Here is a 56990-nt window from a genome sequence, read left to right as displayed (position 1 = left end):
CACGACCTGAACCCGAAGAAGAAACCGACCGCCGCGCTGACCGCCGACGCGGTGGACGAGTTCCTGATGGGAGAAGCCGGCCTCGGATGAGAGAATCCGGGGCGTGACGAGCCGCAGCCGCCGTTCCCGCCTCCGCCCCACCGCCGAGGTCGCCCGCACGATCAGCTACAACCCCGAACTCGACGGCGACGCCGATCCCGGCGAGATCGTGTGGACGTGGGTCGCCTACGAGGACGATCCCAGCCAGGGCAAGGACCGTCCCGTTCTCGTCGTGGGTCGCAACGCCAACGCCGGGACCTCCGACGACGTACTGGGCCTGATGCTGTCGAGCAAGGACCACCACAACCCGGATTCGTCCCGCTCGCTTCGCTCCCGGCGACGGGACGACGACGACTGGTTCGCCGTCGGGACCGGCACGTGGGACTCCCAGAACCGCCCGAGCTTCGTTCGTCTCGACCGCGTCCTCGTCGTCGACGCCGACGGCATCCGCCGTGAGGGCGCCATCCTCGACCGCCGCCGCTTCGACGCGGTCGCCGACGAACTCAGGACGCGCTTCGGCTGGCGTTAGGCCAGCCGGGTGATCTCCACGACGACGTCGAGATCCGTTGCGCCGCCGCCGGTGTAGACACCCTTGAGCGGCGAGACGTCCGCATAGTCGCGGCCCACGCCCACCGACACGTGCTGTTCGGTGATCGGGGTGTCGTTGGTCGGGTCGTAGCCCCACCAGCCGCCGGTCCACGCCTCGATCCACGCGTGGCTCTGGCCCTCGACCGTCTTGTCGATCGCCGCATTCGGCTTCGGGTGCAGGTACCCCGACACGTAGCGGGCGGGAATCCCCAGGCCGCGCAACATGACCAGGGTGAGATGGGCGTAGTCCTGGCAGACGCCCTTGCGTTCGTTCCAGGCGTCGACGGCGGTGGTGTGCACACCGGTGGTGCCGGGCACGTACTCCATCTCCTGGTGGACGAACCGCGAGATCGCCTCGACGGCCTCCCCGGGTGTCAGACCCTTGGCCACCTTCTTGGCCGCCGAGATCAGCTGCCGGTTCTTCGGCACATAGGTGGTGTTGGAGAGCATCTCGTCGTAGCGATCCATGACGGCCTCGCTGGTGATGACCTCCCATGTCGCCTGGTCTTCCTCGGCCGGACGCTGCCCGGCCTCGGTCTCCACCACCGACATCCCCGACACCTCGAGCTCCTCATGCGGCGCATGGAGATCGAAGGCGGTGACCGCCGTACCCCAATAGTCGGTGTAGCGGTATGACCTGGTCGCGGGGACGGTCTCGACACGATTGACGATCACGTTCTGCCGGGCGTCGCTGCGGGGCGTGATCCGCGCCTCGTTGTACGAGGAGGTGACGGGACTGTTGTACGCGAAACCGGTGGAATGGACGACGCGTAGACGCCAGCTCACAGTTCACTCTCCTCGATGACTTGGCCATCGCTGACGCGGGCGTCGGCCCACGAGACGTACGGCGACACATGGAAGTACTGCTTGGTGACCGCCTCGTTGACGGCCCGGCAGGTGTCCTGCAGATCGACGAGCCGTTCTTGCAGCCCGTCGAGCAGTTCGCCGGGTTCGAGGAACTCCAGCGAGCTCCGTGCACGGCCGAGCAGGAGTTGGGCCTCGGCCTGCGCGCCGACACGGCTGGGCCCCTTCTCGAGCTGCGCCAGATTGCGTTCGGCGACGCTGAGCGCGTGGAAGATCGACCGCGGGAACAGGCGATCGAGCAGGATGAACTCGACGATGTTCTCGGCATCGAGGACGCCGCGGTAGGTGCGCAGGAAGGTGTCGTGGCCACCCGCGGAGACCAGCACGTTGACCCATGCGGGCGACGAGGTGCGATCCCCTGCGCGCGACAACAGCATTCGGATCGTCATGTCGACGCGCTCGACGGAGCGGCCGAGCAGCAGATATCGGTAGCCGTCGTCGTGACTGAGGGTCGCGTCGGCGAGGCCGGCGAACATCGCCGCACGGTTCTTCACATACGAGAGGAACTCGTGCGGGCCGAGTCGACGCGAGCGGCGTTCGGCGGCGTCGAGCCCGTTGTAGGTGGTGTTCAGACACTCCCACAGCTCACTCGACGTGACTTCCCTTGCGCCACGTGCATTCTCGCGTGCCGCACGGATCAGGTCGACGATCGACCCGACCGCGTCGGCGTCGTAGGCGACGCGCTCGGTCAGCGTCCAGACGTCGAGTTCCTCGTCGGTCTCGGGGGCCTCGAGGCCGAGCACCTGGATGATCAGTCGCGCCTGCTGGTCGACGTCGACGGTCGTGTCCTCGAGCAGCTGATGGATCGCGACGTCGAGGATGCGCGCCATGTCGTCGGCGCGTTCCACGTACCGGCCGATCCAGTAGAGGGATTCGGCGTTGCGCGCCAACATCATCGGGGATCACCGCCCTGCTGCTGGATCATGTCGCCGAGTTGCTGACACTGCCCGCCGGACGACTGCGACCGGGATGTCGTGCCCTGCTGCTGCTGCTGGGTCTGTGTGTGGACCGGGTCGGGGGCGCTGTCGGCGGGTCGGGCCGCGGCGACGCCGCTGGAGGTGACCACCTTCGCCCCGGACAGTTCGCGTTCGGCCTCCGACGTCCGGCTGGCCAGCACCCAGGTGTCCTTGGAACCGCCACCCTGACTGGAGTTCACCACCAGCGATCCCTCCGGCAGCGCGACGCGCGTCAGCCCACCGGGCAGGACCCACACCGACTCACCGTCGTTGACGGCGAACGGACGCAGGTCGACGTGACGCGGGCGGATCTCGTCGCCGATCTTCGTCGGCACCGTCGACAACTGCACGACGGGCTGCGCGATCCAGCCGCGCGGATCGTTGCGGACTTTGCGCGCCAGCGTGTCCAGCTCCGCCTTGGTGGCCTCCGGACCGAAGACGATGCCGTATCCGCCCGATCCCTCAACGGGTTTCACGACGAGTTCGTCGATCCGGTCGAGCACTTCCTCGCATTCCTCGGGGAGCCAGCAGCGCAGGGTGTCGACGTTCTGCAGGCTGGGCTTCTCCCCGAGGTAGTACTGGATGATCTCCGGGACATAGGTGTAGATCAGCTTGTCGTCGCCCACCCCGTTGCCGACCGCACTCGAGATGACCACGTTGCCCGCGCGCGCCGCGTTGAGCAGTCCGGCGACACCCAGCATCGAATCGGGGCGGAACTGCATCGGATCGAGGAAGTCGTCGTCGATCCGGCGGTAGATGACGTCGACGCGCTGTTCGCCCTCCGTGGTCCGCATGTAGACGACGTTGTCGCGGCAGAAGAGATCTCGGCCCTCGACCAGCTCGACGCCCATCAGCCGCGCGAGCAGCGAGTGCTCGAAGTAGGCGGAGTTCGCCACACCCGGCGTCAGCACGACGATGTTCGGGTCGGCCTCGTTGAAGGCGGCCGACGCCCGCAGTGCACGCAGCAGATGGCTCGGATAGTCGGCCACCGCACGGACCCGGTGTTTGGAGAAGAGGTCGGGGAACACGCGTGCCATCGCACGACGGTTCTCGAGCACGTACGACACACCCGACGGCGAGCGCAGATTGTCCTCGAGGACACGGAAGTCGCCGTTCTCGTCCCGGATCAGGTCGATGCCGGCGACGTGGATGCGAACACCGTTGGGCGGCCGGATGTTTGCCGCCTGCCGATGGAAATGCTCACACGAGTGGACGAGGCGTTTCGGCAACACACCGTCGCGCAGGATCTCCTGTTCGCCGTAGATGTCGTCGAGGAACAACTCGAGCGCCTGCACACGCTGGGTGATACCCGCTTCGAGCTTGCTCCACTCACCGGCCGAAATCACGCGCGGCACAATGTCCAACGGGAACGGACGCTCCTTGCCGGACAGCGAGAAGGTCACGCCCTGGTCGAGGTAGGCGCGGCCCAGCGCTTCGACGCGGGCCTCGACCACATCGGACTGGTCCTCGTCGGCCATCGCCTTGTAGATGCCGCGGTAGGGCGTACGCACATCCCCCGCGGCATCGAACATCTCGTCATATGCCTTGCCGTACGGGCCTTTTGCGTATCCACCGAAGTTTCCGGTGAAGTTTCCCTCGCCACTCGACTTCGTCGGCTTGGCGGCCGATCCCGAACTCTTCGTCGCGCCGGAGCGGCCCGACGCCGATTTCCCGGACGAGCTCGACGTCGTCGTCTTCGCGGATGCGGACTTACGCGCCGCCTTCTTGGCGGGCGCACTTGTCGATGCGGGGGTCATAAAGTGCCATGGTGCCGCATAACCGCGTAATCGGCACGACGGTTGGCCACCCGTGTCGCGCAGGCACGCGACCGCAGCTCAGCGCGAGCGACGGATCGCGAGAGCGCGGCGCTTGACTCGCCGCAGGACATTGGCCGCGCGGGTCTTGACCGGTGGCCCCACCTTGGGCAGCGGCGCCGCCAGCACCATCGACGCGATCGTGTCCAGTGCCACGTCGAGCACCTCCCGGTCCGACGGCATCGGCGCGTCGGCGGCGCCCTCCGTGGGCACCTCGAGGTCGGCGAGGTCGCCGGCGACGTCGTATCCAGCGTTGCGCACCGTCTCCACCATCGTGGCCGCCTGGGCAGCGGCCCACCGCCGATGTTCGACGGTCAGCCCCTGCGGCGCGCCCGACCGCGCTTCGAACAGGATCTCACCGATCAGCTGTCCCTTGATGATGCGTTCGTAGCGACGCCATTCGATGGTCTCGGGCTGGAGGCGCTGGTTGAGACCGCGCAGGAACTCGGCCTGAGCGGCCGACAACGAACTGTTGAGACTCGGCACCGGGATGTTCAGCGGTGTGGGGTCGACGTTCATGACCCGGAGGAAGCGATCCCACAGGGTGTCGCCCGTCGCCGGCCGGCCGCGCGGCACGGTCACCACGTGCACCCGTTCGGGCCCGACGAACTTCGCCCATTTGGCGAGGATGCCGACGTGGTCCTGGAACTCCCAGAACGGTTCGTCCTCGACGAGCGGACCGGCGTCCTCGGTGGCCGTCTCGCCCACCGAGTTCGACTCCGCCGCGAAAGCCACCGCGTCGACGAACTCGTCGAAGGAGGCACGACGCTGATTCTTGACGTTCTCCTGCCACACCGAGGGGAGCTGCCTACCGAGGTCGCGGACGGTGGCGATCACGTGGACCTCGTCGGCGAACGACAGATCGGCCAGCAGCCGCTCGATCTGCTCGCTGGTTGCGGTGCTGTACAGCTCGTGGGACAGCAGTGACGTCTGCGGCCAGGCCCGCATCTGCCCGAGCAGCTTGGGCCACACGCCGGCGAAGGCCGGGTCGGCCCAGTCGAGGTAGCGCTCCGGCTGGAGGTGGACCGCGGCGTGGAAGTGATCGGAGATCACATTGCCCGGATAGAGCAGCCCCGACGTCTGCAATGCCAGGTCACGGTTGCGCCAGAGTCGATCCTGCAGGTGCGTGGTGCCGGTCTTGGGGAGACCTATGTGTACGTAAACGACGGACATGATGACTCGAGCCTAGACTTTCACGCACAGTGATTCTTTCCGGCGTGCGTCGCGCGCGCAACGGATTTTGGGCTGGCCGAACCCGGCTGGTAATGTGGTGCGCTGTTGCGGTGACGCCGTGAAGATACTTCACGCGCCGACACCGCGCGGGGCGAGCCCGGACCACCCGGTCCGCCGCCCCGACCCAGAACAGACAGTCATATCCACCAGCAACGACAGAGGTAACACGCGTGGCGAACATCAAGTCTCAGATCAAGCGCAACCGCACCAACGAGAAGAACCGGCAGCGCAACGTGTCGGTCAAGTCGGCGCTGCGTACCTCGATCCGTAGCTTCCGCGAGGCCGTCGAGGCCGGCGACAAGGCAAAGGCTGCCGAGCTCGGCCAGGCCGCGAGCCGCAAGCTCGACAAGGCCGCCAGCAAGGGTGTCATCCACGCCAACCAGGCCGCCAACAAGAAGTCGGCCATCGCTCTCGCGGTCAACAAGCTCTGAGCTGACCCACTCCGACCTCCGGGTCGCCTCGGCGCGACGCGCCGCCATATCCTCATACGTACGATCACCCCGGCAGCATCCACGCGGTTGCCGGGGTGATCGTCGTTCTCTCAACCGGTTAGGTCGCTCCCCTTCGCTGGTTGAGCCGGCCACGAGCGCAGCGAGAGCCGCTCCCCTTCGCTGGTTGAGCCGGCCACGAGCGCAGCGAGAGCCGTGTCGAAACCTCAGTTACGCCGACGCCCGTCCGGCCGGAGATCCGCGACCGCGGCCACGGCATGAGTCAGTGCGTAGTCGGCGTCGGCGGCCTGGCCCTTGACGTCGCCGTTGAGTTTGGCGACCACCCCGACCGCGCGGGCGATCGACTCCGAATCCCAGGCCTTGGCCTTGGCCTGCACGCTCTTGACCCGGTTCGGCGGCATACCCAGTTCCGACGCCGCGGCGAAGTGGTCGATCGAACCCATCGGGCGAATGCGGGCGATGGCATGTACGGCCTCGGCGAGGGCGTCGGCCAGCAGCACCCTGGGCACACCGTGGTGAAGAGCCCAGGCGAGTGACTCGAGCGCACCGGCCCGGTCACCCGTGACGGCCTTGTCGGCGACCTCGAATCCGGTGACCTCGGAGCGGCCCTGGTAGTAGAGCTGCACGGTCTCGCGGTTGACCTTGCCGCCGGTGTCGGCGACGAGCTGGGCGCAGGCGGCGGCGAGTTCACGCAGTTCGGAACCCACACTCTCGACGACCTGCTCGACGACGTCGGCGCTGACCTTCACACCGAGGGATCGGAACTCGTTGCGGACAAAGGTCATCCGGTCCGACGGCCACTTGGGCGCCGCGGTCGCATGCTCCTGTGCGCCGGCTTTCTTCAGCGCCGGAACCATCGACTTGGCGCGTCCCCCACCGTGGTGGATCACCATCAGGGTGATGCCCTCGGGCAGCGACGTCGCGGTCGCGGCGATGAGTGCCGCCGGTTCTTTGCCCGCGTCGGCGGCAGCCTCGACGACGACGATGCGCTCCTCGGCGAACAGTGAGGGACTCAGCAACTCGGCGAGTTCGTGTTCGCTGACGTCGCCGGCACGCACACGGGTCACCGGGACCGGGGCGCCTGCTTCCTTCGACGCCGCCTCGGCCACCGCGGAGATCACCCGGCCGGTGAGAAAGTCGTCGTCTCCGAGAAGCAGGTGCAGGCGATCGGTCACGTGATCATCGTGCCAGATCAGGCCGACACCCCGGCGCGCGCTGCCACGGGCGGACGACGATTCGGCGACTGCGATGCCGCCGAAGCCGACGCACCCGAATCAATCGATTGGTGATAATTTCTCGTCAAGGTGCCCCACCACTTACCTAGGACTGTCATGCGCAACCATCGCAACGGAATCCACCCACGGTGACCACCACACCCGACGAGGTGGTGAGCGCGCGGAGCGTCGCGTCCGCCGAGATCGACGATGTTCTCGCGCAATTCGGGACATCTCGGGCCGGCCTGACATCGCAGGAAGCTGCCAGGCGATCTGCCCTGTACGGCCCGAACGCGGTGCGGTCCCACCGCGTCAGCGCCTGGGCTGTCCTCGGCCGGCAACTCCGCAGTGCGATCCTCGTGCTCCTCGCTGTCACCGCAGTCATCTCGTTCTTCCTCGGTAGCAGCACCGACGCCGTCGTCATCGGAGTCATCCTCACCGCGAGCATCGGTCTGGGTTTCGCCAACGAGTACCGCGCGGAGCGGGCCACCGCGGCACTGCATTCGAATCTGCGTCACCACGCAACGGTCATGCGCGACAACCGGCCGACCGAGGTCGATGTCGCCGAACTCGTCCCGGGAGACCTCGTCGACGTGGTCCTCGGCGCCGTGGTCCCCGCCGATGTCCGACTGATATCGGCAACGGGACTCGAATGCGACGAGAGCGTGCTCACCGGCGAGTCCGAGGCCGTCGAGAAGCACGCTGCACCCGGCGCTGCCACGTCTCCGGGTGCCACTTCTGCGGGGGCCACGGACTCGGGACTGGACACCTGTGTGTTCATGGGCACGATCGTGCGGGCGGGCACGGGCACCGGGGTCGTGTTCGCGACCGGAGCGAAGACAGCGTTCGGGGACATCGCCGCGGGACTCGGCGAACGCCATCCCGACACCGACTTCCAGCGTGGTCTGCGCAAGTTCTCGAATCTGCTCCTCCGGGTCGCGATCGTGCTGATCTCCATGATCGTCGTGATCAATCTGCTCCTCGATCGCCCGTTGCTCGAATCCCTCTTGTTCGCCCTCGCCATCGCCGTGGGCATCACTCCCCAACTGTTGCCCGCGGTCGTCAGCACGAGCCTGGCCTCCGGGTCCCGGCAACTGGCCAAACGCAAGGTGCTCGTCAAACGCCTCGTGTGCATCGAGGACCTCGGCGACCTCGACATCCTGCTCACCGACAAGACCGGCACCCTGACCGAGGGGCGGATCAGTTTCGTCGACGCCGTCGACCCGTCCGGTTCGACGAGCCGCGAGACGTTCCTCTACGGACTGCTGGCGACGGAATACACCGGCGGAACCGAGCAAGTGGTCGCCGCCAACGCAATGGACTCGGCGCTGTGGGCCGCACCGGGTGCCGCGGAGGCCGGGGCGCAGCGATATGAGCGACTCGCTTCATTACCGTTCGATCACACCCGGTGCATGACGTCGGTGCTCGTCGCCGGCCCGAACGACGAACATCTGCTGATCGTGAAGGGTGCCCCCGAGAAGGTTCTGGCGCGATGTGTCGGCGTCGGGCCAGAGGCCGATGAGACGCTCACCGGCTTGTTCGCCGAGGGTGGTCGCGTCGTCGCGGTGGCCACCGCGTCGACGACCGGCAAGGCGCATATCGATCCGGCCGACGAGAACGGCCTGACCTTACGAGGCTTCCTCGTCTTCCTCGACAAGCCCAAACAGGCTGCCACCGAATCACTCAGAGAGTTGGCCGCGCTCCAGATCGAGGTCAAGATCGCGACCGGTGACAACCCGTTGGTCGCTGAGCACGTCTGTGCACAGCTCGGATTGGCCTCCGGCGGCACGATCACCGGAGCCGAGCTCGAAGGGCTCGACGACGAGGCATTCGCCGACGCGGCACAGCGTTTCACCATCTTCGCCCGTGTCCTGCCCGAACAGAAGTCACGGCTGGTCAAAGTCCTTCGGCAACACGGGCGATCGGTCGGTTTCCTCGGCGACGGCGTCAACGACGCACTCGCCCTGCACTCCGCCGATGTGGGGATCTCGGTGGACACCGCGACCGATGTCGCCAAGGACGCCGCCGACATTCTGCTCCTCGACAAGGATCTGGGCGTGCTCGCCGGCGGCGTTGCCGAGGGACGCCGGATCTTCGCCAACACCATGAAATACGTCCTGATGGGTACGTCGAGCAACTTCGGCAACATGTTCAGTGCCGCGGCCGCCTCCGCGGTGTTGACCTTCTTGCCGATGCTGCCCAGCCAGGTCCTGTTGAACAACCTTCTGTACGACTCCAGCCAGCTGGCGATACCGACCGACAAGGTCGACGACGAGCAGGTGCACGCACCATCCCACTGGGACATCGCGTTCATCCGCCGTTTCATGCTCTTCTTCGGACCGGTCAGCTCCATGTTCGACTTCCTGACGTTCGGCATCATGATCGGCCTGTTCAATGCCGGCCCGGAACTCTTCCGCACCGGCTGGTTCCTGGAGTCGATCGCAACCCAGACGCTGATCGTGTTCGCCATCCGAACACGCCGCGTGCCGTTCCTGCGCAGCAGGCCGAGTGTGCCACTGGTGCTCGCGGTGGCGGCGGTGGTAGCCGTCGCGATCGGCCTGACCGTCTCGCCGCTGGCCCATGACCTCGGCTTCACCACGCTCCCGATCGGCTTCTTCCTCGTCCTGGTGTTGCTGGTCATCGCCTACCTGGTGATCGTCGAACTCGCCAAGTTGCTCTTCTACAGCGAGCCGATACACCCGGCGCCATTCGTCCGGAAACGCGGTCTCACACACCGGATCCATCGGCGCGCGGCGCGCTTCAGCGCCGGGTAGGGCGTCAGTCGCCGAACGCCAGCCCGTTCTGCAACGCGTACAGGCTCGCCCCGACCCGATTGGACACGCCGACCTTGGCGTAGGTCCGCTCGACGTGGTTGCGTACCGTCTTCTCGCTGAGCACGAGCTTCGATGCGATCTCCCGGTTGGACAGCCCTCGCGCGACGAGTCCGAGGATCTCCCTCTCGCGCGGCGTGAGGGCATCGGTGCGTCGTGTCCGGCCGGTCGTCTGTCCTGCGGCCGTGAGAACGGCCTCGACGCAGTCGGTGTCCAGTTCGCCGCGGTCCGCCCGTCGCACCAGACGATCTGCAGCCTGCCGGGTCGTCATGGCCTCTCGGTACGGTCGCGGCTCGATCGCCGATCGATAGGCGAGCGCCGCCGCGAGAATCCGGTCGGGTCGTCCGAGGGCCTGACTCGTCAGTCCCAGCGGGTAGCCGGTTCCGTCGAGGTGTTCGTGATGGCTTCGGGCGATCTTCGCGACGTCACCGAGACCGGTGATCCTTGTCAGGACGCGGTCGGTCAGGTACGGGTGCATGCGTACGCGTTCCCATTCCGCCGAGGTCAGATCGTCCGATTTCGACCAGATCCGGCTCGACACACCGATCCGTCCGACGTCGTGGAGGTAACCCGCGCGACGGACCGCGTCGACTTCCTGTTGATCGAGACCCAGATGTCCCGCCGCAGCCTCCGCCAGGTCGGCGACACCACGTGAATGTCCCAGCGCGAAGGGACATTTCAGGTCGACGAAATCGCCGATGGCCAGCAGCAACCGATCCAGCCCGGCGTCGTCGAGGCGCACCTCGGCATCGGGCGCGATGGACAGCGCCAGGTCCCATGGATCGTCGGCGTCGTCGGGGAACAGCGCCTCCGGATCGATGACGAACGCGTCGACGACGGCGGGGTCGAAATGTCCGCCCCGGCGGCTGCGCGCCATGGCGATCGCCCCCTCGAACCCGTACATGCGGTGGTGGACTTCGGCCATGTCGGCCAGTTGCGCCACCCGCATCTCCACGGGGATCTCTGTGCCGGAGACGCCGGCCGGCATGCCTCCCCCGTCAAACCTCTCGAAGGTGTACAGGATCGCCCGCTCGACGTCGGCTCCGAGACCGATGTGGCCCGCGAGCGCGGCGGCGGACAGGCAATGGGAGTGCACCAGAGTGGTGATCTGGCCGCGCGCATCGCGGAAGAGCTCTGCCATGGTCTTCATGCGGTGTGGAAGTGACTCTCCCCGACCCAGATTGCCGAGGAGGAAGCGCAGATACGGCAGGCCCGACCAGTCCACGAGATAGGCATCGCGCCGGACGGCGATGTCGTCGCCGAACCAGCGCGCGTACTCCGCGGAGTCGGCGTGGCACCCGATCCACATCACGAGCGTCGCATAGTAGACGGTGTCCTGCGCCGAGCGGTCGAGGCCGAGCCGCCGCGCCAACCTCGTGGCGATGACCGCCGACCGCAGCATGTGCTCGACCGGTTGGCCGAGCCCCAGGTCGATCGCGACCGAGAGCCCGGCCAGCACCTCGACCCGCCGCGGCAGTACCGTCTGCGCGCTCATGGCGTTCATTGTCGCGCTCCTGGCTCGGCCGCGTCAGCCGACCGACACTTCCCGCGACCGGACCGAACGACGCACATGGGTTCCCGGTAGCAGCATCGGTACTCGCCCGCGGTACGCGATGTAGTCATCCCCGAACGAGCGGATCAGGTCCCGTTCCTCGAGGTGAATGCCTAACAGGACGTAACCGGTTGTGGCGCAGGCGAACAGCAGATGCCCGACGGTCATGGTCGGGGCCACCCAGAACGCGATGAGAAAGCCCAGATAGATCGGATGGCGGACGATCCCGTACCAGAGCGGCGTGATGAACCGGTACGGTTCAAGCGTGCGACCCTTGGCGTTGGCGACCACCTGCCGCAGACCGAACAGGTCGAAATGGTTGATGAGGAACGTCGAGGTGAGAACCAGAACCCACCCGAACAGCGACACGGCGACGAGGAATGTCCGCGCGGCCGGCGCCGAGACATCCCACACGGTGGCGGTGATCGGATGCCACCACCACAGGACGGCTGCGAGGCACGCGGTCGCCGCCGCTACGTAGGTGCTGCGCTCGATCGGGGTGGGCACGATCCTCGTCCACCGTTGTTTGAGACCGGCGCGCGCCATGACGCTGTGCTGCGCGGCGAAAAGTGTCAGTAGTCCGAGGTCGATCGCCAGCGCGGTCACCACCCACGCCGACGGCCCTCCCCGATCGATGGTCCGCGGCACGATCTCCGCGCCTCCGATGACGATCGAGGCGTTCTCGACGAAGGCGATGGCCCACAGGAACACCACCAGGAAGGCGACGTAGGCCGCCAGGCCGTAGGCGAGGTAGCCGACGCGCGTGAGAATGCTTGTGGGCGGGGCGGTTTCTGCTGACGAAGGGGCGTCTCTAGTGGTCATGTCTGTACTCCCATGTCGGTGAGATGATGCTGGGTGTTGTCGGTGGGTTCGGGTGTGTCGAAAGCCGATCGGCCGACGAAGAACAGACCGCGTTGCGGAAGCGGGATGTCGCCGATCCGGATCTGCTCGTCGAGTGGTCCGGGAGCGCCGAGAGTCTCGCCGTGGAGCGATGCCCGGCTGTCGGCGACGCGCCAGATGTACAGAGGTGTTCCCCGGAACTCGGGCCCGTTGGGGGTTCGTGCGCACATCCGGACTCGGCCGGCGCGCAGCATGATGGTTGCCATCGGTCCCACCGCGTGCAGCACCGCCCGGCTGCGCCACGCTGCTGCGGGCGTCGCACCGCTCAGCGCAGTCATCAGGCGCGTCGTGGGTGACGAGGTCAGCTCGACCTGCCAGGTGAGGGTGTTGCCGAGTGTCACCTCGAACGTATGGTCATCGGTCCACCCGACATCGATCGCCGGAACCTGACGGGTCGTCGCGCCCGCATCGAAATACCGCGGGCAGCTCCGCCCAGGTTCTGTTGTCGTATAGATCGTCCAGTGTCCGTTCGGATCTCGGTGCCATACGGACCGGTACGCCGGACCGATGGAACTGGCGACCATGTCACGCAGAGCCAGATAGTGGCCCGACCTGAACGGCAGGCCCATGACGCCGTATCCGGCGAAACGTTCATCGTCGCCGTCAGCGAGTTGCGGGTGAGCGCGAACTTCGGTGACGACCTCTCGGGGTGTTTGTGTGTTCATGACCCCAGAGTCGTCCGCCATACGCCTCACCCGCGTGGGGCATCGGCCTCAACTTCAGCTCACCCGAACACCTCGACACTCGCCCATCCCGGTCCGCCGAGGGTGTGGGCGCACCAGATCATCCACCACAGTTCCGGCCCGAGTGCGCGTACAAGCAACTCGGCAATCCCGGCACCGAGGCCGTCGGGCGGACCGAGTGCACCGATGAGCGCCGCAACGGTACCGACGACGCTGATGATCGCGACGACGGGCGCGACGAGCAGGTTGGCGACGATCCCGACCACCGACAACCGACCGGCGACCAGCACGACGATCGGCGCGGTGACCACTTGGGCAGTGACTGCCATCGCGATCACCTCCGCCAAACCCGTCGGACAACGCCACGCCCGCAGCCGATCCCGCAACCGCGGCGCCCACAGCACGATCGCGCAGGTGGCCGCGACGGACAGCGCGAAGCCCGGCTGCAGCGCCAACTCCGGCCACCACAGCAGACCGCCGATCACTGCGGCCCCCAGAGCCGGCAGCGACTGCGAGCGTCGCGACGCGAACAGTGCCAACACCCCGACCCCACCCATCAGCGCCGCGCGCAACACGCTGGGTGTCGGCCGGACGAGCATCACGAACCCGACGATCACCACGAGTCCGATGACCGCCGCGGCGCGCGGCGGCACCCCGATGCTGCGGACGATGAGAAGCGCTGCTCCGCAGACGATCGCGAAGTTCGCTCCGGACACCGCGGTGAGATGACTCAGGCCCGCGGCCCGGAAGTCATCGCGGAGTCCCTCGTCCACCCCGCTCTCGTCGCCGAGCACAAGCCCTGGCAGCAGACCCGCGGCCTCCGGGCCGAGGGCGCGGGTCGCTACCAGTTGTAGGCGTTGCCGGATCGATCCCGCAACGGTCTGATACACGGGCGGCCCGCCGACGAGCTTCGGGGAAGACGCGGTCAGCGACGCGACGACAAGAGTTCGGTCCGGTGGTGGCCGCACCTTCACGACGGCGATGACTCGTTGACCGGGCAGCAACCCCGACCATGCCTGCGTTTCGCCACGAAGGTCTGCCGGCGCGGTCGAGACCCGCTCGGTACCGACCTGTTCGACGTCGACGCGCGCGCGGATGCGTCCCTGCCCCTTCGGTCCGATCGGCAACGGATCGCTGCGAAGGGTCATGACCACCGTCGCCTTCCCCGACACATGCGCCAGCGGATGATCGACACGGGCCTCCTGCCGGAGCGAGAGAGATGTCGCACACGCCGCGGCCAAACCCGCTCCTACGACGACCAGCCCCACCGCCTCCCAGCCGAGCCGGTGAGTACCGCACGCCAGCACCCCGGCGAGGGCCACCACCGCCGAGACGATCGCGACGCCGACGCTGACACCGACCGGGGCCACCAGCCCACACGCCGTCACCGACCACACCATCACCGCCGGTACGAGCAGCCGGAAGTCCATCGCCTCAGACCGTCACGAGGTTCGCCAGCTTCGCCAACCGGGCCGGACCGATCCCGTCGACTTCGGCGAGCTGGTCCACAGAGGTGAAGCGGCCGTTGCGTTCTCGCCAGTCGAGGATCGCCTTCGCCGTCACCGGACCGACGCCGGGGAGCGCATCCAGCTCGGCCTCAGTCGCCGTGTTGAGGTTGACCCGACCGCCCGGTTCGGCAGCCGACGATGCCGATGGCGGACTTCCCCGGCCGTCCGGCGGGCCCGGCGCAGGCACACCACCTTCCGCTCCGACCACCGCACTACGCAGCGACATCTGCCCCTCACCCCCGGCATAACCGACGAGGATCTGATCTCCGTCGCGCAGAACCCGAGCGAGGTTGAGCGACACCAGGTCCGCGCCCTTGCGTGGCCCACCGGCCTGGTCGATCGCCTCGGCGACCCTGGCTCCCGGAGCGAGGCGAACCAGTCCGGGTTTGTTCACCAGTCCGACGACGCTCACCACCAACCGGGCCGGCGTCGTACTCGGTGGCGCGCTGACCGGAGGCGCCGATGCATTTGGCATCGACGACGAACCGGCCGTCACGCCGAAATCCACGACTGGTGCGGAATCCGTTCCGCGGAACAGTCCGAATCCGGCCACGACACAAGCGATCACCCCGACCGCGATCAACGCGATCGCCGCGGGCGGTGCCACAGCGAAGCGTCGGCGCGAAACGGGATCCTCGTCCTCGTCCCGGTCCTCACCCGACCGATCGTCGTCGGGGTCGAGCACATCGTCGAAACGCCCACGCGTCGGCGACGTGGGCGGCGGCGCATCCAGCCACGTCGGCATCCCACCGATCCCCCACCCCGGATGCTCGGGCTCCTCGACCGCGACGGCAGCCGCAGCAGGGTCACCGGCACCCGACGGTGGGTCGGAGCCGGCCGCGGCCGGCGGTGGATCGTCCCGGCGCGCCGGCTGCTCGACGACCGGCCCCAACCGGTCCAGCGGATTCCGCCGTCCTGATGCGCTCATGGCGTCACACGCTAGGAGTGTTCAGAACCGATCACGTGCGCTGTGGACGCCGACCACGAGATCTGTGGACAGGAGCACGGCTGTCGACAGGAAACGGGGCGCCGTCAGCCCTCCTCGACCCCTTCGATCGGTTCGAGATGCGACGCGATGACGACGCCCACCGCTCCGGGACCCACGTGAGAGCCCAGGATTGGTCCGAGGTCGACGGTCAGCTCGGAGGTCACCATCCGCAGCCTGCTGCGCAGTGTGGCAAGGAGGTCTGCCGCGACGTCCGGGGTCTCGCAGTGCTGGATACCGACGGTGACCGCGCGCCCGCCCGCCGACTCGACGGCGGCCTCGACCATCTTGTCGAGCGCCTTGGAGAAGGTGCGGTGGCGTTCCTTGAGCTGGAGCGTGCCGTCGACCATGTGCAGGATCGGCTTGATGGACAACGCGGAGCCGAAGAGCTTGCCGGCGGCGCTGATCCGACCGCTGTGACGCAGGTTGTCGAGCTGCTGGACACACAGCAGCGAGTCGACGGTCGCGGCCTGCCGGATCGCCGACTCGTAGACGCGATCACGATCGACGCCGTCGGCGGCCGCCTGCGCCGCAGCGATGGCCGTGAAACCCACTGCGAGACCGACAGATCGGGAGTCGACGACGCGGACCTGCCCCGAGAACTTCTCCGCCGCCAGCCGCGCCGAGCCCCACGTGCCCGACAGCTTGCGAGACATGTGCACGGCCACCACGCCGGCGCCTTCGCTGGCCTCCAGAGCGGCCTCGAAGTACTCGGTGAGCTCGCTGGGATTGGCGCCCGAGGTGGTCACACCGGGTGTCGTGACGACGTCCTCCGGGATGTAGTCGATGCCCTCGCGGTAGTCCTTGTCCTCGACCGTCACGTGCAGCGGAACCTGCCGGATCCCGTAGTGCTCGGTGACCGACTCGGGCAACCGAGAAGACGAATCTGTGACGACGACGACAGGCACGCGTCTACGTTAGCCGGTTCACCGGCCAGACCTCACATGGGAGTCGCGAGGTCCGCCGGCTAGCTGTTCGCCCTGCTCTTCTCGACCACCGGCGTCACCACGTCGGCGATCTGACGATGGCACGAGAAGCCCCAGTGGATGCCGTCCGGATTCATCTCCGCGGCCGGATCCTCGAAAGCGTCCCGGGTCACCGGATAGAAGTCGACGCAGGGCAACCCGTGGTGCTGCGCCCACCGCGCGATCGCCGCCGTCGCCGGGATGCGGCCCGAGTGCACGTAACCGTAATACGGGCTGCGATGGGTCGGCGGCAGGCAAACGACAATCGGCAGATCCGGTCGGAGCTGCGTGAGGGCCTCACGGATCTTGTCCAGGTACTCGACGGTCACCTTCGGCGGCAACGCCAGCGGCCACCCCAGTCGCGACCCACGTGGCTGCACCCACGAATACGCGTCACGCACCAACTGCCGCAGCCGATTCGGCCGGACATACCGGATCTGCTCGCGCAGCGCAGTCGGCAACGGCGACGGCAACGTGTCCATCCCGCCGAAGGCCAGCACGACGACCTCGGCATGCGGCACGGTCGCCCAGATGTTCGGGTCCTGGGTCAGCGCCCACCACACGTCGCGGCTCGTCCAGCCGATCCGGCCGAACAGACGAACCGGCAGACCGACGTCGGCGCCGACCAGCGACGGCCAGATCCGCGGATCGTTCGCGGGCAGCCCACCGACCGGGCCGTAATAGGCCAGCGAGTCGGACAGCACCAGTACGCAGCGTTCCTCCGTGGGAGCGCCGGAATCCGGATCGCTCACTGCACGGCGGGATCAGAGTCCTCGGCCGACGCATTCCACACGTCGAGCCGCCAGCGCGGAAGGTCGCCGGGCTTACCGTGCCCCGACAGCTGTACCCAGCTGGTGTTGGCGAGTCCGCCGAAGACCGGCCAGTTGTCCACCGGCAGCCCGAGCAGCGCCGCGGTCATCGCCGCGATGACCCCACCATGGGCCACGAGCACGACCGGCGCCTCGGGATTGTCGCCGACACCCCATTCCGGCAACTGCTCGATCAGCTCGTCGACCAGAGGCGTGGAACGCTTCGCCACGTCGACGCGGCTCTCGCCACCCGGCGGGGTCCACGTCGCGTCGTCGCGCCACACGACGCGCGCCCCCGGCATGACCTCATCGACGTCGAGATGAGTCAATCCCTGCCACTCGCCCAGATGCGTCTCACGAAGGCGCACATCGGTTGTCACCGAGAGCCCGGTTCGCTGGGCGAGCGCCTCCGCGGTGTCCCGGGCGCGCTTCAGGTCCGACGACCAGATCACCAGGGGTTGCCGCTTCGCCAGTTCGACAGCCGCCGAATTCGCCTGCCGCACACCGAGCTCGGAGAGATCGGTGTCGAGCTGACCCTGCATGCGGCTGCCCGCGTTGTATTCGGTCTGCCCGTGGCGCAACAGGATCAGTCGCCGGACGACCGGGGTCAGACGCTCGACCGAGGTGTCGTGGGTATCGGGACCCCCGCTCACGAAAGCCCTTCCACCTCGACGACCGGGCAGTCCTTCCACAGACTCTCCAGCGCGTAGAAGCGTCGCTCGTCGGTGTGCTGGATGTGCACCACGATGTCGGCATAATCGAGCAGAGCCCAACGCCCCTCACGGGTGCCCTCACGGCGCACCGGCTTGTACCCGGCCTCCCGCAGCTTCTCCTCGACCTCGTCGACAATCGAATTGACCTGTCGCTCGTTGTCCGCCGACGCGATGACGAAGGCGTCGGTGATCACCAACTGTTCCGACACATCGATCACGGTCACCTCATGGGCGAGCTTCTCCGCGGCCGCCAGAGCGGCCACCTTGGCCATCTCCAACGCTTCAGCTGACGCAGTCACACAAGTCCTCTCGATTCACTTACCGCTCGACGCCACAGACGCTCCCGGCGCGGGATCAACTCCGCCCGCTCGCTCCGCTCCCGGCGCGGGATCATTACCGCCCGCTCGCTCCGCTCCCGGCGCGGGATCATTACCGCCCGCTCGCTCCGCTCCCGGCGCGGGATCATTACCGCCCGCTCGCTCTGCTCCCGGCGCGGACACCCCGGGCGACGACGCCCGAGGCGCACGATACAGCTTCCTCTTGGCGATGTACTGCACGACGCCGTCGGGCACCAGGTACCAGACCGGGCGGCCCTCCGCCGCACGCGTGCGGCAATCCGTCGACGAGATCGCCAGCGCCGGGATCTCCAGCAGATGCAGCGTGTCATCCGGCATCTCCGCGAGATGCTGCGCCAGATGGGTGGCATCGAGCTCGTAGCCGGGCCGGCTCACACCCACGAACCGGGCGAGGTCGAACAGCTCCTCCCAGTCCTGCCACGACAGGATCGACTCCAGCGCATCGGCACCGGTGATGAAGTAGAGCTGCGCGTCGGGCAACTGCTTGCGCAGGTCTCGCAACGTGTCGACAGTGTAGGTGTCGCCGTCACGGTCGATGTCGACGCGGCTGACGCTGAACTGCGGGTTCGACGCCGTCGCGATGACCGTCATCAGGTACCGGTCCTCGGGCGGGCTGACCATCGTGTGCTCGCCCAGCTTCTGCCACGGACGCCCCGTCGGGACGAAGATCACCTCGTCCAGCTCGAAGCGATGAGCGACCTCGCTGGCCGCCACCAGGTGCCCGTTGTGGATCGGGTCGAACGTGCCACCCATGACGCCGATGCGGCGCGCAATATGGCGGTCGGTTGACATGGACGGTCAGTCTACGCGGTGGCGCCGGGATCAGATCGGCAGCAGGTCGGCGATGACGGTTCCGAGCTGCGTCGCGTTGCGGCATTCGAACATGTCGATGACCTCCGCATAGTCGGTGGCGACCGAGTCACCGGTCCCCCAATGCTCTTTGGCCTCGGGGTTCAGCCAGTACGCGTGTCGGGCGCGTTCGACCAGTTCCGCGAGCGCGTCGGCGTGCGTCTCGTGGTAGTTGTTGCGTGCATCACCGAGCACCAGCAGCGCTCCCCGATGCGTCAGCGTTTCGCCGTACTCGCCGACGAAACCGGCGAGCATGTTCCCGTAGTCCGAATGTCCGTCGCGCGTGGAGATCCGGGCGGTGGAGATCATGTGGTGCATCGCCGCACCGAAATCCTCTTCACCGTGGTCGAAGAACTCGGTGACCTCGTCGACGGTGTCGACGAACGCGAAGACCCGCACCTTGGAGAACTGTTGGCGCAGTGCATACACCAGCCGCAGCGTGAACTGGCTGAAGCCCGCGACCGACCCCGACACATCGCAGATGATGATCAGCTCCGGGCGTCCGGGACGCGGCTTGCGGTGACTGAGTTCGATCGGGACACCGCCGGTGGACATCGACGCCCGCAACGTCTTCCGAACATCGACCGCCCCGCGATGGGCACGACGCCGCCGCGTCTCGAGCTTGGCGGCGAGCAACCGGGCCAGTGGCTCGATCGTCTTGCGGATCTCCACCTGCTCCTTGGCGCCCGCGGAGAGGAAGTTGACGTTCTCCGGCAGGGGCGGCACCGCATACGCGCCGACCTTGTCCCGGCCGTTGCGATCGGCCATCCGACGCTGCGTCTCACGCTCGATCGCGGCCCGCAGGTCGGTGGCCTTCTGACGCGCGGCTTGCCGGTACAGCGGCTCGGTGCCCGGTCGGCCACCGTCGCCGTCACCGTCGCCGCCGGCCATCGCCGCGGCGATCTTGGCGATCAACGTCTGTGGGCTGACCGCGGAGATCGCCTGATACGCCGAGAAGGCCTCGCCCTTCGTCGACCCGTAGCGCCCCAGCTCGTCGACGATCATCGCGATCGCCTGCTCGAGCCGCCCGTCACCGGCCGCCGCGTCGTCGGCCAGCATCTCCGCCAGCGCGTCCCGCACCGCCTCGACGTCGAGGTTTCCGTCCTCGTCGCGCGGCAGATCCTCGGTGACGGTGCGCATTCCCGCGCCGACCGGGAACCACAGGTCGAAGACGCGGTCGAAGACCCCCCGATGCGCATGGTCGACGAGCAGCGTCGTCGCCAGACCCTCACGGAGACGGGACCGCTCGAGCAGATCGAGCACCTCCATCGCACTCGCCGCGTCGATCAGCGCCGACGGCCCGACGACGATCCCGCGACGACGCAGCTCATCGACGAAATCGGTGAGGTGCGCGACGAGCGGAGTCGTCATCAGCCCAGCTTGAGTTCTTTGAGAGCCGTCTTCAGATCGGGCCGGTGTTTGAGCACCACACCGAGGGTGCGGGCGATGAGCCCGTCGTCGAGGCCGCCGCGCCTGGCGTCGGCCTGTTCTCCCGCACCGAGCGCGAGCAGCGTGTTGGCCCAGTCGATCGTCTCGGCCACCGACGGCTTCTTGCGGATGTCCAGCGTCCGCAGCACACCGACGATCCGGACCAGTTCCGCACTCAGCGATGCCGACAGGTTCGGCACCCGCGAGGCGAGGATCTCCTTCTCCCGCTCGGCGTCGGGAAAGTCGATGTAGAGGTACAGGCAGCGACGCTTGAGCGCCTCGGACAGTTCGCGCGTGGCGTTCGAGGTGAGGAGCACGATCGGTCGGCGCTGCGCGGCAACGGTTCCCATCTCGGGGATGGTGATCGCGAAGTCGCTGAGCACCTCGAGGAGCAGCCCCTCCATGTCGACGTCGGCCTTGTCGACCTCGTCGATCAGCAGCACGGTCGAACCCTCGCGCGAGATCGCCTTCAGCAGCGGCCGCGGCAGCAGGAACTCGTCGGAGAAGATGTCGGTCTTCGCCTCTTCCCAGGCGCGGTTGCCCGTCGCCTGGATGTGCAGGATCTGCTTGGCATGGTTCCACTCGTAGAGCGCGCGGGCCTCGTCGATGCCCTCGTAGCACTGCAGGCGGACGAGCTCGGCGTCTGTGGCTGCGGCGATCGACTTGGCCAGTTCGGTCTTGCCGACACCCGCGGGCCCCTCGACGAGCAGCGGCTTGCCCAGCCGGTCGGCGAGGAAGGTCGACGTCGCCGTGGCGTCGTCGGCGAGGTAGCCGGTTTCACGGAGCCGTGCGACGACATCGTCGACGGAGGTGAACGACGGCACGACCTGTGGTCCGGAACCGGTGTATTCCGTGGAGCTCGTCATCAGGCCGGCCGAACGTGGCCGTTGCCCCAGACCAGCCACTTGGTCGAGGTCAGCTCGGGCAGGCCCATCGGGCCGCGGGCGTGCAGCTTCTGGGTCGAGATGCCGATCTCGGCGCCGAACCCGAACTGCTCGCCGTCGGTGAAGGCGGTGGAGGCGTTCACCATGACGGCGGCGGCATCCACGCGGCGGGTGAACTCGTCCGCGGCGGCGAGGTCGGTGGTGATGATCGCCTCGGTGTGACCGGTGCCGTAGGAGTCGATGTGGGAGACGGCGGCGTCGAGGTCGTCGACGACCTTCATCGCGATGTCCATCGACAGATACTCCTTGGTCCAGTCGTCCTCGGTGGCCGGTTCCATGCCCGGCTCGTCACCGTGGATCACGACACCCTGGGACTGCAGGACCTGGGTGATGCGAGGCAGCGCATCAGCCGCCACCGCCTTGTCGATCAGGACCGTCTCGGCGGTGTTGCAGACACTCGGCCGGCGGGTCTTGGAGTTCAGGATGACGCGGACGGCGACGTCGAGGTCGGCGAGAGCGTGCACGTAGACGTGGCAGTTACCCACGCCGGTCTCGATGGTGGGGACGGTCGCGTTGGAGACGACGGCCTCGATGAGACCGGCACCGCCGCGCGGGATCACGACGTCGACGAGCCCGCGGGCGCGGATGAGCGCGGTGACGCTCGAGCGGTCCTCGCTGGGCAGCAGCGACACGGCATCCGCGCTGACGCCCTTGGCGGACAGGGTCTCTCGCAGGATGCGGACGAGTTCGGCGTTCGACGACGCGGCCGACGACGAACCGCGGAGCAGCACCGCGTTACCCGACTTGAAGGCGATCCCGAAGACGTCGACCGTGACGTTGGGCCGCGCCTCGTAGACGATGCCGACGACACCGAGGGGAACTCGTACCTGTCGGAGCTGAAGTCCGTTGGGCAGGGTCTTGCCGGAGACGATCTCACCGATCGGATCGGGCAGGACCGCGACCTGACGAAGACCGTTCGCGATGCCGACGACACGGGATTCGTCGAGACGCAGGCGATCGAGCAGGCTCGCCTCGGTGCCCGCCTCCTCGGCGCGCGCGATGTCCTCGGCGTTGGCGGCGAGGATCGTCTCCGACGCGGCTTCGATGGCGTCGGCCGCCGCGAGCAGGACCTCGTTCTTGTCCGCCGTCGTGAGACCACCCAGCGAGCGGGATGCCGATTTCGCCGCTCGCGCGAGTCCGAGGACGACCTTTTCGGTTCCGGACTCGCCTCTTGCGACGGAGGGCTCTGCGGTGGGTGCGCTCATCAACATCCTCGACTTCGCGGGTGGTCGCCGCGACGATGCCGCCGCGGGATATATGCCGCCCTCAAGAGTAGCGCCGGGCCGAGCACGTCCCCAAAGAGCTATCCGGTCCGGTCAGGCTCTGGACCACCACTTCGAGCGCTGGGACGGCGCCTGCTTGTGCCCGTCGCACCACTGGGAGTCGGGAACGCGGCGTTTGAGGGCGTCGACATGACGACCGCACCCCGACCAGGTCGTCTTGCCGCACGTTGGGCACTTCACCGGTGAACACATGCTCTCAGTCCTTACGTTCGAGTTCGAGACAACGACGTCACTATACCCCAGGGGGTATAGTGTGGTTGCCATCGATCCCGGGCGTTCACACGTCCCCAGCAGAAGGAAGACCCATGACACGCGCAACCGGTACTCACGAGCCCCGATTGACGGTGGAAAGAATGGTGCCCGCGCTCGCGGGCGTGATGGTGACGATCAGCGTCATCCTCGTGCTGACAGTGTCCCCGTGGTGGACCGTGCTCACCCTCTTCGTGGCCGCCAACCTGCTGCTCTACAGTGCCGTCGGATGGTGCCCCGCGAGCCTCCTCATGTCGAAGGCGGGACTCCCTCGCGCCACATGCCCCCGCTGAGCGCCCAGCTCACCCACCCACGAAATCACCCATATCCACGAAAGAGGGGGCCGATGTCTCGGGCCCCTCTTTCGTTCGCTCCTACTCGGCCACCGGCTCCGGACCGCCCGTCACGCCAGCGCGAGGAACAGCTTCTCCAGTGCCGCCTCGGACAGCGGCGGCTGCTCACCGTCGGCAGTCTCGACACACTGCCGCATCCCCGACGCCACGACCTTGAAGCCGGCTCGGTCGAGCGCTCGCGACACCGCCGCGAGCTGGGTGACCACGTCCGCGCAGTCCCGGCCCGCCTCGATCATGGCGATCACCCCGGCAAGCTGGCCCTGAGCGCGCTTCAGCCGATTCAGAACAGCCCCCATCGCCTCTTCCCCGACGGTCAAGCGCGGCCTCTCGTCTGCGGCCATGGTGATTCCTCCTCGTGTTTGACCACCCACAGGTCTCGGTAGCCGAAGCCGTGGATCCTTGACGCCACCATACCCCCAGGGGTATCTTCTACGCCAGATCCAATACCCCTCGGGGTATCAGACGAAAGGAATCTCATGGCGCCGAAGACGGCCCTCTCCGAAGACGAAGCAACACCTGACCCAACAGGTTCCGCAGCCGGAATCCTCGGTCGCTGGGGCGCGACGATGGCCGGCCGCGCCCGTTGGGTGTTCGGTGTGTGGGTGCTCCTACTGGTGGTTCTGGGAGCGGCGGCACCCTCGGTGTTCTCCTCACTTGCCGGCGCCGGATGGCAGGCGAACGGGTCCGAGTCCGTCCAGGTCCGCGAACTGGCCCAGCAGCACTTCGGCGGCAACTCCTCGGCCGCGGTGCAGGTGGTCGTCCATTCCGACCGCGATCGCGTCGAGAGTCCCGCGGTCCAGGCCGTCGTCGGAAAGATCACCGAACTCGCGGCGACCGATGACCGATTCGCCCAGGTCGTGCCACCACAACCGGGAATGTCCATCAGTCCCGATGGTCACACCGGCATCGTCATCATCGGCGCTGCCGCCAACACCGACGACATGGTGCGGGCAGTCGACGAACGCAAAGACGAGCTGACCGGGCTGTCCGGGAACGGTGTCGAGGTCTACCCGACCGGTGCGTCCGCATTGTGGAGTGACTTCAACAAGGCCAATCACGACGCGATGATCAAGGCCGAGCTGTTCTCCTGGCCGGTCACTTTGACGATCATGGTGCTGGCCTTCGGGTCGCTGGTCGCGGCCGGACTTCCCTTGCTGCTGACCATCGCCGGACTCGTCGCCTCCGCCGGCGGACTGGTCCTGCTGAACCAGGTCACGCCGATCTCCGTGTGGGCGATCAACTTCGCCATGATGTTCGCCCTGGCCCTGGGCATCGACTACGCCCTGTTCATCGTGTCGCGCTTCCGCGATGCCATGCGCGGTTACGGCGACGACATGCGTGCCGCGGTCGCCGAGACCATGGACACCGCAGGAAAAGCGGTGTTGCTCTCCGGCATCACCGTCCTGGTGAGCCTGTCCGCAGTGTTGCTGGTTCCCGCACCCGCGGTGCGAACGATGGCCGTGGGCATCATGCTCGCCGTCGTCTTCGTCCTGGCGGCAACCCTGACACTTCTGCCCGCCGCACTGGGCAAGCTGGGTCCCCAGGTCAATGCGGTGTCGATGCCGTACGCCCGCCGTCAGCAACACCGTTCACCGGTGTTCGCCCGCTGGGGACTCTTCCTGCACCGCCACCCGTGGACCGTCGCCGCCGGCTCCCTCGCCGTTCTCATCGCGTTGGCGATCCCGGTCTTCGGTCTGAAGGTCGCGATGCCGTCGATCACCGTCGTCCCCGAGGACGCACCAGTGCGTCAGGGCTACGAACTCGTCCAGTCACAGATGGGCGAGGGCGCACCCGGGATGTTGCAGATCGTCGCACCCGCCGACGAGGCGCAGCAGACCGCCCAGGCCGCCTCTCAGTCCCCGGGAATCCAGATGGTGACTCCCCCGATGCCCGCCGCAGACGGCTCGGATTACGTTCTCATGCAGGCACTTCCGTCGGTCGACCCATCCAACGAGCAGATGGGCACGATCGTCGACGACCTGCGCAGCACCCTGCCCGACGGTGCACTGGTCGGTGGCGCGCCCACTGAGAACCTGGACCTCCAGCAGGCCCTGAACGACTACTTCCCGCTGGTTGTCTCCGTCATCCTCATCCTGGGCTTCCTGTTGCTCCTGGTCTCGCTGCAGGCACCTCTGATCGCCCTGATCGGCACCGTGGTCAGCCTGTTGTCGACGGCAGCTGCCTTCGGCGTCGCAAAGCTCATCTTCCAGGACGGGCACCTCGCGGACCTGTTGGGCTTCACACCCCAGGGCTTCCTCGACGGGTGGGGACCGGTGTTCTTCTTCGCGATGATCTTCGCGATCGCGATGGACTACACGGTCTTCCTGCTCGCCACCGCGAAGGAGCACTTCGAGCGGTCCGACAACGCCACACAGGCACAGATCGACGGGATGGCGCACTCCGGCCGGATCATCTTCGCCGCGGCAGCGGTCATGGTGGCGGTGTTCTTCACCTTCGCCCTGGCCGAACCTCTTCCCCCGAAGGAGATGGGGATCATCCTCGGTGTCGCCGTTCTGCTGGATGCCGTCCTGATCCGTCTCACACTCCTTCCGGCGCTGTTGCGGATCACGCGCCGCGCGGCATGGTGGTCGCCCGCCTGGTTGCGCCGCATCCTGCCCAAGATCAGCTTCGCGCACTGACAACCCGAACCGGATTCCGTCCCGGGCCAGCGGACAACCGTCTGGCCCGGGACGGGGCCGAAACGAAAGGAACACAATGTCCCTCGCACTGAACACCACGCTGACCATCCCCTTCGACGAAGCGGTCGAGCGCACCCGCGCCGCACTCGCCGACCAGGGATTCGGTGTCCTCACCGAGATCGATGTCCAGGCCACCATGAAGAAGAAGCTCGACGAGGACATGGAGCAGTACCTGATCCTGGGCGCGTGCAATCCGCCTCTGGCACACCGAGCACTCGGGGTCCAACGCCAGATCGGACTGCTGCTGCCGTGCAACGTCGTCGTCCGGTCGGACCCGGACCATCCCGGCACGACACTCGTCGAGGCGATGAATCCGGATCTGATGGTTCAGGTCTCGGGTGAGCCCGAACTCGAGTCCGTCGCACGTGATGCCGCCACGAAGCTGCAGGCCGCGATCGACGCACTGTCGAACCAGTCCTGACCCGCCGATCCCAGAACAGAATCCCTGACACGACAGGAGTTGTCATGAATCGCTTCGACTTCTACTTCGATCCGGTGTGTCCCTTCGCGTGGGCCGCATCGCGGTGGCTCGCCGACCAGGCCGGGAGACACGATGACTCGGTCGACTGGCACGTCATGAGTCTGGCCGTCCTCAACGAGGATCGGGAACCCGCATCGGACCAGCAGCGACGGCAACTGGACACCTCCCGCCGGCTCGGCCGGGTGTTCATGGCCGCCGTCGCGAAGAACGGCGTGGACGCGATCGGGCCCCTCTACTCGGCGGTCGGCCGGCGTTTTCACCACGCGGGTGACGAGATGACCCCCGCGGTCGTCTCGGAGATCCTCGTCGAGGCCGGACTCCCCTCCGAACTGGCCGAGGCGATGGACGACGACTCGTTCGACGATGCCCTGAGGACAGCGCACCAACGCAGTCAGGATGTCCTGGGCGAGACCGGCGGCAGCCCGATCACCGGGATCAACGGAACCCACTTCTTCGGCCCGGTGCTCTCCGACATCCCGACCGGCGACGAGGCCGTGGCCCTCTACTCCGCGATCGTCACGCTTGGGGCCACGTCTGCCTTCTCACAGCTCAAGCGGCCCACCGGAGGGAAACCGACGTTCTCGGCCTGAGCTCGCCGCCTCACTGTCCGCACCGCAACGCGTCGATCAGCACCCCACGCGATTCGGCATCGACCGTCAGACCGTATGTCGCACTGACCATCACGAACTGGATCGCGTACTGACACCAGAACCCGCGGGCCGGTGGCATCCACCGGGCCGGTTCGGAGTCGCTCTTGTCCTGATTCGACGGGCCGTCGACGGCGACGAGGTTGGCCGGGTCGTTGGCGAAGCTCAGTCGTCGGCCGAGTTCCCACGACCACGCACCCATGTCCCAGGCGTAGGCCAGCGGCACGATGTGGTCGATCTGCACACTCGACGCGTTGCGGTCGCGGCGGAACACCACGAACTCGCCGCTGTACGGGCTCCGGAACTCCCCCGCGAGAACCGCCCGCGGACAGCTCGACACCGGTCCCGCCCGGATGTCCTGTAGATCTCGGGCCAGGATGTCGTTGCGGGTGTCGCATCCGTTGCCACCACCGGCCACGGCCACCGCGTCCGTCCACGCCGCGCCGAATGCGCTTCGGTCGTAGTCGTCGCGGTCGGGACGCTGTGCGTGCACGGGGATGGACGCCAAGCGCGCCAGAGCTTCTCGCGCCAGCGTCCGTACTCGCGGGTCGATGTCGGACTGCGGACCGAATCCACCGGATCCCACCGCGACCACGATCGCCGTGACGACCGCGAAGACCAGCAGCGACCACTGCCGGGCCGACCACGACCCCCATGCCGATGTTCTCCAGACGATCCACCGCACCCGCATGCGGAGCCGCCGGAGCGTCGGCGATCGGAACGTCGCGTCGCGGAGGACCATGGGACTTAGACGCAGCGCCGGGCGGCGAGGTTCCAGGAAAATTGAAACCTGTTCCCGCGCAGCGGTTCACCCCGCGATGGGCGGTTTCCTTCGCGCGGACCGGATCTGCTCGGCGTGAGGGAAACACGACGGCGGGATCAGCCGACGGTCAGGACTTGTCGAGATACGCGATCTTCTGCGGCACCAGAATCCCGTCGACGAGATCCGCGAGCGGGCGGTGGTGCAGAAGCGTGATGTCCTCGCTCACCACGTCCTCGGCGAGTCCGCGCGCATCCTCGATGACCTCCACGTCTTCGAGCAAGGACAGGAATCGCAGCGAGGTGTTGACGCCGGACTGCAGCGACCCGAGCAAGTCACCTTCGCGGCGTTGTTCGAGATCCACACGGGCCAGTTCGAAGCCGTCGTTGGACCCCGCCACGGCACGCAGACGCTGCATCGATTGGGAGATGTCCTTGCTGTGCGTCATCAGCAGACACAGGCCGGCGTGCTGGCCACGACCGACACGTCCACGCAGCTGATGAAGCTGGCTCACACCGAACCGTTCGGCGTCGACGATCACCATCGTGGTCGCGTTCGGCACGTCCACACCGACCTCGATGACGGTGGTGGACACCAGGACATCGACCTCGCCGCGTCCGAACGCGTCCATGATCGCGTTCTTCTCCTCGGGCGCCAGGCGACCGTGCAACATCTCGACTCGCCGATGCGCGAACGGACCGGCCACGAGAGCCTCGTACTGCTCGACGACCGACGTGGTCTTCGGACCCTTCTCGTCGTCGGGTGCGGGTTCCGGGGCGTCGTCGTCGCCGATGCGCGAGCACACGACGTAGACCTGTCGGCCGGCGTCGATCTCCTCGTTGGCACGGGACCACACCCGGTCGACCCAGTTCTGCCTGCCCATCGGGACCACCGACGTCGAGATCGGCTGGCGGCCGCACGGCAACTCGCGCAGGACCGACGTCTCGAGGTCGCCGAAGGCGGTCATCGCGACGGTGCGCGGGATCGGCGTCGCGGTCATCACCAGGAAGTGCGGGATACGGCCGTCACGGCCCTTGCCGCGCAACACATCACGCTGTTCGACACCGAACCGGTGTTGTTCGTCGATCACCACGAGGCCGAGGTCGAAGAACTCGACCTTCTCCTCCAGCAGGGCGTGCGTACCGATGACGATGCCCGCGGAGCCGGTGACCACGTCGAGCAGCGTCTCGCGCCGGCCTTTGGTCTTCATCGATCCGGTCAGCAGGGCGATACGGGTTGCCCCCTCGGCCGCGGTCAGCTCACCACCCTCGGCCAGGTCGCCCAGCATCTTCTTCATCGTCCGGTGATGCTGCGCCGCAAGCACTTCGGTGGGTGCGAGGATCGCGCACTGGTATCCGTTGTCGACGACCCGCAGCATCGCCAGCAGCGAGACGAGGGTCTTACCGGAACCGACCTCACCCTGCAGCAACCGCGACATCGGTTGCGCCAGAGCCAGGTCCTCGGCGAGTTCCTCCCCCACCGCGAGCTGCCCCTCGGTGAGCGTGAACGGAAGACGCTCCCGCAGTTTGTCCTCGAGACCGCCGGGCACATGCGGGCACGGCGGAGCCGCTTCACTGCGGCCCGCGAGCCGCCGCTGTGCGAGCACCGTCTGGATCGCCAGCGCCTCGTCGAACTTCAGCCGATGCGAGGCGACCTTCACATCGTCCTCGGAGTCGGGGAGGTGGATCTTGCGGATCGCCTCATCGGTGGAGACCAGTCCGCGTTCCCGCCGCTGCGCGTCGGTCAGTGCGTCGGGGATCGGCGCGCAATGGTCCAGCACCCGCCGCACGGCGCCCAGGATGTCCCAGGTCTGCACCTCTTTGGTGGCCGGATACATCGGGAGGATCTCGCGGTCGAACATCGCGACCAACGGATGCGCACCGCCATGCTCCCGGGTGACCTCCTCCTCGATCGCATACATCTCGGTCAGCATCTTGGAGCCGACGACGTGATCGATCTCGGGATCGCCGTCGGGCAGGATCATCCACTCCGGATGGGACAACTGGATCTGCTCGCGGAAGTACTTGACCGTGCCGGCCATCATCACCCGGGCACCGGGGCGCAGCTGGTGCCTGATGAACTTCGGATTGAAGAAGCTCGCCTCGTAGACCTCGTTCTCGTCGGTGACCTTGACCTTAAGGAACTGACCACGGCGGCTCTTCATCTGGATCAGGTCGGACTTGGTGATCCGGCCGACGATGGTCAGCCACTCACCGGGTTCGGGCCGCTGATGGTCGGCCACGAGACCACGGCGGATGTAGCGACGGGGCGTGTAGCGCAGCAGTTCGCCGACGGTGGTCACGCCGAGTGCGGCGAGCTTCTCCGCGGGCTTGGGACCGAGAACGTCGGACAGCGAATCCGCCAGCGCCAGCTCGGTCACTCGACACCCACCTGGAGCAGATCGCTGCGCTGCCCGGTGCGGTAGACCGCGAGTTCGATACCCGGGTAGCTGCGGCGCATCTGTTCCGCGACGGCCTCCAGCGCGGACTCGTCGACGTCGGTGCCGGCGAGCACGGTCACCAGCTCACCACCGGTCGCGAGCATCAGGTCGATCAGGGCGGTTCCAGCCGAGGTCTGGTCGGGCGCCACCACCAGGACGTCGTCGCCGATGAGCCCGAGGACGTCACCGACGTCCGACATCCCGGCCAGCGTCATCATCTTCGTGGTCGCGAGCTGCAGCGACCCCCACCGCGCACCGGCGGCGGCCTCGGCCATCGCATAGGCGTCGATGTCGGGAGTCTCACTCGGATCGTGCACCGCGAGCGCCGCCAGGCACTGGGTCATCGACGACGTCGGGAGCATCAGCACCGAACGCTGCGTCGAACGCACTTCGGTGGTGACGGTGACGAGATCCTGAGAACTCAACGCGCCGTTGGCCATGACCACCACGTGGGCACTGTCGGTGTCGCGGATCGACTGTCCCAAGGCCTGTGCGGTCAGCCCGTCGTCAGCGCGCAGTACGGTCGCCCCGGCCTCGGCGAAGAGGTCGGCGGCACCGTCGCCGAGCGCCACCGCCACCACGGCACGCTTGTGCCGCGGCGGAGGTTCGCTCGAATCGACTTGTGCGCGAATGGCATCGAGCGCGAAGCAGCTGATGCGGACATCCGAGAGCCGGCCGAGTCCCGCGCCGGCCTCCACCGCGGCACCGGGCTCACAGGTGTGGACGTGAACGGAGAAGCGCTCACCCTCGCCGCTCGAGCTGTCGCCGACGATGACCACGGCGTCGCCCAGTTCGTTCAGACGCTCGCGGAGTTCGGCGATCTGTTCACCCGCCGCGCCGTCGAGCAGGTACATCACCTCGAAGTCCTGATCGCTGCTCTCCACGCAGGCGTCGTCGACCCCGTGTCCGAGGGTCGCGCTGTCGGTGAGGATGCCCCGGTAACGGCGCCGGCGGTTGGCCACCCCGGTGATCACCCGGACCATGGCATCGACGATCACGAGGAACCCGCGTCCGCCTGCGTCGACGACCCCCGCGGAGGCGAGGACCGACAACTGCTCCGGCGTACGCTCGAGCGCCTCGGCGCAGTCGTCGGCGACGGCGCGGACGATGTCGGCGGCGGTCTCCTTCTCATGTGCGGCGGCCGCCTCGGCGGCCACTCGAACCAGGGTCAGCACGGTTCCCTCGCGAGGTTCGCTGACCGCGCGGGTCGCGGCGAGCGACCCGAGGCGGAGGCCGAGCGTCGCCAGATCACCGAAGGTCAGGGATTCGGTGTCACCGAGGATCTCGGCGGCGTCGGCCAGGCCGACGAGGACCTGCGACAGGATGATGCCCGAGTTGCCGCGTGCCTGCGCCACCGCACCGTCGGCCATCGCACGGGCGACCTGCGGCAACGACGCGTCGTCCGGTGCGGCCTCGGTGGCCTCCGCAGCCGCCCGCATGGTGAACAGCATGTTGCTGCCGGTGTCCGAGTCCGGGATCGGGAAGACGTTGAGGTCGTTGATCTCGCCTCGCAGATCCTCGAGCTGGTCGACACAGACACGAGCCCAGTCACGCAGCAGCTGCGGGTTGATGGTGCGGGCGATCACGCGGTGACTCTTTCTCGCTCTGACGTGGGCATACGACGGGGCTGCGCCGCGGGCCGAGGGGACGGTCCGGAAGGATGTGTGCAAGGTTACTCGGCGTCCCCGACGACCCGGAGACGTCCGCGCCTCGAGGCGGGACACTGCGACCCGGATTTGGCCACGCCCACCCGAGCTGGTTATCCTTGCAGGGTTGCCTTTCGGTCCACGCGCACACTTCCGGTGGTGCCGATCCGCGAGGCTGACCACGAGACCATATTCATCTATCAAGGGAGTTCGACGATGGCTGCCGTCTGCGACATTTGCGGCAAGGGCCCGGGCTTCGGCAAGTCGGTGTCTCACTCGCACCGCCGTACCAACCGCCGCTGGAACCCGAACATCCAGTCTGTTCGCGTCGAGGTCGCCCCGGGCAACCGCAAGCGCAAGAACGTCTGCACCTCCTGCCTGAAGGCCGGCAAGACCGCAGCTGTCTGATCGTCGTCACCCGTACGCGGGTGATGGGGTTCGAGAGCACGAGACCCGATGCCACCGAGCGTAAGCTCCCCGGCGTCGGGTCTTTGGTGTGTGCGAGATAATGTTCCGCGCATGACTTCCACGCAATCCCCCACCACCGAAACCCCCCAGCCCGACGCGGCGGCTCCCGTGAGTGAGGCCAACGGCGTCCTGACGATCGCGGTGTCGGCTGCGGGCGCGGGCAACTCACTCGACGACGACGGGATCGCCGAGGGCACCCAGGCGCTGCGCGAGGTGGCACGCGGTCGTCGCGACGTCGGCGCGGTGCTCCTCGTCGGTGCGGGCAAGAACTTCTGCGCCGGCGGCAACGTGCGGGCCTTCGCCGCCGCCGACGATCGACCCACCTATCTGCGTCTGATCGCCGACAACTTCCACGCCTTCGTCAACGCCCTCTACGAGGCCGAGGTCCCGGTCGTCGCCGCCGCCAAGGGCTGGGCTGCCGGTGCCGGCATGTCGCTGGTCCTGCACGCCGACGTCGCCATCGGCGGCACCTCCTCCAAGCTCCGTCCCGCCTACCGCGGCATCGGACTCACGCCCGACGGCGGGCTCACCTGGACCCTTCCCCGCGCGGTCGGCGCCGCTCGGGCACGCCAGATCATCCTCACCGACCGCGTCCTCTCCGCCGACGACGCGCTGAACTGGGGAATCCTGTCGGAGATCGTCGCCGACGAGGACGTCGAGACCGTGGCCCGTGCCAACGCCGAGACGATCGCGGCGGGGCCCCGTTCCGCCGACTCCGGCACCAAACACCTGCTGGCCGTGTCGTCGGAGAACTCGCTGATCGAACAGCTCACCCTCGAGGGACGTTCCATCTCCGAACGGTCCGGCCTCGCCGAGGGCATCGAAGGCGTCGACGCGTTCGTCGGCAAGCGCGCGCCGGACTTCGGCAAGACGCGCTGATCTTCTCGGCGTACTGAATACGCCACCGCTCCCTGAGGTGCGAGCGGAGCGAGCCACGAGGGCCACGCGATCCGTCGTCGCCGTGCCCCTCGTGGCTCGTCGCTGTCGCTTCTCGAACCTCAGGCAGCAAGGGGTGGTTGTTCTCCCGGGTTCTCTCGGAGGCGAGAGCGGAACTCAGGGCAACCGCCAGTCCACCGGATCGGCGCCGAGATCGGCGAGTTCTTCGTTGGCCCGGCTGAACGGCCGCGAACCGAAGAAGCCGCGCGACGCCGACAGCGGCGACGGGTGTGCCGAGACGATGGTCGGGACGTCCGGCAACCACTCCTGAAGCCCGGCCGCATCCTTGCCCCACAGGATCGCGACGAGCGGTTCGTCACGGGCGACGAGCGCCTTGATCGCGCATTCGGTGACCGTTTCCCAGCCCTTCTTGCGGTGGGATGCAGGCTCTCCCGGCGCGACCGTCAGCACCCGGTTCAGCAACAGGACGCCGTTGTCGGCCCACGGGGTGAGATCTCCGTTGGTCGGCATCGGATACCCGAGATCCGAACAGTACTCGGTGTAGATGTTGGCCAAGGACCGCGGAATCGGACGCACGTCGGGGGCCACGGAGAAGCTCAGGCCGACAGCGTGTCCCGGGGTCGGGTACGGGTCCTGCCCCACGATGAGCACCCGCACGTCGTCGATCGGCCGGGTGAAGGCCCGCAGGATGTGTTGCCCGGCGGGCAGATAGCGGCGGCCCTCGGCGATCTCGTTGCGCAGGAACCGGCCCATCTCGGTGATGATCGGCTCGACCGGGGCCAGGGCCTCGGCCCAGCCGGGGTCGATGATCTCGGCGAGCGGTTTGGTCGGTGCGGTCACTCCGGTCTCCCCATCAATCCCATCGGTGCGATCATGTGTGTCAGTCGAGTCGCCGCAGCGATTCGCGGTAGTACTTGGCGTTCTGGAAGTACATCTCGCTGTTGAGTTCGGTGTGTCCCTCGGGGACCTCGTAGTTCTCCCGTAGTCGCGCGGGCACACCGAGTGCCATACGACGAGGCGGCACGTCGAACTTGAACGGGACGACGGCTCCGGCCCCGACGATCGAACCGCTGCCGATCGTCGACCCGTTCAGGACCACCGAGCCGGAGGCGATGAGACAGTCGTCGCCGATGGTCGCACCCTCGATGTGCGCATTGTGTCCGACCACGCACCGCGCGCCGATCACGGTCGGCTCGAAGACTGTGCAGTGGATGACCGTGCCGTCCTGGATGTTGCTGCGCTCACCGATGGTGATGGTGCCGTAGTCGCCCCGCAGAACGGCCCCCGGCCACACCGAGACGCCGTCGCCGAGCGTGACGGCTCCGATCACCACCGCGTCGGGGTGGACATAGGTCTCGTCGCCCAGGACGGGCACGCGGTCGTCGAGTGCGTAGATCGCCATACGGAGACTCTAGCCACGTGCAGACACCGGCCCGTGCCCACCCGCGCCGGTCACACGCTCCAGGCCAGCCGGAACCGCTCGGTCAGTGTCTCGGGGGTGTGATCGGGGAAATGGGTGACCTCGTATCGACGGACCGCCACGAGTGCGTCGACCGCGGGGTCGCCCAGGATCCCGCGAAGCAGCGGGGACACCTCCATCCGGTCGACGACCTCACCTTGATCGGTGGACAGCGGCCTCCGCTCACCCGGTGGGCGAGTGCGGGGATCGACGCCGACCTCGGGCGGCAGAGTGGCCCCGCGTTCGATCCCGGCCGCGGCCGCGCCCAAGATGGCTGCGGTGGCGAAGTAGACGTTTGCGGACGGGTCGATGATCTTCACCTCGACATTGGCGCCCCGACCCCGCATTCCCGGAGCATCCTCTTGTGTGCCAACGCCACTCGCGATGTCCACCGTATCCGCACAGACCAGTCGCACCGCCGCTTCGCGGTTCTCCACACCCCAGCAGGCGTGGGCGCCGGCCCACTGTCCGGGTAGCATGCGCAGCCCGGACACCACCGATCCACACAGCACACCCTGCAACTCGAGGATCGCGTCGACGATGCCCGCAACCGCGTGCTCGCCGTCGGGCGTCATCCCGGCGACCCCGGTTCCCCCGGTCAGCAGCGGCCGATCACCGCGGTGCAGCGAGATGTGTTGATGGGCACCGCATCCCGCCTCGTCCACGAACGGTTTGGGTGAAAAGCTGGCACGCAGACCGTGTTTGCGGGCGAGTCGTCCGATCAGGATTCGGGTGAGCACGAGTCGATCGGCCGCGGTGATGGGGTCGGACGGACCGAGGGACACCTCGAACTGCCAGCGCGCGTGTTCGGGATGAAACTGTTCGACGACGATCCCCGCGGCCCGACACGAGATGAGGACATCCCGGACGAACCCCTCGAGTTCGACGAGCCCGGCCGCACCGTACGGCGTCCACAGGGCGGACGGCAGCGGCGTTCCGTCCGGTGCGACGAGCACGAACTCGAGTTCGTGACCCACCATGGCGTGCAGTCCGGCGTCGGCGAGATCGGCGACGACGCGACGCAGTGTGCCGCGAGCGCACTGCGGCACCGGATCACCCGTGAGGCCGAAGAACTCTCCGGGTGCCCAGCTCAAGGTCGGGTCGACCACCATCCGGGCGTCGAGATCGATCCGGATGCGCTGATCCCCCACCACTCCGACCTCGTCGCTGAACGCGATCCCGGTCTGATCGATCGCGAACGCATGCCAGGACGGGCTGGCCCCGAGACCCGCCGATGCGAACGCGGGCACTCGTTCGGGAGTGACCGTCTTCGCCAGCGTCAGTCCGGCCGGATTGACGACGGTCGCGAGAAGGATCGACGACGCTGCGTCGTCAACGGCATCCGATCGCGAGACCATGTCCACAGTGTCATGGAGCGGGGCGATTCCGGTGGCGGAACCGCACGGATCCGCCCCATCATCCGCGCGGAACGGCGAACGACTGCCACCCGTGCAGATCGGGCCCGTCCGGTCCGCCGACGCGCCGGCCGTCGACCCACACCTCTGGTGTCGGCGAAGAGGCCTCCCGGACCGACCCGATCACCGTCCAGCCCTCGGGCACGGACGTGACGTCGAAGGCGGCGAGAAGGTGGTGATCCTCACCCCCGGTCAGCACCCATTCGTCCACCTCGACACCGAGTTCCGTGGCCAGTGGCGCCAGATCGGGACGCCGTGGCACCGCGTCGGCCTCGACGGCCATCGCCAACTGCGCGGCACGCGACATGGTGATCAGTTCTTCGACGAGCCCGTCGGAGATGTCCGTCATCGCATGCGCTCCGGCCGCGGCCGCGACGGGCCCCTGGCTCAGGTCGGGCATCGGAACACGATGCAGAGCAACGACTTCGGACCACAGTGACTCGTCGATGCCCGGCGTCGACAACACCGCGAGACCGGCTGCACTGGCGCCCAGCGGACCACTCACCGCGAGGACATCGCCGCTGCGGGCACCGCCCAGCGAGACCGGCCGGCGACCTTCGAGCGCCCCGACGGCGGTGACGCTCACCACCACCTGTTCCGCTGCGACCAGGTCACCACCGAGAACCCGTGCGCCCAGGGCATGTGCGGCGCCCACGACTCCGTCGTTGAGGTCGAGGACGACGCTCACGGGAGTAGCGGACGGGCAGGCGATGGACACGACGAGCCCGGTCGTCCGGCCGCCCATCGCGGCGACGTCGGCCGAACTCTGGACCACCGCCCGCGCCCCGACCTGCTGCGGCGTCGACCAGTCGAACCGGAAATGCCGTCCTTCGACGACCGTGTCGGTGCTGATCACCGCCGACCCACCGATCTCGAGGACGGCCGCGTCGTCGCCCGAGCCGATCACGATGTCGTCGGCGGGTCCGGCCGCGGTCGCCGCTGCGGTGAGCGCGGCGATCACCGCCCGCTCACCGATCTCCCCCACGGTGTCGGGGTCGACAGAATCGGTGTGGTCGGTGTCGACAATGTCGGTGTGATCGGTGTCGACAGTGTCGAGGCGCTCGGTGCCGACGTCGTCGGAGGTCACTTGTCCGGTCTCACTCTCGTCGGGTCCCCGTCGAGTCGCGCGCGAACGGGATTGTCGGTGACAATGTGTGCCACAGTGTATTGGGCTCACGGCGAACGGTGTTCGCCGCGCAGCGCCCACTGCCGCCGGATTCGACCCCGTGTCGGCGATGGGGGCACAAACGGAGAGGATGCCCGTGGTTCAGGCGTACATACTGATCCAGACCGAGGTCGGTCGGGCCGCCCTCGCGGCGGCGACCATCGCCGAGATCTCGGGGGTCGCCTCATCCGAAGAGGTCAGCGGACCTTATGACGTGATCGTCCGGGTGGATGCCGCCGATGCCACGCAGCTCACCGAGAGTGTGGTTCCCCAGATCCAGAAGGTCGCCGGGATCACCCGCACCTTGACCTGCCCGGTGGTCGGCCACACCCGCTGAATCGGGTTTGCCGGTCCCGGCTTCGGCCAGGACGCGGCCGGCTCCTAGTGTGGTGGCGTGACGTCAGCAGGTTCGGATGACACCCCGCAGGATCCCGAGAACGACAAGGCGGACGACCCGGCGGCCGGTGACCTTGCCGGCCCGGAGGACCCTGCGGTCGACGAGCGGTATGGTGCCGGCTCCCGCCTGAGTCCTGCGCTCATCGCGACTCTCGTCGCCATCCCGGTGATGGTGATCGCGGGCTTCATCGCTTTCGCCGCGTTGCGGCCCGAGACGGTGAACCCCGTCGAGTCATACGCCTCGGACGGCAGCGCGTCTGCGGACTGCACGCGTCTGCTCGACGCGGCGCCCCAGCGGTTCGAAGGATTCGGCGACAAGGAGATCTCCGGGGACCGCGCGACCTGGCCCGCGGAAGCGTCCGGCGACGACCTGACGCTGCGCTGCGGCGTGACGCGGCCGGCCGAGCTGTCCCCGACGAGCAACCTGCAGGAGATCCACGCGGCCGGCCGGGCCGGTGTGCAGTGGTTCATCACCGACACCGTCGACGGTTCCGGACAGGCCTACGTGAGCGTCGATCATCGTCCCTACGTCGCACTGTGGGTTCCGTCCAATGCCGGGAACGGTCCGATCACCGACATCTCGGGCCTCATCGACCAGACGCTCGAACGCGGTCCGCTCGACTTCGGCTGACTCTTCAGGTCAGTCCCGGTAGATCTCCGGCTTGGCGCTGCGGCCGAGCAGGGAGTTGATCGCGTCGGCGACCGATTGCCCGTCATGGCACACCTTGTGCACCGCGTCGGTCAGCGGCATCGGCACCTGGTGCTTCTCGGCGAGCGCGCGCACCGACGAACACGACTTCACACCCTCGGCGACCTGTCCGTTGGTGGCCGCCTGGGCTTCGGCCATCGTCGCGCCCTCGCCGAGTCGGGCTCCGAAGGTCCGGTTCCGGGACAGCGGCGACGAGCAGGTCGCGACCAGATCGCCGACTCCTGCCAGCCCGGCCAGGGTCTCGATCTGTGCGCCGACGGCCACCCCGAGACGGATGGTCTCCGCAAGGCCGCGCGTGATGATCGTGGCGAGCGTGTTCTGACCGAATCCGACTCCGCTCGCGATGCCGCAGGCGAGCGCGATCACGTTCTTGGCCGAGCCACCGATCTCGCAGCCGATGACGTCTGTGTTGGTGTACGGCCGGAAGTAGCGGGTGCTGAATGCGCTCTGCAGGGTGACGGCGCGGGACTCGTCGACGCATGCGATGACGGTCGCCGCCGGCTGCCCCTCGGCGACCTCATGCGCGAGGTTGGGTCCGGTGAGCACGGCAATCCGGTCATCGGCGACGCCGGTGACCTCGGCGATGACCTCACTCATCCGCAACAGCGTGCTGGTCTCGATGCCCTTGGCCAGCGACACGAGCGATGCGTCGGAACCGATGTGCGGGGTCCACTGCGTCAGGTTCTCCCGCAGGGATTGCGACGGCACGCCGCACACGACGATGTCGGCACCTGTCAGTGCGTCCACCGCGTCACTGGTGGCCGTCAGCTCGCCGGGCAACGTGATGTCCGACAGATAATTCGGGTTCACGTGTTCGGAGTTGATCGCATCCGCCAGTTCCGGGCGTCGTGCCCAGATGATCGTCTCGGTTCCCGCATCCACGAGGACTTTCGCCACCGCCGTACCCCAGGAACCAGCACCCATGACCGCCGCGCGCACCGCACTCCTCCTGCCCCGGGTCCGTCTCTTCGGACCGAACGACTACCTGCCCACCCTAATGCCACGCACCGGCTGACCGACCCGGAATGTCACCCACCATCGCGCGGTGCACCATGATGGTCAGCATGGACCACAGCGCCGTCGACATGAGCGTCGACCTCAGCGCCGCCACGGGGAGCCCCGCGGCCGGCGGGGCGACTGTCGCGGCCGTGCTGGCCGTCAAGAGTCTCCAGCGCGCGAAGTCGAGGCTGGTGGCCACGCTGTCGGCCGCCACCGGCCACGACGAACCGACCACGCGGGGCTCTCTTGTCCTGGCGATGTTTCTCGACACCGTCGAGGCCCTTCGAGGTGCCGGCGTCTCGAGAGTGGTGGTCGTCAGTCCGGACGACGAGGTACTTGCCGCGGCGCGACGGGCGGGCACGCACGGACTACCCGAGGTGGACTCGCCCACCGCCGGTTCGGGCCTCAACAGCGCCTTCGGCCACGGTGCGCGGTGGGCCCGTGAGACATGGCCGGATTCGACGCGGCTGGTGTTCGTGCAGGCCGACCTGCCGGCCGCTACCAGCGATTCGCTGCGCGCGGTCCTGCGGGAGGCGCCGGCACACCGTCTCAGCTTCCTGACCGACCGCGACGGTACCGGCACGGTTCTCCTGCACGGCAATCTCCTCCCCGACGAGACCGGCGCTCTCGACGACGCACCTCGATTCGGCCCGGGTTCGGCGGCTGCGCACCGGGCTGCCGGCGCCGTCGAACTCGACCCCGCACACACCCGGTGGATCGACCTGCGCACAGACGTCGACACCGCAACCGATCTCGTCGCCGCACGCGCACTCGGCATCGGCCCCCACACCGCCGAGGCTCTGCGTCGTCTGTGACTGCCGCATGACTTCGCTTGTCGTGTGACGGCGACAGGGACATCGTGCCGTGGACGACGGGGTTCACGGGTCCTGCTCATGCCACGGGCTCCGAGTATGGGTCATCATTGATGGGTGAGCCCTGCCGACGACACCTCATCGACGACCGCCACGGTCACGACCACGCCGATCCCCAATGCCCCGCCGGCCGCAACGCTCGTCCCCGACGAGTCCGCGGACCTGCCCGACGATCGGTATCTCAACCGAGAATTGAGTTGGCTCGACTTCAACTCCCGGGTGCTGGCACTCGCCGAGGACACCTCGCTGCCGTTGCTCGAACGCGCGAAGTTCCTCGCCATCTTCGCCTCCAACCTCGATGAGTTCTTCATGGTCCGGGTCGCGGGCCTCAAACGCCGCGACGAGACGGGCCTGTCGGTCCGATCGGCAGACGGACTCTCCCCGCGGGAGCAGCTGATGCGCATCGCCGGGCGGACCCAGAGCATCGCCGACCGTCACGCCCGCGTCTTCCTCGACTCGGTCCGACCGGCGTTGGCCGACAACGACATCTATGTCGTGTCCTGGTCACAGCTCACCGATGACCAGCGCGCCCGGATGGTCGACTACTTCCAGGACGAGGTCTTCCCCGTCCTCACCCCGCTCGCTGTCGACCCGGCTCACCCGTTCCCGTACATCAGTGGCCTGTCGCTGAATCTCGCGGTGACCGTCAAGGACATCAACGAGAGCGGCGAGCACTTCGCCCGAGTGAAGGTCCCGGACAACGTGAACCGCTTCATCCGGGTCGATCAGCTTGCGCCCTACCGCGGCCCGGACGACGGGACGCACACGAAGAGCGCGGTGTTCCTGCCGATGGAACATCTCATCGCGGCCAATCTCGGCACGTTGTTCCCGGGCATGGAAGTAGTTGAACATCATGCCTTCCGGATCACCCGAAACGCCGATTTCGAGGTCGAGGAGGACCGCGACGAGGATCTCCTGCAGGCCCTCGAGCGTGAACTCGCCCGACGCCGATTCGGTTCACCGGTGCGGCTCGAGGTCGCCGACGACATGAGCGAGCACATGCTCGAGCTGTTGCTGCGAGAGCTCGACGTCAACCCGGCCGATGTCATCCAGGTGCCCGGTCTGCTCGATCTCTCATCGCTTTTCGAGATCTACGACCTGGATCGGCCGCATCTGAAGGATCGTCCGTTCGTGCCGGCAACCCATCCGGCGTTCGGCGAGCGCGAGACACCCAAGAGTGTCTTCTCGACGTTGCGCGAGGGCGACGTCCTCGTTCATCACCCGTACGATTCGTTCTCCACGAGCGTGCAACGCTTCATCGAACAGGCGGCGGCCGACCCACAGGTTCTCGCGATCAAGCAGACCCTCTACCGCACCTCGGGTGATTCCCCGATCGTCAATGCGCTCATCGATGCCGCCGAGGCGGGCAAACAGGTCGTGGCGCTGGTGGAGATCAAGGCACGCTTCGACGAGCAGGCCAACATCAAGTGGGCGCGCAAACTCGAGCAGGCCGGTGTCCACGTCGTCTATGGACTGGTGGGGCTCAAGACGCACTGCAAGACCTGTCTGGTGGTCCGCCGCGAGGGTTCGACGATCAAGCGCTACTGCCACATCGGTACCGGCAACTACAACCCGAAGACCGCGCGGCTGTACGAGGACGTGGGCCTGCTCACCGCCGCCCCCGACATCGGCGCGGACCTGACGGACCTGTTCAACACACTGACCGGGTATTCACGCAAGAAGGAGTACCGCAACATCCTCGTTGCCCCCCAGGGCATCCGGGCGGGCATCATCGAGCGCATCCACCGCGAGATCGAACTCTTCCGCGCGGGCGACGACCGCGCTCGCGTGCAGCTCAAGGCCAATGCGTTGGTCGACGAGCAGGTGATCGACGCGCTGTACCGGGCCTCGCAGGAAGGGGTCCCGGTCGATGTCGTGGTCCGCGGGATCAGCGCTCTGCGTCCGGGGATTGCCGGCGTCAGCGACAACATCCACGTCCGGTCGATCCTCGGCCAGTTCCTCGAACATTCCCGCATCCTGCATTTCGGTGCCCAGAACGAGTATTGGATCGGCAGCGCCGACATGATGCATCGCAACCTGGATCGTCGGATCGAGGTGATGGTGAACGTGCGCGACAAGCGCCTCGCCGGTGAACTCGGCGACATCTTCGCCTCGGCGCTCGACCCGCGCACGCGATGCTGGGTCCTGCAGACCGACGGCAGTTGGGTGGCCTCCCCTGCCGCGGGCGAGGAGGTCCGCGACCATCAGCGACAGATGATGCGCCGCAATCGTCGTCGGCCGGAGATCAATTCGTGACCGGCTCCGCCTTGACGCCGCATCCGGGCAGCGATTCCCGATGACGAAGACGGTGCCTCGGAAAAGTGTGTGGGCCGCCGGCGCCGTCGTCTGGCGGCCGGGTACGTCGGGCTCCACCGCTCCGGACGACATGGAGATCGCCGTTGTCCATCGGCCGCGCTACGACGACTGGACCATCCCCAAGGGGAAGGGTGAGCCGGGCGAGACCCTGGTCGACACCGCGGTCCGTGAGATCGCCGAGGAGACGGGACAACACGTCGTCCTCGGACGGCACCTCGGCGATGTTCACTATGACCTCGGGTCGGGGCGCAAGCATGTGCGCTACTGGTCCGCGCGAGGCGACAACGGTGCGTTCACCCCCGACGACGAGGTCGACGAATTACGCTGGCTCACGGTCGAGAAAGCGCGAAAGACGCTGAGCTACGACCTGGATCGCGAGATCCTGCGCGAGTTCACGCGACTGCCGGCCGATCTGCACACGTTGCTGCTGGTGCGCCACGCCAAGGCGGGAAGGCGCTCTGCTTACAGAGGTGACGACCGCCTCCGCCCGCTCGACGCCCTCGGACGAACCCAGGCAGCGGCGCTTGTCCCGCTGCTGCTGGCCTTCGGTGCGCAACGGATCCACTCCGCGGATCGAGTGCGCTGCGAGCAGACACTGGAGCCGCTACGTTCCCGTCTCGGTGTCGAGTCCCGCAGCGAGCCGGACCTCTCCGAGGAGGTTTATCGCGCGGATCCGACCGCGGCACAACGCCGAATCCGGGAGCTCGCGTCCGAAATGCCGGACACCCTGGCGGTGTGCAGTCAGGGCAAGGTGATCCCACCGCTGATGGACTGGTGGGCCGAGCACGACGGCATCACCCTGCCGAAGGCCTCGAACCGCAAGGGCAGCGTGTGGGTGTGCTCGCTCCACGACGGCCGGCTCGTGGCGGCCGATCACATCGCGAGTCCGCTTCCGTCCGACTGAGAGTCCCTCCGAACACAGATCAACCCCTGGTGGGGAAGTCACCAGGGGTTGATCTGAAAAACGGTGTGCCCTACCGGGCCGGTCTTCAGCGGCGCGTCGACTTCTTGGCCGGAGCCTTCTTCGCCGCAGTCTTCTTGGCCGGAGCCTTCTTGGCTGCGGTCTTCTTGGCCGGAGCAGCCTTCTTGGCCGGAGCAGCCTTCTTCGCCGCGGTCGTGGTCTTCTTGGCCGGCGCGGTCTTCTTGGCCGCCGTGGTCTTCTTTGCCGCGGTGGTCTTCTTGGCCGCCGTGGTCTTGGCCGGAGCCTTCTTGGCCGCGGTCTTCTTGGCCGGAGCCTTCTTGGCTGCGGTCTTCTTGGCCGGAGCAGCCTTCTTGGCCGCCGTGGTGCCGCTGCCGCGCTTCACAGCCGGACCGGTGGCGGCGAGCTTCTGCTTGCCGGCCACGACGGCCTTGAACTGAGCACCCGGACGGAACGCGGGAACCGAAGTAGCACGGACCTTCACGGTCTCGCCGGTGCGCGGATTGCGAGCGACGCGCGGCGCACGCTTCCGCTTCTCGAAAACACCGAAGCCGGTGATCGTCACGCTCTCGCCCTTGTTGACCGCGCGAACGATCGTGTCGACGACGAGCTCGACGGCTTCAGTCGCAGTCTTGCGATCCGCGTCGAGCTTCTTGGTCAGCTCATCAATGAGCTCCGCCTTGTTCATGAGTACCTCCGCAAGCTGATCTGACCGGTTTTCGGCCAGCTACCCACACACGGTAAACGTCGAATTTGAAAACGTCCATCTTCCACGCCAATTAGGACGCCGTGTTGCGAAATCGCATAGCAGCTCACAGGGTCTCCGCGTCGCGGGACCCGGCCGTCCGCGCGGCCTCGAGAGGGGTCTCCGGTCAGTCCGCGAGAGTCCTCGGTTTGAACGACGGACGCTTCGACTCGTACTCGGAAATCGCGTCTACCTGCCGCAACGTCAATCCGATGTCGTCGAGACCCTCGATCAGGCGCCACCTGGTGTAGTCATCAATTGCCAACGGCACCACGAGGTCTCCTGCCGTGACGCTCTTATCGACAAGGCTCACCGTGATTTCCATCCCGGGGCTCTCCTCGAGTCGCTTCCACAGCAACTCGACGTCGGACTGCTCGACCTGGGCGGCGACCAGTCCGGCCTTGCCGGCATTCCCGCGGAAGATGTCGGCGAACCGGGACGAGATCACCACGCGGAACCCGAAATCGGACAGCGCCCATACCGCGTGCTCGCGCGAGGAACCGGTGCCGAAGTCCGGCCCGGCGACCAGAACGGAGCCGTTGCTCCACGGCTCGTTGTTGAGGATGAAGTCCGGGTCGGTGCGCCACCCGGCGAAGAGACCGTCCTCAAAGCCAGTGCGGGTCACCCGCTTCAGGTATTCGGCCGGGATGATCTGGTCGGTGTCGACGTTGCTGCGGCGCAGCGGGACGCCAATGCCCGTGTGTTCGGTGAACGGCTGCATGATGAAAGTCCCTGTTCGGAAGTTGTCTGGAATGTGGTCTGGGGGTTACTCAACCGAGATCGGCCGGAGCGGACAGCGTCCCGCGGATCGCGGTGGCGGCCGCGACGGCCGGTGACACCAGGTGGGTGCGTCCGCCCTTGCCCTGCCGCCCTTCGAAATTGCGGTTCGACGTCGAGGCGCACCGCTCACCGGGCGCGAGCTGATCCGGGTTCATCCCCAGACACATCGAGCATCCGGCCTGTCGCCATTCGGCGCCGGCGTTCAGGAAGACCTCCCCGAGGCCCTCTTCCTCGGCCTGGGCGCGCACGCGCATCGAACCGGGCACGATGAGCATCCGCATGCCGTCGGCGATCTTGCGGCCCTTGAGGATGTCGGCGACCGCGCGCAGGTCCTCGATGCGACCGTTGGTGCACGATCCGACGAACACCGTGTCGACCTTGATGTCACGCAACGGCGTACCCGGCTGGAGATCCATGTACTCGAGGGCCTTCGACGCGGCGCTCGATGCGACCTCGTCACCGAAGTCGGCGGGGTCCGGGACGGTCGCTCCCAGCGGCGCACCCTGCCCCGGGTTGGTCCCCCAGGTGACGAACGGGGTCAACTCGCCGGCGTCGATGTGGACCTCGGCGTCGAAGACGGCGTCGTCGTCGGTGCGCAGGCTGTCCCAATACTCAACAGCCGCATCCCATTCGGCACCCTTCGGAGCGTGCGGACGACCCTTGAGGAACTCGTAGGTGACCTCGTCGGGAGCGATCATGCCGGCGCGGGCGCCCGCTTCGATCGACATGTTGCACACGGTCATCCGCGCTTCCATCGACAGGTTGCGGATCGCCTCGCCGCGGTACTCGAGGACGTAGCCCTGTCCACCGCCGGTGCCGATCTTCGCGATGATCGCCAGGATCAGGTCCTTGGCCGTGACACCGGGGGGCAGTTGGCCGTCGACGTTGATCGCCATCGTCTTGAACGGGCGCAGCGAAAGGGTCTGCGTCGCGAGGACGTGCTCCACCTCGCTGGTGCCGATCCCCATGGCGATCGCACCGAAAGCACCGTGGGTGGCCGTGTGGCTGTCACCGCACACCACGGTCATTCCGGGCTGGGTCAGACCCAGCTGCGGACCGACCACGTGCACGATGCCCTGCTCGGCGTCTCCCATCGGGTGCAGCCGGATACCGAACTCCTCGCAGTTCTTGCGCAGGGTCTCGACCTGGGTGCGCGACACCGGATCGGCGATCGGCTTGTCGATGTCGACCGTAGGGACGTTGTGATCCTCGGTGGCGATCGTCAGGTCGGGGCGTCGCACGGGGCGTCTCGCCAGTCGGAGGCCGTCGAAGGCCTGCGGACTGGTGACCTCGTGGACGAGATGGAGGTCGATGTAGATCAGGTCCGGATTGTTGTTTCCGGACGCATCGGCCTCTCCGGGCACGACAACGTGGTCGCGCCAGACCTTCTCGGCAAGAGTTAGCGGCTGGGCTGGGCTGTTGCTCATGGCTGCACTCGATATCTTCTCGGGTTCGGCGGACGGTGCGCGCTCAGCTCGCGCTGAAACGTGCATCTCACTATTTGGACAGCTAGTATCGTCCTATGGGACAGGATAGCGCATCCGCGGTCAGCAGCGGAATCGGCGTACTCGACAAATCCGTGGCGGTACTCCACGCCATCGCCGAGGCCCCGTGCAATCTCTCGGAGTTGTGTGGGCGCACCGGACTTCCGCGCGCCACCGCACACCGGCTCGCGGTCGGCCTCGAGACCCATCGCTTCCTCGCACGAGACATCACCGGACGCTGGCAACCGGGGCCGGCGCTGGGCGAACTCGCCGCCTCCGCCCATGATCCCGTGACCGAGTCCGCGTTGATGGTCCTTCCCCGACTCCGTGACATCACCGGCGAATCCGTCCAGGTCTACCGCCGCGAAGGTGCCGAACGTGTGTGCGTGGCCGCGATGGAACCGCCCACCGGCCTGCGCGACACCGTGCCCGTCGGAACACGCTTCCCGATGAGCGCCGGCTCCGCAGCCAAGGTCCTGCTCGCCTGGGCCGACCCGGCAACGCAGCGCGCGCTGCTGCACGACAGCGTGTTCAGCGAGCGAGCCCTGCACGAGATCCGACGCCGCGGCTGGGCCCAGAGTGCCGGCGAACGCGCGGCGGGCGTGGCGAGCGTCTCGGCGCCCGTGCGCGACGGTAATGGTGACGTCGTCGCCGCGATCTCGGTCTCCGGCCCCATCGACCGCATGGGTCGTCGGCCGGGTGCCCGCTGGGCCGCCGATCTCCTCGCCGCCGCCGACGCGATCCACAAGCGGCTGCAGACCTCCCGCGCCTGACCCGCCGCCGCCGGCGTTCCCGGCGTGACCGTTCCGCGCAGCGGACCGGTCGGATAGCTTCGTCACATGGGAGTCAACCAACGCAACCAGATCGTCATGTCCGACGCCGAGATCGAGGAATTCGTCGCGCGCAGCCGCACGGCCACCCTCGCCACCACGGGCCCCGACGGTGGCATCCACCTCGTCGCCATGTGGTACAGGGTCGTCGACGGCGAGATCTGGTTCGAGACGAAGTCGAAGTCGCAGAAGGCGGTCAACCTCCGCCGCAACAACCGCTGCACCGTGATGATCGAGGACGGCGACACCTACGACACGCTGCGGGGCGTGAGCTTCGAGGGGACCGCCGAGATCCTCGACGACCCCGATTCCTGCCTGAAGGTCGGGATCAGCGTCTGGGAGCGCTACACGGCGCCCTACACCGAGGAATCACGCCCCTTCGTCGAGCAGATGATGCACAAGCGTGTGGCCGTCCGCCTGGTGCCCACACGAACCCGTTCGTGGGATCACCGCAAGCTCGGCATCCCGGAGATGCCGGCGTCGGGAAGCACCGCCCAGTTCCTGTGAATCCGCCCACCCGATAGGCGGATCCCCCTCGCCCGTGTCGCGATGTGATCATCGCAACACGGGCGAGATCGTCTGCACCACAAAGAAAAACACCCTCCCTCTGCAGTGCAGAGAGAGGGTGTTTCTGTAGCCCCGACGGGATTCGAACCCGCGCTACCGCCTTGAGAGGGCGGCGTCCTAGGCCGCTAGACGACGGGGCCTTGGAACTTTGTTGCGATCAAGACCTTAGCACGGTCTCGAACTCATTCAGTTCGCTGGGGTACCAGGACTCGAACCTAGAATGGCTGAACCAGAATCAGCTGTGTTGCCAATTACACCATACCCCACGGACTTCCCTTTTCCCTGAGGAAAAGTGCCGAGAAAGACAATAGCAAAGGGTTACCGGAAGTCCACAAACGTGCAGCTCAGAGGCCTATTTCGCAGCGATCTCACGAGCCGCGGCCAGACGGGCGAGGGTCTTGTCGCGACCCAGGATCTCCATCGACTCGAAGAGCGGCGGACTCACCTGCGAACCGGTGACGGCGACGCGCACCGGACCGAACGCCTTACGTGGCTTGAGCTCCATACCGTCGACCAGAGCCGCGTTGAGGGCGTCCTGCAGCTCCTGGGTGGTCCAGGACGTCAACGGCTCGATGGCGGCGATGGCGGCGTCGAGAACGGCCACTGCGTCGGCTCCCAGGTTCTTGCTCGCGGCTTTCTCGTCGATCGTGAACTCATCGTCGGACACGTAGACGAACTTGATGAGGTCCCAGGCGTCGGCGAGTACCTGGATGCGCGTCTGCACGAGTTCGGCCAGTGCGGCGAATCTCACATCGTCGACCGGCTCCGACAGGTGTCCGTGACCGATCAGGAACTCCTTGAGGCGCGCGCTGAAGTCACCGGTGTCGAGCCGGCGGATGTGCTCGGCGTTGATCGCGTCGGCCTTCTTCTGATCGAAGCGCGCCGGATTCGAATTCACCTGCCGCACATCGAAAGCGGCGATCATCTCGTCGAGCGAGAAGACATCGGTGTCGCTGGAGTAGCCCCAGCCGAGCAGCGCCAGGTAGTTGAGCAGACCTTCCGGGATGAATCCACGGTCGCGGTGATGGAAGAGGTTCGACTGCGGGTCGCGCTTGGACAGCTTCTTGTTGCCCTCGCCCATCACGAACGGGAGATGGCCGAACTCCGGGACGAACTCTGCGACGCCGATGCGGATGAGTGCCTCGTACAGCGCGAGCTGACGCGGCGTCGACGAGAGGAGATCTTCGCCACGCAGCACGTGGGTGATCTTCATCATGGCGTCGTCCACGGGATTGACCAGCGTGTACAGCGGGTCGCCCGACGCACGCGTCAGCGCGAAGTCCGGAACGGTGCCCGCCTTGATCGTCGTCGTACCGCGGACCAGGTCGTCCCAGGAGAGATCGGTGTCCGGCATCCGCAGGCGCACAACCGGTTTGCGGCCTTCGGCGCGGTAGGCCGCGCGCTGTTCGTCGGTGAGGTCGCGATCGAAGTTGTCGTAGCCCAACTTGGGATCACGTCCGGCCGCCTTGTGACGCGCCTCGACCTCCTCGGGGGTGGAGAACGCCTCGTAGGCCTCCCCTGCCTCGAGAAGGCGTGCGACGACGCCGGCGTGGATGTCACGACGCTCCGACTGACGGTAGGGACCGTAGGGTCCACCGACCTCGGGTCCCTCGTCCCAGTCCATTCCGAGCCACCGCAGGGCATCGAGGATGGCCAGGTAGGACTCCTCGCTGTCACGGGAGGAGTCGGTGTCCTCGATGCGGAACACGAAGGTTCCACCGTCATGACGCGCCTGGGCGAAGTTGAACAGCGCGGTCCGTACGAGTCCGACATGGGGTGTACCGGTCGGCGACGGACAGAATCGGACTCGTACGGCTTCACTACTGGTCATGACCGTCAGGGTATCGAAACCCCGTCGAGCCCTGACCGGCGCGTTCAGTCCCGGAAACGCCCGCAGAAGTCGACGAGGACGCGGTTCACCTCGGCCGGTTGTTCGAGATAGCCGAAATGCCCGGCACGTTCGATCTGTACGTACTCCGCACCCGGGATCGCCTCGGCCACCTCACGCGCGAGGTGGGGCGGCAACGTGCGATCGTCGGCGAACCCGACGACGAGTGTCGGGCGCGTGATGTTGCGATACGCTGAGAGTCGGTCCGACTCCTTGTTGTGGAGCTCGAGCTGAGCGCGCACCCCCGGGGTCACCGTCTGCGGCGAGAACCCGATGATGTCGAGCCAGTCCCGTGCGGAGCGGTCGTCGTCGAGCGTGTGCGGCGACAGGTTCAGATGAGCCGTGATCGCGGCCTCGTACTCCGGCGGCAGCTTGATCTTGTTGTCGTAGAGCGCACGCTCACCGGCCGAGATCGCTTCCTGCAGTGGCGTGTTGCGGCCGTAGGTGGCGATCAGAACAGCGGCCTTGACGACGTCGGGCCGCGCCAGGGCGAGTTCTTGGGTGATCCGGGCGCCCAACGAGGTTCCCACGACGATCGCCGGACCACGGCCGAGATGTTCGATCAGCGCGGCGGTGTCGGCCACCATGTCATCCAGGCCGAAACCCTCGGGACATTCCGATGACGGGGCGATGCCACGGTTGTCGAACGTGACGACGGTGTAGCCGGCCTTCACCAGTGCCGGTTCCTGATTGGCCTTCCACACGCGACCGGGACTGCCCGTGCCCATGACCATCACGACCAGCGGGCCGCTCCCGGCCACGCTGTAGGAGATGTCGATGCCGTTGACGCGTGCCGTATTGGGAGCTGTCATGCCTTGTCCACCACCGGGTTCGAGAGCGTGCCGATTCCGTTGACGGTCACCGAGACCCGCTGTCCGGCAACCATGGGTCCCACACCCTCGGGCGTGCCCGTGAGAATCACGTCGCCGGGGAGCAGGGTCATGATCCGTGTGATCCACTCGACGATCTCGCCGATGTCGTGCAGCATCAACGAGGTCCGCGTCCGCTGCTTGACCTCACCGTCGAGTTCGGTGACGAGTTCGACGTCGGAAGGGTCGAAGGAGGTCTCGATCCAGGGACCGAGCGGACAGAAGGTGTCGTAGCTCTTCCCGCGCGTCCACTGTCCATCGATCTTCTGCTGATCCCGGGCGGTCACGTCGTTGGCGATCGTGTAGCCGAGGATGACGTCCTTGGCCTGTGCGGCCTTGACATCCTTGCAGGGCCGGCCGATGACGACGGCGAGCTCACCTTCGTAGTCCACGCGTTCCGACGACGGCGGACGCACGATCGGGACCTCGGGTCCGATGATCGAGGTGTTCGGCTTGATGAAGATCACCGGGTCCGCGGGCGCCTCACCACCCATCTCGGCCGCGTGGGCGGCGTAGTTCTTGCCGATGCAGATCACCTTGCTGGCCAGGATCGGGGCCAGCACACGGACGTCGGCCATTTTCCAGGAACGTCCCGTGAACGTCGGGGTGCCGAACGGATGCTCGGCGATCTCCTTGGCGACGGCGTCGTCGCCCTCCCCTTCGACGGACACGAAAGCCACTCCGTCGGGACTCGCAATTCGACCTAAGCGCATGTCCAGACCCTATCGCACCGACCGATCCCATCCGTTGGGAGCCGAGTTGGCGGACCCGGCCAGCGGTTTTAGAATGTGAACAGTTTGTTCCATATTCTGAGATTCAGACGATGCGAATCCGCGTGTGCAACGAGAGAGGTGAGTTTCATGGATGACGCCAGAGTCATTTCCGACACCAGACGGTGGGTCATCCTCGGTTGTTCACTTCTCGCCGCGCTGACCACCACCTGCGTCGTCAGCGGCATCGCATATCTGATTCCCTCACTGCACACCGACGCCGGACTCACCCTGACCGAGGCGTCGACCCTGGCCGCCATTCCCACGATCGGCCTCACCACCGCGACCATCCTGTGGGGAATCCTGCTGGACCGCTATGGCGAACGCCGGATCCTGGCGATCTCCCTGTCGATCTCGCTGGCCGGCGCCACCGGCGCGGCCGTGGCCGCGGCCGTCGACGCGTCGTATGTCGTCGTCGGTGCGGCTCTCCTGGTGGGCGGGATCGGTTCCGGTGCCGCCAACGGGGCCAGCGGCCGAATCGTGGTGGGCTGGTTCCCCGCTCATCAACGTGGCACCGCGATGGGCATCCGCCAGATGGCGCAACCCCTGGGCATCGGCGTGTGCGCATTGACGATGCCGGTCGTCGCTGCGACCCAGGGACCCGCTGCGGCGCTGGCGATCCCGGCCGTGATCACGGCCGCGGGGCTGCTGGCCGTGCTCGTCGGGATCAGCGACCCGCCGCGGCGTGCGGCCCCGAGCGGAACCGGCGATGTTCCGGCCACCCGTCCAAACCCGTACCGCGGCAATTCGTTCCTCGCGCGCGTCCACGCCGTCAGCATGCTGCTCGTCATCCCGCAGTCGATGATGTGGACCTTCGTGCCCACCTGGCTGATCGTCGCGCACGACTGGTCACCGGCCGCTGCGGGCTTGCTGATCACCGTGACCCAGGTGATCGGCGCGTTCGGCCGGATCGCCGCGGGCCGATGGTCGGACGCGTGGCTGTCACGGATGCGCCCCGTTCGCATCATCGCCGTGACCGGGGTTGCCTCGATGTGCGCTCTCGCACTGGCGGATTGGTTCGACAGCCCGGTCGCTCCCGCGCTGATGGCGGTGGCGAGCATCATCTCGGTTGCCGACAACGGGCTGGCGTTCACCGCCATCGCCGAGTTCGCGGGTCCCGACTGGAGCGGGCGCGGACTCGCGGTACAGAACACCGGCCAGTTCCTGGTCACCGCCGCGACCACGCCCGTACTGGGTGCGCTGATCGCCGCTGCCGGTTTCCCGGCTGCATTCGCGGTCACCGCGCTCGCACCGCTGGTCGCCGCCGCCCTGGTCCCCAATGATCAGGATCTGCGGGTCGAGGAACTGGCCGAGGTCTGACCCGCCCCGCAAACACGGCGGATACAGATCATCCCACCACCCGGGTCGGGTGGTGGGATGATCTGTATCCGGTGGATCTGTGGCGATCCGCCAAACGTCTCAGCTGAGCCGTTGGCGGATGCGCTTGCCGACCTCGCTGGTGTTCACCGGTCCGCTGCGTTCGGCAAGGTCATCGGCGACGGCCTTCTCGATCCGTGCCGCGGCGTCGTTCTCGCCGAGATGCCGGAGAAGCAGCGCCGTCGACAGGATCGCCGCGGTCGGATCGGCCTTGCCCTGGCCGGCGATGTCGGGTGCCGAGCCGTGAACCGGTTCGAACATCGACGGATTCGCGCCGGTGGCATCGATGTTGCCCGACGCCGCGAGTCCGATGCCACCGCTGACGGCAGCCGCGATGTCGGTGATGATGTCGCCGAACAGGTTGTCGGTGACGATCACGTCGAAGCGGCCCGGATCGGTGACCAGGTAGATGGTCGCCGCGTCCACGTGGCAGTAATCGGTGGTGACGTCGGGGAATTCGGCGCCGATCTCCTCGACCGCGCGGCTCCACAACGATCCGGCGAAGCCGAGCACGTTGGTCTTGTGGACCAGGGTGAGCTTCTTACGACGCTGCTGCGCGCGCTGGAACGCGTTGCGCACCACACGTTCTACGCCGAAGCGGGTGTTGACGCTGACCTCCGTCGCCACCTCGTGCGGGGTGCCGACGCGGATCGCGCCGCCGTTGCCGGTGTAGGGCCCCTCGGTGCCTTCACGGACCACGACGAAGTCGATCTCCGGGTCGCCCGCCAGCGGCGAGGACACACCCGGGAACCGGCGCGACGGGCGCAGGTTCACATGGTGGTCCAGGGCGAAGCGCATGGTGAGCAAGAGACCGCGCTCGAGGATTCCGGGCGGCACCGACGGATCGCCGATGGCTCCCAACAGGATTGCGTCGTGACGACGCAGCGACTCGAGGTCGGCCTCGGTGAGGAGTTCACCGTTGCGGTGGTAGCGGCGAGCGCCGAGATCGAACTCGGTGGTGCTCACCGACGGGACGACGGACTCGAGGACGCCGAGCGCCTCCCCGATGACCTCAGGGCCGATGCCGTCGCCGGCGATGACGGCGAGCTTCACGACAGATCCACCTGGACGATCAGGGTGGCGCCCACGGCCGCACCGATGGCCTCGACGACCTCGTCGGCCAAGACGCTGCTCACGCGCAGCATCATGGTGGCGCCTCCACCCTCGACGTCCTGCGACAGGCCAGCCGCGAGGATGTCGACGCCGGCATCGCCGAGCAGGGTGCCGATCTTGCCGAGCGAACCGGGACGGTCGGCGTAGCTCACGATCAGGTTGTGGCCCTCGGCGCGGAGGTCGAAGTTGCGTCCGTTGATGTTGACGATCTTCTCGACGAGACGCGGCTCGGTGAGCGTGCCGGAGACGTTGTGGATCGAACCGTCGGCGAAGACGGCCTTGACGTCGACGACGCTGCGGTGGTTCGGGCTCTCCGGAGCGGTGGTCACCTCGCTGGTGACACCACGGCTCTCGGCGACGGCCGGGGCGTTGACGAAGGTGACCGGCTCGTCGAGGACGGCCGAGAACAGACCGCGCAGAGCAGAGAGTCCGAGCACCTCGACGTTCTTGGCGGCCAGTTCGCCGCGGACGTCGACGACCAGCGAGGTCGGCGGCTCCTTGCTGATGGCGCCGACGAGGACACCGGCCTTGCGGGCGACCTCGAGCCACGGTGCGACCTCTTCGTCGATGGCGCCGCCGGTGATGTTGACGGCGTCGGGCACGAAGTGACCGGCCAGGGCGAGACGCACGCTCTTGGCGACGTCGGTGCCGGCACGGTCCTGGGCCTCGCTGGTGGAGGCGCCGAGGTGCGGGGTCACGACGACCTGCGGGAGGTCGAACAGGGGCGAGTCGGTGCAGGGCTCGGTGGCGAAGACGTCGAGGCCGGCGGCGCGGACCTGACCGGAGTTGATGGCGTCGGCCAGTGCCTGCTCGTCGATCAGACCACCGCGGGCGGCGTTGACGATGACGACACCCTTCTTGGTGCGGGCGAGCTGCTCGGCGCCGATGAGGCCGAGGGTCTCCGGGGTCTTCGGCAGGTGCACGGTGATGAAGTCGGCGCGCTCGAGGAGCTCGTCGAGGCTGACCAGCTCGATGCCGAGCTGAGCGGCGCGGGCCGGCGACACGTAGGGGTCGTAGGCGATGATGTGGGTCTCGAAGGCGGCCAGACGGGCGGCGACCAGTTGGCCGATGCGTCCGAGACCGACGACGCCGACGGTCTTGTCGAAGATCTCGACACCGTTGAACGCCGAACGCTTCCAGGTCTTCTCACGCAGGGTGGCGTCAGCGGCCGGGATCTGGCGCGACGCCGACATCAGCAGCGCGATCGCGTGCTCGGCAGCGGTGTGGATGTTGGAGGTCGGCGCGTTGACGACCATGACACCGCGAGCGGTGGCGGCGGGGACGTCGACGTTGTCCAGACCGACACCGGCACGCGCGATGATCTTCAGCTTCTTGCCGGCGTCCAGGACCTCGGCGTCGACAGTCGTCGCGGAACGCACGAGGATGGCGTCGGCGTCGACGACGGCCTCGAGCAGCTTGGGACGGTCCGGGCCGTCGACCCACCGCACCTCGACACCGTCACCGAGTGCTTCCACGGTGGACGGCGCCAGTTTGTCGGCGATGAGTACAACCGGGCGGCCAGCAGAGCTCACAGTCTTTTCTCCAGGTTCGGGGCAGGTGCGATTTCTCACCTTTGGCGGGACGGAGCGTCGGAGACTCTCCGTACCACAGCTTAAAGGTCTGGTCGATGGCTCAGAACAGGCGGTCTACCCCAAAAGAGGAGTCGCCTCCGTGCGGCTGGGTAGAGTGTGACGAGCATTACGACACGCTGTTGCCTGCATCACGGAAGGGTTGCAAACCGACCGCGGGTCGATCCCACGCAGGAGCGAACGACGGTGGCTCCCGGTACGGTGTGTTTGACCGCCTGCCGCGATGAGTTGCGGCAGGCGTTTCGGCGCATTGCGAAATCAGAAGTGGAGAGCGGATGACGAAGAAGCTGACGGCACTGTTGGCGGTTTTGGCTGCGACGGTGCTGGCCGGCTGGGGAGCGGGCGTCGCGGTCGCGGCCCCGGCGAAGATCTTCCTCGGGGGCGGCTCAGGAATCCTGGTTCTCAAAGGTGGGAACTCGGCTGCGGCCTGCACCTTGACGACGATCGGCCGCTCGAAGACCGGCAAACTGATCGGCATCACCGCGGGCCACTGTGGCAACCCCGGCCAGAAGGTCTATTCGGAGACCTTCCAGGACCGTGGACAGGCCGGCACCATCACCTACTCGGCCTCCGACCTTGACATGGCGATCATCGAGATGGACGCCTCGCGCGTGGTGCCGCTCCGGACCGTCCGTGGCGTGACGATCCGATCGGTCGACACCCGGCCTATCGGCTTCCCCACCATTGCCTGCAAGGAAGGCCGCACCACCGGCAACACCTGCGGCATCGCCTGGTTCTCCGACGGCGACGTCCATCTGAGCCAGCTGTGCGTGATCGAGGGCGACTCCGGTAGCCCGGTCGTCGTCGGCGACCGCCTCGTCGGCATGGTGAACGCCTACTACTTCCTCGGCTGCTTCGGCCCGGAGACCGGTACGAACATCAAACCGATCCTCGACCGGGTGGCCTCGCTTCCCGACTACAAGGGATACCGCGTCGCCTGACGTCTGATCGAACTTCCCTCGCGACGCCCCGGGTTTCCACCCGGGGCGTCGCGCTTTCCCGGGGCCCTGCGCAAACCCACCCTTTTTCGGCATTTCCACCAGGCCGCCGCATCCTGTCAGGCTGTTTGTGAGACACCTGGCGGGGTGTGCGGGGATCGGAATGGGTGATGACTATCAGTGTCGA

The 56990-nt window shown here is 67.2% G+C and carries 54 protein-coding genes and 2 tRNA genes (1 of these 56 running past the window's edge); 19 read left to right on the top strand and 37 right to left on the bottom strand.

Annotation, left to right across the window (positions count from 1 at the left end; genetic code table 11):
- Both BPODLACK_RS18420 and BPODLACK_RS18415 read left to right on the top strand, forming a co-directional pair.
- Positions 1–90: the 3' end of an alpha/beta hydrolase family protein gene (locus BPODLACK_RS18420; protein ID WP_024500488.1), read on the top strand. 612 nt of this gene lie to the left of the window's left edge; 90 of the gene's 702 nt are visible here — the last part of the coding sequence; its start codon lies off the left edge, out of view; the stop codon is at positions 88–90.
- Positions 91–103: 13 nt separating this feature from the next.
- The gene (locus BPODLACK_RS18415) at positions 104–568 is read left to right on the top strand and encodes a type II toxin-antitoxin system PemK/MazF family toxin (RefSeq protein ID WP_024500489.1); all 465 of its coding nucleotides are present in this window, start codon (positions 104–106) and stop codon (positions 566–568) included.
- Here BPODLACK_RS18415 and BPODLACK_RS18410 read toward each other — a convergent pair.
- From BPODLACK_RS18410 to BPODLACK_RS18395, 4 genes are all read right to left on the bottom strand, one after another.
- Positions 565–1413: a transglutaminase family protein gene (locus tag BPODLACK_RS18410; protein ID WP_159405906.1), complete on the bottom strand. Its 849-nt coding sequence runs from the start codon at positions 1411–1413 to the stop codon at positions 565–567. The two genes, BPODLACK_RS18415 and BPODLACK_RS18410, sit on opposite strands and share 4 nt — an antisense overlap.
- Positions 1410–2387: an alpha-E domain-containing protein gene (locus BPODLACK_RS18405; protein WP_159405905.1), complete on the bottom strand. Its 978-nt coding sequence runs from the start codon at positions 2385–2387 to the stop codon at positions 1410–1412. The genes BPODLACK_RS18410 and BPODLACK_RS18405 overlap by 4 nt, the downstream gene beginning before the upstream one ends.
- Positions 2384–4204 carry a circularly permuted type 2 ATP-grasp protein gene (locus BPODLACK_RS18400; RefSeq protein ID WP_024500492.1) on the bottom strand — a complete coding sequence of 607 codons (1821 nt, stop codon included), beginning with the start codon at positions 4202–4204 and terminating at the stop codon, positions 2384–2386. The genes BPODLACK_RS18405 and BPODLACK_RS18400 overlap by 4 nt, the downstream gene beginning before the upstream one ends.
- Positions 4205–4282: 78 nt before the next feature.
- A complete protein-coding gene (locus BPODLACK_RS18395) occupies positions 4283–5434 on the bottom strand; it encodes a hypothetical protein (protein ID WP_024500493.1) in 1152 nt (383 codons plus the stop codon).
- Positions 5435–5664: 230 nt separating this feature from the next.
- Here BPODLACK_RS18395 and rpsT point away from each other — a divergent pair, with 230 nt between their 5' ends.
- On the top strand, positions 5665–5925 hold the full coding sequence (rpsT, locus tag BPODLACK_RS18390) for a 30S ribosomal protein S20 (RefSeq protein ID WP_006434830.1): 261 nt from the start codon (positions 5665–5667) through the stop codon (positions 5923–5925).
- Positions 5926–6149: 224 nt separating this feature from the next.
- Here rpsT and holA read toward each other — a convergent pair whose 3' ends face one another.
- Entirely contained in the window at positions 6150–7118 is a 969-nt protein-coding gene (holA, locus tag BPODLACK_RS18385; protein ID WP_024500494.1) for a DNA polymerase III subunit delta, read from the bottom strand.
- Positions 7119–7306: 188 nt separating this feature from the next.
- Between holA and mgtA the strand changes: the two genes are divergently transcribed.
- On the top strand, positions 7307–9931 hold the full coding sequence (gene mgtA / locus BPODLACK_RS18380) for a magnesium-translocating P-type ATPase (protein ID WP_024500495.1): 2625 nt from the start codon (positions 7307–7309) through the stop codon (positions 9929–9931).
- 4 nt (positions 9932–9935) lie between these two features.
- Here mgtA and BPODLACK_RS18375 read toward each other — a convergent pair whose 3' ends face one another.
- The 13 genes from BPODLACK_RS18375 to BPODLACK_RS18315 all read right to left on the bottom strand — a co-directional run bounded on the left by BPODLACK_RS18375 (position 9936) and on the right by BPODLACK_RS18315 (position 22885).
- Complete coding sequence (locus tag BPODLACK_RS18375; RefSeq protein WP_024500496.1) at positions 9936–11492, bottom strand: HD domain-containing phosphohydrolase; 1557 nt, start codon at positions 11490–11492, stop codon at positions 9936–9938.
- Between the two features lie 24 nt (positions 11493–11516).
- Positions 11517–12362, bottom strand: coding sequence for a methanethiol S-methyltransferase (mddA, locus tag BPODLACK_RS18370; RefSeq protein ID WP_024500497.1), 846 nt, complete (start codon positions 12360–12362; stop codon positions 11517–11519).
- Entirely contained in the window at positions 12359–13105 is a 747-nt protein-coding gene (locus BPODLACK_RS18365) for a hypothetical protein (protein ID WP_024500498.1), read from the bottom strand. Before BPODLACK_RS18365 ends, mddA begins: the two co-directional genes overlap by 4 nt.
- A 59-nt stretch (positions 13106–13164) precedes the next feature.
- The gene (locus tag BPODLACK_RS18360) at positions 13165–14553 is read right to left on the bottom strand and encodes a ComEC/Rec2 family competence protein (protein ID WP_024500499.1); all 1389 of its coding nucleotides are present in this window, start codon (positions 14551–14553) and stop codon (positions 13165–13167) included.
- 4 nt (positions 14554–14557) lie between these two features.
- On the bottom strand, positions 14558–15559 hold the full coding sequence (locus tag BPODLACK_RS18355) for a ComEA family DNA-binding protein (protein ID WP_024500500.1): 1002 nt from the start codon (positions 15557–15559) through the stop codon (positions 14558–14560).
- Positions 15560–15663: 104 nt separating this feature from the next.
- Complete coding sequence (locus BPODLACK_RS18350) at positions 15664–16524, bottom strand: DegV family protein (RefSeq protein WP_024500501.1); 861 nt, start codon at positions 16522–16524, stop codon at positions 15664–15666.
- A 59-nt stretch (positions 16525–16583) separates the two neighbouring features.
- Positions 16584–17333 carry a diglucosylglycerate octanoyltransferase gene (octT, locus tag BPODLACK_RS18345; RefSeq protein ID WP_024500502.1) on the bottom strand — a complete coding sequence of 250 codons (750 nt, stop codon included), beginning with the start codon at positions 17331–17333 and terminating at the stop codon, positions 16584–16586.
- Positions 17330–18043 (bottom strand): histidine phosphatase family protein, encoded by a 714-nt coding sequence (locus BPODLACK_RS18340; protein WP_024500503.1) that lies wholly within the window; start codon positions 18041–18043, stop codon positions 17330–17332. The genes octT and BPODLACK_RS18340 overlap by 4 nt, the downstream gene beginning before the upstream one ends.
- Positions 18040–18402, bottom strand: a complete 363-nt coding sequence (gene rsfS / locus BPODLACK_RS18335) for a ribosome silencing factor (protein ID WP_024500504.1) — start codon at positions 18400–18402, stop codon at positions 18040–18042. Before rsfS ends, BPODLACK_RS18340 begins: the two co-directional genes overlap by 4 nt.
- A 15-nt stretch (positions 18403–18417) precedes the next feature.
- Positions 18418–19251: a nicotinate-nucleotide adenylyltransferase gene (nadD, locus tag BPODLACK_RS18330; protein WP_159405904.1), complete on the bottom strand. Its 834-nt coding sequence runs from the start codon at positions 19249–19251 to the stop codon at positions 18418–18420.
- A 30-nt stretch (positions 19252–19281) separates the two neighbouring features.
- Positions 19282–20679, bottom strand: a complete 1398-nt coding sequence (locus BPODLACK_RS18325) for a vWA domain-containing protein (protein ID WP_159405903.1) — start codon at positions 20677–20679, stop codon at positions 19282–19284.
- Entirely contained in the window at positions 20679–21602 is a 924-nt protein-coding gene (locus BPODLACK_RS18320) for an AAA family ATPase (protein ID WP_159405902.1), read from the bottom strand. The genes BPODLACK_RS18325 and BPODLACK_RS18320 overlap by 1 nt, the downstream gene beginning before the upstream one ends.
- The gene (locus tag BPODLACK_RS18315) at positions 21602–22885 is read right to left on the bottom strand and encodes a glutamate-5-semialdehyde dehydrogenase (protein ID WP_159405901.1); all 1284 of its coding nucleotides are present in this window, start codon (positions 22883–22885) and stop codon (positions 21602–21604) included. The genes BPODLACK_RS18320 and BPODLACK_RS18315 overlap by 1 nt, the downstream gene beginning before the upstream one ends.
- A gap of 383 nt (positions 22886–23268) precedes the next feature.
- Between BPODLACK_RS18315 and BPODLACK_RS18310 the strand changes: the two genes are divergently transcribed.
- Complete coding sequence (locus BPODLACK_RS18310) at positions 23269–23505, top strand: YgaP family membrane protein (RefSeq protein ID WP_024500508.1); 237 nt, start codon at positions 23269–23271, stop codon at positions 23503–23505.
- A gap of 110 nt (positions 23506–23615) precedes the next feature.
- Here BPODLACK_RS18310 and BPODLACK_RS18305 read toward each other — a convergent pair whose 3' ends face one another.
- Positions 23616–23906, bottom strand: coding sequence for a metal-sensitive transcriptional regulator (locus tag BPODLACK_RS18305; RefSeq protein WP_374978496.1), 291 nt, complete (start codon positions 23904–23906; stop codon positions 23616–23618).
- Between the two features lie 135 nt (positions 23907–24041).
- On the opposite strand from BPODLACK_RS18305, the gene BPODLACK_RS18300 reads away from it, so the two are divergent.
- From BPODLACK_RS18300 to BPODLACK_RS18290, 3 genes are all read left to right on the top strand, one after another.
- On the top strand, positions 24042–26204 hold the full coding sequence (locus BPODLACK_RS18300; protein ID WP_159405900.1) for an MMPL family transporter: 2163 nt from the start codon (positions 24042–24044) through the stop codon (positions 26202–26204).
- Positions 26205–26280: 76 nt separating this feature from the next.
- Positions 26281–26685 carry a DUF302 domain-containing protein gene (locus tag BPODLACK_RS18295; protein ID WP_159405899.1) on the top strand — a complete coding sequence of 135 codons (405 nt, stop codon included), beginning with the start codon at positions 26281–26283 and terminating at the stop codon, positions 26683–26685.
- A 44-nt stretch (positions 26686–26729) separates the two neighbouring features.
- Positions 26730–27335 (top strand): mycothiol-dependent nitroreductase Rv2466c family protein, encoded by a 606-nt coding sequence (locus BPODLACK_RS18290; protein ID WP_159405898.1) that lies wholly within the window; start codon positions 26730–26732, stop codon positions 27333–27335.
- A gap of 10 nt (positions 27336–27345) precedes the next feature.
- Here the strand turns inward: BPODLACK_RS18290 and BPODLACK_RS18285 are convergent, their stop codons facing one another.
- The 3 genes from BPODLACK_RS18285 to BPODLACK_RS18275 form a co-directional block, all read right to left on the bottom strand.
- Positions 27346–28134 (bottom strand): HNH endonuclease family protein, encoded by a 789-nt coding sequence (locus tag BPODLACK_RS18285; RefSeq protein WP_159405897.1) that lies wholly within the window; start codon positions 28132–28134, stop codon positions 27346–27348.
- A 148-nt stretch (positions 28135–28282) separates the two neighbouring features.
- On the bottom strand, positions 28283–30532 hold the full coding sequence (recG, locus tag BPODLACK_RS18280) for an ATP-dependent DNA helicase RecG (protein ID WP_159405896.1): 2250 nt from the start codon (positions 30530–30532) through the stop codon (positions 28283–28285).
- Positions 30529–32178: a DAK2 domain-containing protein gene (locus BPODLACK_RS18275; RefSeq protein ID WP_159405895.1), complete on the bottom strand. Its 1650-nt coding sequence runs from the start codon at positions 32176–32178 to the stop codon at positions 30529–30531. The genes recG and BPODLACK_RS18275 overlap by 4 nt, the downstream gene beginning before the upstream one ends.
- Positions 32179–32454: 276 nt before the next feature.
- On the opposite strand from BPODLACK_RS18275, the gene rpmB reads away from it, so the two are divergent.
- Both rpmB and BPODLACK_RS18265 read left to right on the top strand, forming a co-directional pair.
- Positions 32455–32646, top strand: a complete 192-nt coding sequence (gene rpmB, locus BPODLACK_RS18270) for a 50S ribosomal protein L28 (protein WP_004023092.1) — start codon at positions 32455–32457, stop codon at positions 32644–32646.
- Between the two features lie 111 nt (positions 32647–32757).
- Complete coding sequence (locus tag BPODLACK_RS18265; RefSeq protein WP_159405894.1) at positions 32758–33585, top strand: enoyl-CoA hydratase/isomerase family protein; 828 nt, start codon at positions 32758–32760, stop codon at positions 33583–33585.
- A gap of 174 nt (positions 33586–33759) precedes the next feature.
- Here the strand turns inward: BPODLACK_RS18265 and BPODLACK_RS18260 are convergent, their stop codons facing one another.
- From BPODLACK_RS18260 to BPODLACK_RS18245, 4 genes are read right to left on the bottom strand one after another with little or no spacing between them, the layout of a single operon-like run.
- Positions 33760–34443 carry a uracil-DNA glycosylase gene (locus tag BPODLACK_RS18260; protein ID WP_159405893.1) on the bottom strand — a complete coding sequence of 228 codons (684 nt, stop codon included), beginning with the start codon at positions 34441–34443 and terminating at the stop codon, positions 33760–33762.
- A gap of 40 nt (positions 34444–34483) precedes the next feature.
- Entirely contained in the window at positions 34484–35005 is a 522-nt protein-coding gene (locus BPODLACK_RS18255) for a gamma carbonic anhydrase family protein (protein ID WP_159405892.1), read from the bottom strand.
- Between the two features lie 50 nt (positions 35006–35055).
- Entirely contained in the window at positions 35056–36420 is a 1365-nt protein-coding gene (locus BPODLACK_RS18250; protein WP_159405891.1) for a glutamine synthetase family protein, read from the bottom strand.
- Positions 36421–36478: 58 nt separating this feature from the next.
- The gene (locus BPODLACK_RS18245; protein WP_159405942.1) at positions 36479–37504 is read right to left on the bottom strand and encodes a thiamine-phosphate kinase; all 1026 of its coding nucleotides are present in this window, start codon (positions 37502–37504) and stop codon (positions 36479–36481) included.
- Between the two features lie 229 nt (positions 37505–37733).
- Between BPODLACK_RS18245 and BPODLACK_RS18240 the strand changes: the two genes are divergently transcribed.
- Both BPODLACK_RS18240 and BPODLACK_RS18235 read left to right on the top strand, forming a co-directional pair.
- Positions 37734–37979: an Lrp/AsnC ligand binding domain-containing protein gene (locus BPODLACK_RS18240; protein WP_159405890.1), complete on the top strand. Its 246-nt coding sequence runs from the start codon at positions 37734–37736 to the stop codon at positions 37977–37979.
- A gap of 57 nt (positions 37980–38036) precedes the next feature.
- Positions 38037–38669 carry a DUF3515 domain-containing protein gene (locus BPODLACK_RS18235; protein ID WP_006434799.1) on the top strand — a complete coding sequence of 211 codons (633 nt, stop codon included), beginning with the start codon at positions 38037–38039 and terminating at the stop codon, positions 38667–38669.
- 9 nt (positions 38670–38678) lie between these two features.
- Here BPODLACK_RS18235 and BPODLACK_RS18230 read toward each other — a convergent pair whose 3' ends face one another.
- On the bottom strand, positions 38679–39686 hold the full coding sequence (locus tag BPODLACK_RS18230; protein WP_159405889.1) for an NAD(P)H-dependent glycerol-3-phosphate dehydrogenase: 1008 nt from the start codon (positions 39684–39686) through the stop codon (positions 38679–38681).
- A gap of 125 nt (positions 39687–39811) precedes the next feature.
- On the opposite strand from BPODLACK_RS18230, the gene cofC reads away from it, so the two are divergent.
- From cofC to BPODLACK_RS18215, 3 genes are all read left to right on the top strand, one after another.
- A complete protein-coding gene (gene cofC, locus BPODLACK_RS18225) occupies positions 39812–40561 on the top strand; it encodes a 2-phospho-L-lactate guanylyltransferase (protein WP_159405941.1) in 750 nt (249 codons plus the stop codon).
- A gap of 114 nt (positions 40562–40675) precedes the next feature.
- Positions 40676–42874: an RNA degradosome polyphosphate kinase gene (locus BPODLACK_RS18220; RefSeq protein ID WP_159405888.1), complete on the top strand. Its 2199-nt coding sequence runs from the start codon at positions 40676–40678 to the stop codon at positions 42872–42874.
- A gap of 40 nt (positions 42875–42914) precedes the next feature.
- A complete protein-coding gene (locus tag BPODLACK_RS18215) occupies positions 42915–43838 on the top strand; it encodes an NUDIX hydrolase (protein WP_159405887.1) in 924 nt (307 codons plus the stop codon).
- An 85-nt stretch (positions 43839–43923) separates the two neighbouring features.
- On the opposite strand, the gene BPODLACK_RS18210 is transcribed toward BPODLACK_RS18215, so the two are convergent.
- The 3 genes from BPODLACK_RS18210 to leuC all read right to left on the bottom strand — a co-directional run bounded on the left by BPODLACK_RS18210 (position 43924) and on the right by leuC (position 46805).
- Complete coding sequence (locus BPODLACK_RS18210) at positions 43924–44541, bottom strand: HU family DNA-binding protein (RefSeq protein WP_159405886.1); 618 nt, start codon at positions 44539–44541, stop codon at positions 43924–43926.
- Between the two features lie 184 nt (positions 44542–44725).
- On the bottom strand, positions 44726–45319 hold the full coding sequence (gene leuD / locus BPODLACK_RS18205) for a 3-isopropylmalate dehydratase small subunit (protein WP_159405885.1): 594 nt from the start codon (positions 45317–45319) through the stop codon (positions 44726–44728).
- A gap of 49 nt (positions 45320–45368) precedes the next feature.
- Positions 45369–46805, bottom strand: a complete 1437-nt coding sequence (leuC, locus tag BPODLACK_RS18200; RefSeq protein ID WP_159405884.1) for a 3-isopropylmalate dehydratase large subunit — start codon at positions 46803–46805, stop codon at positions 45369–45371.
- A gap of 95 nt (positions 46806–46900) precedes the next feature.
- Between leuC and BPODLACK_RS18195 the strand changes: the two genes are divergently transcribed.
- Both BPODLACK_RS18195 and BPODLACK_RS18190 read left to right on the top strand, forming a co-directional pair.
- Positions 46901–47635 carry an IclR family transcriptional regulator gene (locus tag BPODLACK_RS18195; protein ID WP_006434791.1) on the top strand — a complete coding sequence of 245 codons (735 nt, stop codon included), beginning with the start codon at positions 46901–46903 and terminating at the stop codon, positions 47633–47635.
- A gap of 66 nt (positions 47636–47701) precedes the next feature.
- The gene (locus BPODLACK_RS18190; RefSeq protein WP_159405883.1) at positions 47702–48199 is read left to right on the top strand and encodes a PPOX class F420-dependent oxidoreductase; all 498 of its coding nucleotides are present in this window, start codon (positions 47702–47704) and stop codon (positions 48197–48199) included.
- Between the two features lie 127 nt (positions 48200–48326).
- Here BPODLACK_RS18190 and BPODLACK_RS18185 read toward each other — a convergent pair.
- The 5 genes from BPODLACK_RS18185 to BPODLACK_RS18165 form a co-directional block, all read right to left on the bottom strand.
- Positions 48327–48399 (bottom strand) — tRNA-Glu (locus BPODLACK_RS18185).
- Between the two features lie 54 nt (positions 48400–48453).
- A tRNA-Gln gene (locus BPODLACK_RS18180) sits at positions 48454–48525 on the bottom strand.
- 86 nt (positions 48526–48611) lie between these two features.
- Positions 48612–50090, bottom strand: a complete 1479-nt coding sequence (gltX, locus tag BPODLACK_RS18175; RefSeq protein ID WP_159405882.1) for a glutamate--tRNA ligase — start codon at positions 50088–50090, stop codon at positions 48612–48614.
- Between the two features lie 44 nt (positions 50091–50134).
- Positions 50135–50959: an alpha/beta fold hydrolase gene (locus BPODLACK_RS18170; RefSeq protein WP_159405881.1), complete on the bottom strand. Its 825-nt coding sequence runs from the start codon at positions 50957–50959 to the stop codon at positions 50135–50137.
- Positions 50956–51729: a fumarylacetoacetate hydrolase family protein gene (locus tag BPODLACK_RS18165; RefSeq protein ID WP_006434788.1), complete on the bottom strand. Its 774-nt coding sequence runs from the start codon at positions 51727–51729 to the stop codon at positions 50956–50958. Before BPODLACK_RS18165 ends, BPODLACK_RS18170 begins: the two co-directional genes overlap by 4 nt.
- A 138-nt stretch (positions 51730–51867) precedes the next feature.
- Here BPODLACK_RS18165 and BPODLACK_RS18160 point away from each other — a divergent pair, with 138 nt between their 5' ends.
- Positions 51868–53106 carry an MFS transporter gene (locus BPODLACK_RS18160; protein ID WP_223121894.1) on the top strand — a complete coding sequence of 413 codons (1239 nt, stop codon included), beginning with the start codon at positions 51868–51870 and terminating at the stop codon, positions 53104–53106.
- A 99-nt stretch (positions 53107–53205) separates the two neighbouring features.
- Here the strand turns inward: BPODLACK_RS18160 and BPODLACK_RS18155 are convergent, their stop codons facing one another.
- Positions 53206–54216, bottom strand: a complete 1011-nt coding sequence (locus tag BPODLACK_RS18155) for a 3-isopropylmalate dehydrogenase (RefSeq protein ID WP_159405879.1) — start codon at positions 54214–54216, stop codon at positions 53206–53208.
- On the bottom strand, positions 54213–55808 hold the full coding sequence (gene serA, locus BPODLACK_RS18150; protein ID WP_159405878.1) for a phosphoglycerate dehydrogenase: 1596 nt from the start codon (positions 55806–55808) through the stop codon (positions 54213–54215). Before serA ends, BPODLACK_RS18155 begins: the two co-directional genes overlap by 4 nt.
- A 332-nt stretch (positions 55809–56140) precedes the next feature.
- Between serA and BPODLACK_RS18145 the strand changes: the two genes are divergently transcribed.
- A complete protein-coding gene (locus BPODLACK_RS18145) occupies positions 56141–56806 on the top strand; it encodes a trypsin-like peptidase domain-containing protein (protein ID WP_006434784.1) in 666 nt (221 codons plus the stop codon).
- The last annotated feature ends 184 nt before the right edge of the window (positions 56807–56990 follow it).

The sequence above is a fragment of the Gordonia sp. YY1 genome (assembly GCF_009872315.1).
Taxonomy (GTDB): domain Bacteria; phylum Actinomycetota; class Actinomycetes; order Mycobacteriales; family Mycobacteriaceae; genus Gordonia; species Gordonia amicalis.
This window is presented reverse-complemented; position numbering and strand designations above follow the sequence as displayed.

Excerpts from the sequence above, each read along its gene's own strand:
- BPODLACK_RS18170 (WP_159405881.1), bottom strand. The coding sequence starts at position 50,959 with ATGACAGCTCCCAATACGGCACGCGTCAACGGCATCGACATCTCCTAC.
- BPODLACK_RS18195 (WP_006434791.1), top strand. The coding sequence starts at position 46,901 with ATGGGACAGGATAGCGCATCCGCGGTCAGCAGCGGAATCGGCGTACTC.
- BPODLACK_RS18375 (WP_024500496.1), bottom strand. The coding sequence starts at position 11,492 with ATGAACGCCATGAGCGCGCAGACGGTACTGCCGCGGCGGGTCGAGGTG.
- BPODLACK_RS18190 (WP_159405883.1), top strand. The coding sequence starts at position 47,702 with ATGGGAGTCAACCAACGCAACCAGATCGTCATGTCCGACGCCGAGATC.
- BPODLACK_RS18265 (WP_159405894.1), top strand. The coding sequence starts at position 32,758 with ATGACTTCCACGCAATCCCCCACCACCGAAACCCCCCAGCCCGACGCG.
- BPODLACK_RS18285 (WP_159405897.1), bottom strand. The coding sequence starts at position 28,134 with ATGGTCCTCCGCGACGCGACGTTCCGATCGCCGACGCTCCGGCGGCTC.
- BPODLACK_RS18215 (WP_159405887.1), top strand. The coding sequence starts at position 42,915 with ATGACGAAGACGGTGCCTCGGAAAAGTGTGTGGGCCGCCGGCGCCGTC.
- nadD (WP_159405904.1), bottom strand. The coding sequence starts at position 19,251 with ATGTCAACCGACCGCCATATTGCGCGCCGCATCGGCGTCATGGGTGGC.
- BPODLACK_RS18305 (WP_374978496.1), bottom strand. The coding sequence starts at position 23,906 with ATGGCCGCAGACGAGAGGCCGCGCTTGACCGTCGGGGAAGAGGCGATG.
- BPODLACK_RS18290 (WP_159405898.1), top strand. The coding sequence starts at position 26,730 with ATGAATCGCTTCGACTTCTACTTCGATCCGGTGTGTCCCTTCGCGTGG.
- BPODLACK_RS18300 (WP_159405900.1), top strand. The coding sequence starts at position 24,042 with ATGGCGCCGAAGACGGCCCTCTCCGAAGACGAAGCAACACCTGACCCA.
- gltX (WP_159405882.1), bottom strand. The coding sequence starts at position 50,090 with ATGACCAGTAGTGAAGCCGTACGAGTCCGATTCTGTCCGTCGCCGACC.
- BPODLACK_RS18325 (WP_159405903.1), bottom strand. The coding sequence starts at position 20,679 with ATGACGACTCCGCTCGTCGCGCACCTCACCGATTTCGTCGATGAGCTG.
- leuC (WP_159405884.1), bottom strand. The coding sequence starts at position 46,805 with ATGAGCAACAGCCCAGCCCAGCCGCTAACTCTTGCCGAGAAGGTCTGG.
- BPODLACK_RS18295 (WP_159405899.1), top strand. The coding sequence starts at position 26,281 with ATGTCCCTCGCACTGAACACCACGCTGACCATCCCCTTCGACGAAGCG.
- BPODLACK_RS18360 (WP_024500499.1), bottom strand. The coding sequence starts at position 14,553 with ATGGACTTCCGGCTGCTCGTACCGGCGGTGATGGTGTGGTCGGTGACG.
- BPODLACK_RS18310 (WP_024500508.1), top strand. The coding sequence starts at position 23,269 with ATGACACGCGCAACCGGTACTCACGAGCCCCGATTGACGGTGGAAAGA.
- BPODLACK_RS18355 (WP_024500500.1), bottom strand. The coding sequence starts at position 15,559 with ATGAGCGCATCAGGACGGCGGAATCCGCTGGACCGGTTGGGGCCGGTC.
- BPODLACK_RS18395 (WP_024500493.1), bottom strand. The coding sequence starts at position 5,434 with ATGTCCGTCGTTTACGTACACATAGGTCTCCCCAAGACCGGCACCACG.
- BPODLACK_RS18365 (WP_024500498.1), bottom strand. The coding sequence starts at position 13,105 with ATGAACACACAAACACCCCGAGAGGTCGTCACCGAAGTTCGCGCTCAC.
- BPODLACK_RS18145 (WP_006434784.1), top strand. The coding sequence starts at position 56,141 with ATGACGAAGAAGCTGACGGCACTGTTGGCGGTTTTGGCTGCGACGGTG.
- leuD (WP_159405885.1), bottom strand. The coding sequence starts at position 45,319 with ATGCAGCCGTTCACCGAACACACGGGCATTGGCGTCCCGCTGCGCCGC.
- BPODLACK_RS18165 (WP_006434788.1), bottom strand. The coding sequence starts at position 51,729 with ATGCGCTTAGGTCGAATTGCGAGTCCCGACGGAGTGGCTTTCGTGTCC.
- BPODLACK_RS18400 (WP_024500492.1), bottom strand. The coding sequence starts at position 4,204 with ATGACCCCCGCATCGACAAGTGCGCCCGCCAAGAAGGCGGCGCGTAAG.
- cofC (WP_159405941.1), top strand. The coding sequence starts at position 39,812 with ATGGACCACAGCGCCGTCGACATGAGCGTCGACCTCAGCGCCGCCACG.
- BPODLACK_RS18250 (WP_159405891.1), bottom strand. The coding sequence starts at position 36,420 with ATGGTCTCGCGATCGGATGCCGTTGACGACGCAGCGTCGTCGATCCTT.
- rpmB (WP_004023092.1), top strand. The coding sequence starts at position 32,455 with ATGGCTGCCGTCTGCGACATTTGCGGCAAGGGCCCGGGCTTCGGCAAG.
- BPODLACK_RS18255 (WP_159405892.1), bottom strand. The coding sequence starts at position 35,005 with ATGGCGATCTACGCACTCGACGACCGCGTGCCCGTCCTGGGCGACGAG.
- BPODLACK_RS18320 (WP_159405902.1), bottom strand. The coding sequence starts at position 21,602 with ATGACGAGCTCCACGGAATACACCGGTTCCGGACCACAGGTCGTGCCG.
- BPODLACK_RS18210 (WP_159405886.1), bottom strand. The coding sequence starts at position 44,541 with ATGAACAAGGCGGAGCTCATTGATGAGCTGACCAAGAAGCTCGACGCG.
- BPODLACK_RS18405 (WP_159405905.1), bottom strand. The coding sequence starts at position 2,387 with ATGATGTTGGCGCGCAACGCCGAATCCCTCTACTGGATCGGCCGGTAC.
- BPODLACK_RS18315 (WP_159405901.1), bottom strand. The coding sequence starts at position 22,885 with ATGAGCGCACCCACCGCAGAGCCCTCCGTCGCAAGAGGCGAGTCCGGA.
- mddA (WP_024500497.1), bottom strand. The coding sequence starts at position 12,362 with ATGACCACTAGAGACGCCCCTTCGTCAGCAGAAACCGCCCCGCCCACA.
- BPODLACK_RS18240 (WP_159405890.1), top strand. The coding sequence starts at position 37,734 with ATGCCCGTGGTTCAGGCGTACATACTGATCCAGACCGAGGTCGGTCGG.